At 38.6% G+C, this 55,278-nt stretch carries 50 protein-coding genes, 1 pseudogene and 1 riboswitch; of the genes and pseudogenes, 12 read left to right on the top strand and 39 right to left on the bottom strand.

What is annotated here, in order from left to right:
• Positions 1-314: 314 nt before the first annotated feature.
• The gene (locus tag ACFVT8_RS19425; RefSeq protein ID WP_387083911.1) at positions 315-671 is read right to left on the bottom strand and encodes a response regulator; all 357 of its coding nucleotides are present in this window, start codon (positions 669-671) and stop codon (positions 315-317) included.
• Positions 672-827: 156 nt separating this feature from the next.
• Here ACFVT8_RS19425 and ACFVT8_RS19430 point away from each other — a divergent pair, with 156 nt between their 5' ends.
• Positions 828-1,358 (top strand): DUF2529 family protein, encoded by a 531-nt coding sequence (locus ACFVT8_RS19430; RefSeq protein ID WP_387083913.1) that lies wholly within the window; start codon positions 828-830, stop codon positions 1,356-1,358.
• A gap of 126 nt (positions 1,359-1,484) precedes the next feature.
• Here ACFVT8_RS19430 and ACFVT8_RS19435 read toward each other — a convergent pair whose 3' ends face one another.
• The 20 genes from ACFVT8_RS19435 to ACFVT8_RS19530 form a co-directional block, all read right to left on the bottom strand.
• Entirely contained in the window at positions 1,485-3,077 is a 1,593-nt protein-coding gene (locus tag ACFVT8_RS19435) for a CTP synthase (protein WP_387083915.1), read from the bottom strand.
• 548 nt (positions 3,078-3,625) lie between these two features.
• Positions 3,626-4,171, bottom strand: coding sequence for a DNA-directed RNA polymerase subunit delta (rpoE, locus tag ACFVT8_RS19440; protein WP_387083917.1), 546 nt, complete (start codon positions 4,169-4,171; stop codon positions 3,626-3,628).
• Positions 4,172-4,321: 150 nt separating this feature from the next.
• A complete protein-coding gene (locus tag ACFVT8_RS19445) occupies positions 4,322-4,483 on the bottom strand; it encodes a hypothetical protein (RefSeq protein WP_387083919.1) in 162 nt (53 codons plus the stop codon).
• A gap of 147 nt (positions 4,484-4,630) precedes the next feature.
• Complete coding sequence (icmF, locus tag ACFVT8_RS19450) at positions 4,631-7,879, bottom strand: fused isobutyryl-CoA mutase/GTPase IcmF (RefSeq protein WP_387083921.1); 3,249 nt, start codon at positions 7,877-7,879, stop codon at positions 4,631-4,633.
• Positions 7,880-8,003: 124 nt separating this feature from the next.
• Positions 8,004-8,636 (bottom strand): TetR/AcrR family transcriptional regulator, encoded by a 633-nt coding sequence (locus ACFVT8_RS19455; protein ID WP_387083923.1) that lies wholly within the window; start codon positions 8,634-8,636, stop codon positions 8,004-8,006.
• Positions 8,637-8,639: 3 nt separating this feature from the next.
• Positions 8,640-9,776, bottom strand: a complete 1,137-nt coding sequence (locus tag ACFVT8_RS19460; protein WP_387083925.1) for an acyl-CoA dehydrogenase — start codon at positions 9,774-9,776, stop codon at positions 8,640-8,642.
• 174 nt (positions 9,777-9,950) lie between these two features.
• The gene (locus ACFVT8_RS19465; protein WP_387083927.1) at positions 9,951-11,087 is read right to left on the bottom strand and encodes an acyl-CoA dehydrogenase; all 1,137 of its coding nucleotides are present in this window, start codon (positions 11,085-11,087) and stop codon (positions 9,951-9,953) included.
• A 69-nt stretch (positions 11,088-11,156) separates the two neighbouring features.
• The gene (locus ACFVT8_RS19470) at positions 11,157-12,008 is read right to left on the bottom strand and encodes a 3-hydroxybutyryl-CoA dehydrogenase (protein WP_387084179.1); all 852 of its coding nucleotides are present in this window, start codon (positions 12,006-12,008) and stop codon (positions 11,157-11,159) included.
• Positions 12,008-13,213, bottom strand: a complete 1,206-nt coding sequence (locus ACFVT8_RS19475) for an acetyl-CoA C-acetyltransferase (protein WP_387083929.1) — start codon at positions 13,211-13,213, stop codon at positions 12,008-12,010. Before ACFVT8_RS19475 ends, ACFVT8_RS19470 begins: the two co-directional genes overlap by 1 nt.
• Before the next feature lie 396 nt (positions 13,214-13,609).
• Positions 13,610-15,832, bottom strand: coding sequence for a heterodisulfide reductase-related iron-sulfur binding cluster (locus ACFVT8_RS19480; protein ID WP_387083931.1), 2,223 nt, complete (start codon positions 15,830-15,832; stop codon positions 13,610-13,612).
• A gap of 435 nt (positions 15,833-16,267) precedes the next feature.
• The gene (locus tag ACFVT8_RS19485; RefSeq protein WP_387083933.1) at positions 16,268-16,831 is read right to left on the bottom strand and encodes a cob(I)yrinic acid a,c-diamide adenosyltransferase; all 564 of its coding nucleotides are present in this window, start codon (positions 16,829-16,831) and stop codon (positions 16,268-16,270) included.
• Positions 16,832-16,849: 18 nt separating this feature from the next.
• Positions 16,850-18,304, bottom strand: coding sequence for an adenosylcobinamide amidohydrolase (locus tag ACFVT8_RS19490; RefSeq protein WP_387083935.1), 1,455 nt, complete (start codon positions 18,302-18,304; stop codon positions 16,850-16,852).
• Complete coding sequence (locus ACFVT8_RS19495; RefSeq protein ID WP_387083937.1) at positions 18,301-19,302, bottom strand: FecCD family ABC transporter permease; 1,002 nt, start codon at positions 19,300-19,302, stop codon at positions 18,301-18,303. The genes ACFVT8_RS19490 and ACFVT8_RS19495 overlap by 4 nt, the downstream gene beginning before the upstream one ends.
• Positions 19,299-20,264 (bottom strand): ABC transporter substrate-binding protein, encoded by a 966-nt coding sequence (locus ACFVT8_RS19500; protein ID WP_387083939.1) that lies wholly within the window; start codon positions 20,262-20,264, stop codon positions 19,299-19,301. Before ACFVT8_RS19500 ends, ACFVT8_RS19495 begins: the two co-directional genes overlap by 4 nt.
• Positions 20,265-20,382: 118 nt before the next feature.
• Positions 20,383-20,577: a hypothetical protein gene (locus tag ACFVT8_RS19505; RefSeq protein WP_387083941.1), complete on the bottom strand. Its 195-nt coding sequence runs from the start codon at positions 20,575-20,577 to the stop codon at positions 20,383-20,385.
• A gap of 18 nt (positions 20,578-20,595) precedes the next feature.
• A riboswitch (cobalamin riboswitch) is annotated at positions 20,596-20,778 on the bottom strand.
• Positions 20,779-21,003: 225 nt separating this feature from the next.
• Complete coding sequence (locus ACFVT8_RS19510) at positions 21,004-22,671, bottom strand: acyl-CoA dehydrogenase family protein (protein ID WP_387083943.1); 1,668 nt, start codon at positions 22,669-22,671, stop codon at positions 21,004-21,006.
• A gap of 1 nt (position 22,672) precedes the next feature.
• Positions 22,673-24,175, bottom strand: coding sequence for a class I adenylate-forming enzyme family protein (locus ACFVT8_RS19515; protein WP_387083945.1), 1,503 nt, complete (start codon positions 24,173-24,175; stop codon positions 22,673-22,675).
• Positions 24,168-24,557: a MerR family transcriptional regulator gene (locus tag ACFVT8_RS19520; RefSeq protein ID WP_387083947.1), complete on the bottom strand. Its 390-nt coding sequence runs from the start codon at positions 24,555-24,557 to the stop codon at positions 24,168-24,170. Before ACFVT8_RS19520 ends, ACFVT8_RS19515 begins: the two co-directional genes overlap by 8 nt.
• A 415-nt stretch (positions 24,558-24,972) precedes the next feature.
• Positions 24,973-26,640, bottom strand: coding sequence for an arginine--tRNA ligase (gene argS / locus ACFVT8_RS19525; protein ID WP_387084181.1), 1,668 nt, complete (start codon positions 26,638-26,640; stop codon positions 24,973-24,975).
• The gene (locus ACFVT8_RS19530; RefSeq protein WP_387083949.1) at positions 26,640-27,071 is read right to left on the bottom strand and encodes a YwiB family protein; all 432 of its coding nucleotides are present in this window, start codon (positions 27,069-27,071) and stop codon (positions 26,640-26,642) included. The genes argS and ACFVT8_RS19530 overlap by 1 nt, the downstream gene beginning before the upstream one ends.
• 205 nt (positions 27,072-27,276) lie before the next feature.
• On the opposite strand from ACFVT8_RS19530, the gene ACFVT8_RS19535 reads away from it, so the two are divergent.
• The gene (locus ACFVT8_RS19535; RefSeq protein WP_387083951.1) at positions 27,277-28,206 is read left to right on the top strand and encodes a threonine ammonia-lyase; all 930 of its coding nucleotides are present in this window, start codon (positions 27,277-27,279) and stop codon (positions 28,204-28,206) included.
• Between the two features lie 71 nt (positions 28,207-28,277).
• Here the strand turns inward: ACFVT8_RS19535 and ACFVT8_RS19540 are convergent, their stop codons facing one another.
• From ACFVT8_RS19540 to ACFVT8_RS19555, 4 genes and pseudogenes are all read right to left on the bottom strand, one after another.
• Positions 28,278-29,039 carry a CPBP family intramembrane glutamic endopeptidase gene (locus ACFVT8_RS19540; protein ID WP_387083953.1) on the bottom strand — a complete coding sequence of 254 codons (762 nt, stop codon included), beginning with the start codon at positions 29,037-29,039 and terminating at the stop codon, positions 28,278-28,280.
• Positions 29,036-29,605, bottom strand: a complete 570-nt coding sequence (locus ACFVT8_RS19545) for a TetR/AcrR family transcriptional regulator (protein ID WP_387083955.1) — start codon at positions 29,603-29,605, stop codon at positions 29,036-29,038. The genes ACFVT8_RS19540 and ACFVT8_RS19545 overlap by 4 nt, the downstream gene beginning before the upstream one ends.
• Positions 29,606-29,890: 285 nt before the next feature.
• The gene (locus ACFVT8_RS19550; protein ID WP_387083957.1) at positions 29,891-30,085 is read right to left on the bottom strand and encodes a hypothetical protein; all 195 of its coding nucleotides are present in this window, start codon (positions 30,083-30,085) and stop codon (positions 29,891-29,893) included.
• A gap of 98 nt (positions 30,086-30,183) precedes the next feature.
• Positions 30,184-30,568 (bottom strand): annotated as a pseudogene (locus ACFVT8_RS19555) (winged helix-turn-helix transcriptional regulator).
• Between the two features lie 164 nt (positions 30,569-30,732).
• Between ACFVT8_RS19555 and ACFVT8_RS19560 the strand changes: the two are divergent.
• Complete coding sequence (locus ACFVT8_RS19560; RefSeq protein ID WP_387083959.1) at positions 30,733-31,449, top strand: 3-ketoacyl-ACP reductase; 717 nt, start codon at positions 30,733-30,735, stop codon at positions 31,447-31,449.
• 236 nt (positions 31,450-31,685) lie between these two features.
• On the opposite strand, the gene speB is transcribed toward ACFVT8_RS19560, so the two are convergent.
• Positions 31,686-32,558, bottom strand: a complete 873-nt coding sequence (gene speB / locus ACFVT8_RS19565) for an agmatinase (RefSeq protein ID WP_387083961.1) — start codon at positions 32,556-32,558, stop codon at positions 31,686-31,688.
• A gap of 440 nt (positions 32,559-32,998) precedes the next feature.
• Between speB and ACFVT8_RS19570 the strand changes: the two genes are divergently transcribed.
• Positions 32,999-35,053, top strand: a complete 2,055-nt coding sequence (locus ACFVT8_RS19570) for a transglycosylase domain-containing protein (RefSeq protein ID WP_387083963.1) — start codon at positions 32,999-33,001, stop codon at positions 35,051-35,053.
• A 349-nt stretch (positions 35,054-35,402) separates the two neighbouring features.
• On the opposite strand, the gene ACFVT8_RS19575 is transcribed toward ACFVT8_RS19570, so the two are convergent.
• Positions 35,403-35,918, bottom strand: coding sequence for a YwhD family protein (locus ACFVT8_RS19575; protein ID WP_387083965.1), 516 nt, complete (start codon positions 35,916-35,918; stop codon positions 35,403-35,405).
• 459 nt (positions 35,919-36,377) lie between these two features.
• On the opposite strand from ACFVT8_RS19575, the gene ACFVT8_RS19580 reads away from it, so the two are divergent.
• Both ACFVT8_RS19580 and ACFVT8_RS19585 read left to right on the top strand, forming a co-directional pair.
• Positions 36,378-36,563 (top strand): 2-hydroxymuconate tautomerase, encoded by a 186-nt coding sequence (locus ACFVT8_RS19580; RefSeq protein ID WP_053484500.1) that lies wholly within the window; start codon positions 36,378-36,380, stop codon positions 36,561-36,563.
• A gap of 178 nt (positions 36,564-36,741) precedes the next feature.
• Positions 36,742-37,458 (top strand): class A sortase, encoded by a 717-nt coding sequence (locus tag ACFVT8_RS19585; RefSeq protein WP_387083968.1) that lies wholly within the window; start codon positions 36,742-36,744, stop codon positions 37,456-37,458.
• A 3-nt stretch (positions 37,459-37,461) separates the two neighbouring features.
• On the opposite strand, the gene ACFVT8_RS19590 is transcribed toward ACFVT8_RS19585, so the two are convergent.
• The 3 genes from ACFVT8_RS19590 to ACFVT8_RS19600 form a co-directional block, all read right to left on the bottom strand.
• On the bottom strand, positions 37,462-41,739 hold the full coding sequence (locus ACFVT8_RS19590; protein ID WP_387224313.1) for a collagen binding domain-containing protein: 4,278 nt from the start codon (positions 41,737-41,739) through the stop codon (positions 37,462-37,464).
• 500 nt (positions 41,740-42,239) lie between these two features.
• On the bottom strand, positions 42,240-43,613 hold the full coding sequence (locus ACFVT8_RS19595) for an HD domain-containing protein (RefSeq protein WP_387083974.1): 1,374 nt from the start codon (positions 43,611-43,613) through the stop codon (positions 42,240-42,242).
• A 268-nt stretch (positions 43,614-43,881) separates the two neighbouring features.
• Entirely contained in the window at positions 43,882-44,106 is a 225-nt protein-coding gene (locus ACFVT8_RS19600; RefSeq protein WP_049667962.1) for a YuzB family protein, read from the bottom strand.
• A 431-nt stretch (positions 44,107-44,537) separates the two neighbouring features.
• Here ACFVT8_RS19600 and ACFVT8_RS19605 point away from each other — a divergent pair, with 431 nt between their 5' ends.
• Positions 44,538-45,182 (top strand): RsfA family transcriptional regulator, encoded by a 645-nt coding sequence (locus ACFVT8_RS19605; RefSeq protein WP_387083976.1) that lies wholly within the window; start codon positions 44,538-44,540, stop codon positions 45,180-45,182.
• Positions 45,183-45,247: 65 nt separating this feature from the next.
• Here ACFVT8_RS19605 and lipL read toward each other — a convergent pair whose 3' ends face one another.
• Positions 45,248-46,081 (bottom strand): octanoyl-[GcvH]:protein N-octanoyltransferase, encoded by an 834-nt coding sequence (gene lipL / locus ACFVT8_RS19610; RefSeq protein WP_387083978.1) that lies wholly within the window; start codon positions 46,079-46,081, stop codon positions 45,248-45,250.
• A 157-nt stretch (positions 46,082-46,238) separates the two neighbouring features.
• Between lipL and hemQ the strand changes: the two genes are divergently transcribed.
• Positions 46,239-46,988 carry a hydrogen peroxide-dependent heme synthase gene (gene hemQ, locus ACFVT8_RS19615; protein WP_197139591.1) on the top strand — a complete coding sequence of 250 codons (750 nt, stop codon included), beginning with the start codon at positions 46,239-46,241 and terminating at the stop codon, positions 46,986-46,988.
• A 50-nt stretch (positions 46,989-47,038) separates the two neighbouring features.
• Here hemQ and ACFVT8_RS19620 read toward each other — a convergent pair whose 3' ends face one another.
• Positions 47,039-47,221, bottom strand: a complete 183-nt coding sequence (locus ACFVT8_RS19620) for a hypothetical protein (protein WP_387083980.1) — start codon at positions 47,219-47,221, stop codon at positions 47,039-47,041.
• 857 nt (positions 47,222-48,078) lie between these two features.
• Here ACFVT8_RS19620 and ACFVT8_RS19625 point away from each other — a divergent pair.
• Positions 48,079-48,462 carry a cell wall hydrolase gene (locus ACFVT8_RS19625; protein ID WP_387084183.1) on the top strand — a complete coding sequence of 128 codons (384 nt, stop codon included), beginning with the start codon at positions 48,079-48,081 and terminating at the stop codon, positions 48,460-48,462.
• A 21-nt stretch (positions 48,463-48,483) separates the two neighbouring features.
• Complete coding sequence (gerQ, locus tag ACFVT8_RS19630) at positions 48,484-48,825, top strand: spore coat protein GerQ (protein ID WP_387083982.1); 342 nt, start codon at positions 48,484-48,486, stop codon at positions 48,823-48,825.
• A gap of 222 nt (positions 48,826-49,047) precedes the next feature.
• Here the strand turns inward: gerQ and ACFVT8_RS19635 are convergent, their stop codons facing one another.
• The 5 genes from ACFVT8_RS19635 to ACFVT8_RS19655 all read right to left on the bottom strand — a co-directional run bounded on the left by ACFVT8_RS19635 (position 49,048) and on the right by ACFVT8_RS19655 (position 52,167).
• Positions 49,048-50,226, bottom strand: a complete 1,179-nt coding sequence (locus tag ACFVT8_RS19635) for a M20 family metallopeptidase (RefSeq protein ID WP_387083984.1) — start codon at positions 50,224-50,226, stop codon at positions 49,048-49,050.
• Positions 50,227-50,450: 224 nt separating this feature from the next.
• Positions 50,451-50,831 carry a DUF423 domain-containing protein gene (locus ACFVT8_RS19640; protein ID WP_387083986.1) on the bottom strand — a complete coding sequence of 127 codons (381 nt, stop codon included), beginning with the start codon at positions 50,829-50,831 and terminating at the stop codon, positions 50,451-50,453.
• 25 nt (positions 50,832-50,856) lie between these two features.
• The gene (locus ACFVT8_RS19645) at positions 50,857-51,123 is read right to left on the bottom strand and encodes a YwdI family protein (protein ID WP_387083988.1); all 267 of its coding nucleotides are present in this window, start codon (positions 51,121-51,123) and stop codon (positions 50,857-50,859) included.
• Positions 51,120-51,299, bottom strand: coding sequence for a uracil-DNA glycosylase (locus tag ACFVT8_RS19650; RefSeq protein WP_387083990.1), 180 nt, complete (start codon positions 51,297-51,299; stop codon positions 51,120-51,122). The genes ACFVT8_RS19645 and ACFVT8_RS19650 overlap by 4 nt, the downstream gene beginning before the upstream one ends.
• Before the next feature lie 190 nt (positions 51,300-51,489).
• Positions 51,490-52,167, bottom strand: a complete 678-nt coding sequence (locus tag ACFVT8_RS19655; protein WP_387083992.1) for a uracil-DNA glycosylase — start codon at positions 52,165-52,167, stop codon at positions 51,490-51,492.
• Between the two features lie 186 nt (positions 52,168-52,353).
• Here ACFVT8_RS19655 and thiD point away from each other — a divergent pair, with 186 nt between their 5' ends.
• Complete coding sequence (thiD, locus tag ACFVT8_RS19660; protein WP_387083994.1) at positions 52,354-53,184, top strand: bifunctional hydroxymethylpyrimidine kinase/phosphomethylpyrimidine kinase; 831 nt, start codon at positions 52,354-52,356, stop codon at positions 53,182-53,184.
• Positions 53,185-53,330: 146 nt separating this feature from the next.
• Here thiD and ACFVT8_RS19665 read toward each other — a convergent pair whose 3' ends face one another.
• The gene (locus tag ACFVT8_RS19665; protein WP_387083996.1) at positions 53,331-53,858 is read right to left on the bottom strand and encodes an acyl-CoA thioesterase; all 528 of its coding nucleotides are present in this window, start codon (positions 53,856-53,858) and stop codon (positions 53,331-53,333) included.
• A gap of 182 nt (positions 53,859-54,040) precedes the next feature.
• On the opposite strand from ACFVT8_RS19665, the gene ACFVT8_RS19670 reads away from it, so the two are divergent.
• A complete protein-coding gene (locus ACFVT8_RS19670) occupies positions 54,041-54,376 on the top strand; it encodes a hypothetical protein (protein WP_387083998.1) in 336 nt (111 codons plus the stop codon).
• A 432-nt stretch (positions 54,377-54,808) separates the two neighbouring features.
• On the opposite strand, the gene ACFVT8_RS19675 is transcribed toward ACFVT8_RS19670, so the two are convergent.
• On the bottom strand, positions 54,809-55,278 hold a 470-nt coding region (locus ACFVT8_RS19675; protein ID WP_387224315.1), incomplete at its 5' end, for a hypothetical protein.

Here is a 55,278-nt window from a genome sequence, read left to right on the forward strand (position 1 = left end):
GCGGCAGTGTTAACCGAAGTGCAGTGAAACGGAACGAAGGTTACGCGAAAGCGAAGTGCAACGGAGCGACAGTGTTTTCTTTTCTATTTTCTAAATATATTTGGTTCATCACCAAAAATTGTGGTGATATTTGTTAAAACATATGCCATTGATATAAGTTGATTGAAGTGGAGATTGGGCGACTCTTTGGAGATTAGCGATAGCGGAACGGAAATCAACTTCACGTTATAGTGATGAGCCATTTATTTTGAAAGCATGTACAAATTGTCTAACAACCATGTAAAAACAGGCGGTGTTGACCACTGCCTGTTCATCTAAACTTTTAATGTTTTATTAACTTCATCACGTACTTCAAAAATATCAAAAGGTTTAGTAAAATATCGAATTGCTCCTAAATCTAATGCCTCCTGTACAACTTCCAGTTCCCCATATGCAGTCATCATGAATACCGGCAGTTGTGGCCACTTCTCTTTTAAGCGCCTTAAAATTTCTATGCCATCCATCCCTGGAATTTTCATGTCTAATAAGACACAATCCATTTCCTCCTCGGCATATTTCAATGCTTCCATACCATTTGCAGCTAAATATGTAACATACCCTTCCTTTTTCAACACTTCATTTAAAAGCAAACGAATTCCTGGTTGATCATCGACAATTAGTAATCGTTTCACATTTCATTCCGCCCTTTTTGAGTTATTATTCTTGCATAAAAACTTCCTATATTATGTATTATTCTCCTTTAACCTCTTAATACCTTCTAGTATTATAAATTATCTGCTTTTGCTTTATGCTCTTTTCAAACCTATAATATTGATTGAGGTGGGATCATGTCAAAAATTCTAACAACACAATTAAGTGGATTATTACAAAGAATAACACAAAATGAAGAAGAAGCTATTGAAGAAACGGCACGATTACTTGCACAAGCGGGTATTGGTGAAGGCAATGTCTATTTCGCATGCTTTGGTGAAATGCAAGTTGTCGAATTAAATGCATGTCAAGCTGTGGAACGTTTTACTAAGTTAGTCCCTTGGACAAAAGATACAGTTATCACGGAAGCTGATCGTGTATGCATTTTTACACGTAGTGCACATGATGAGGATGCATTATCTTTAGCACAGCAATTAAATAATCAGTTTATTCCATTTGCAGCAGTTGCTAGCGAGGTTACTAATTCCGAAAACCCACTAGCAGATTTAGCGTATACGTATATTTCAACACGCATACGAGGTGGTTTATTACCAAACGATTTAGGAAACCGCATAGTTGTGCCACATGCTCTTGCTGCCCTTTTTGTTTATGAAGCAATAAAAATCGCGTATGATGAAATGCTTGGCCTTGATGACGAAGAGTTATAAAATTTCCATCAATTTCACCTTGGCGTTATTGATGTTGTCGCGCAAATTAACAAAGCGTTCGGAGGCTTTATTTCCGAATGAAGATAAAAAAGAGTTGTCTCAGCACTTGAGACAACTCTTTTTTTATTATTTAAATGTTGCTCCGATAAAATCACGGAACAATGGTTGTGGGCGATTTGGACGTGATACAAGCTCAGGGTGGAATTGGCATGCTACGAAGAAATTCTTTTCTGGTAACTCGATAATTTCCACTAATTTACCGTCAGGGCTTGTACCTGAGAAGACAAGACCTGCAGCTTCCATCGCTTCACGATATTCATTGTTAAATTCATAACGATGGCGGTGACGCTCATAAACAAGCTCTTGGCCATAGGCTTTGCTTGCCTTTGAGCCATCTTTTAACTTACATGGATATAAACCTAGACGTAATGTACCACCGATGTCTACACTGTCGTTTTGATCTGGTAGGAAATCAATAATAGGATATTCCGTATTTGGATCAAGCTCTGTAGAATGCGCTCCTTGTAAGCCAAGTACATTACGAGCAAATTCTACTGTTGCAAGTTGCATACCTAGGCAAATACCTAAGAATGGTACATTATTTTCACGAGCATATTGTGTCGCTAAAATTTTACCTTCAACTCCACGATCACCGAAGCCACCTGGAACTAAAATTGCGTCAGCACCTTTTAATAAAGAAACAACATTGTCAGCATCCACATGTTCTGCATTGATCCAGTCAATCTCAATATCAGAATTAAATGCATAGCCTGCGTGCTTTAATGCCTCTACTACAGAGATGTAAGCATCTTGTAGTTCTACATATTTACCTACTAATGCTACTTTTCGTTTATTTGGTAAGCTCTTCACTTTCGCAACAAGTTCACGCCATTCTTCCATATCCGCCTCTGGCGCTTCAATGCCAAAATGGTTAAGCACGATATCATCAATATCTTGTGCATGAAGGTTTAGAGGCACTTCATATAAATGTTCTGCATCGCGAGATTCAATAATTTCGTGTGGTTGAACATCACAGAATAAAGCTAATTTTTCTTTCATTTCCTGAGGCACTTCTTGCTCTGTACGTACAACGATAATATTTGGTTGAATACCTAAAGAACGTAATTCTTTTACAGAATGTTGAGTTGGTTTTGTTTTTAGCTCACCTGCAGCTTTAATATAAGGAATAAGCGTACAATGCACATACATCACATTGTTATGTCCTAAATTCGTTTTCATTTGGCGAATTGCTTCAAGGAATGGTAATGATTCAATATCCCCAACTGTTCCGCCTACTTCTGTAATAACTACATCTGCATTTGTTTCGCGACCAGCTCGTTGAATACGATCTTTGATCTCATTTGTAATGTGAGGAATTACTTGTACTGTTCCACCATTGTAATCACCACGGCGTTCTTTTTGTAATACAGACTGATAAACACGACCTGATGTTACTGTTGAATGTTTCCCTAGGTTAATATCAATGAAACGTTCGTAGTGACCTAAGTCTAAGTCAGCTTCTGCGCCATCATCTGTTACGAAAACCTCACCATGTTGATAAGGACTCATTGTACCTGGGTCAATATTGATATATGGGTCAAATTTTTGAATCGTTACTTCTAATCCACGATTTTTTAATAAACGACCTAGAGATGCTGCTACAATCCCTTTTCCAAGTGATGACACAACCCCACCTGTTACAAAAATATACTTCGTCATGAAAAAATTCCTCCTTATGTTGTTCTAGAAATTGCTAGTAAAAAAGTGCATTCACGCCACATGCTGGTTCTAAGCATTGGTATAAATCTCTCTACAGGCTAAGAAAAGTAATATTTCTTAGCCCTAAAATAAGAAAAGCCGAGAATGCCTACAAAATTGTAGTCGATTCGAAGCTGTAATCGTTTCTATCTCTCTTCTACTTTCCTTTTAAAAAATCCATCCTAACGTATACTCAGTCACCGGTTATTATACATCTTGAATAATTTAGAGCATTTATATTCATTCAGTAGCTATAAACATGGGAGAACTTGACTGAATATAGTTAAAAAATAAAAAAACGCCCCTCCTGCATAGGTTTGCAGGGGGAGCGTATTACATACACGGTCTTTCTCCTTTAATTAAGGAGCCCAAGTAAAAGATTAAACGTAACCGCGATAGAAGTCAAGATTTTTTACTACAAGGATAAAAGAAAGAAAATTTCAAAGAGTAATTATCATCAATTGTGCCTTGCGCTCTAACTAATTTCAGCGGATGTGTGCTGAAATTAGTTAGATTTCATCTTCTTCTTCGTCAAGTTCTTCATCATCATCGATAAAGTCTTCGTCGATTTCCTCATCGATGTCTTCTATATCTTCATCTTCAAAGTCGATATCTTCTTTATCTTCTTCTTCTTCTTCTTCTTCGTCTAGATCATCGTCTTCAACAAACTCTTCATAATCTTCATCAAAGTCAATGTCTTCTTCATCTAAATCTTCATCTAAATCATCTTCATCCTCAACGGCAGCTTTAGATTTTTTCTTATGAGTTTTAACAGAAGGAGCTGTTTCTTCTTCAATCTGTTCAACTTTATACCATTCACGTAAGCCCCAGCCAGTTTCCTGATTAAATAAGAAGCGGCCATCTACATTAATATCTGTGTAAAATTGTAGTAGGCGAGCTTTCATTTCTTCATCACTATAGCCTACAAGCTCTTGAATAATTGTTAATAAGTCATTAAAAGACACTGAGGCACGTTTATCATTTAAAATTGCATAAGCTAAGTTAATTAACGATTCTTCCGCTAATTGTTCTTTTGTCATTTCACGAAAATTCATTCGTGCACTTCCTTTCCTTCATCACAATGGACGTTTTAAATTTATATAGCTTTATTTTCGGAGCGCAGCAAAAAAGGCCGCACAAAAGTAACTTTCCATATCATAAGCATAATACCCATTATATACAAAGTTTTATCCTCTTTGCTAGCTTCAATTACTGTTTTTTATATCACGCATTTTTTTTATCCCTAAGTAAAACAAATAGATAGATAATATTAGTAAAGGAACAGCGCCAAATTGCTTATCATACAGGAAAATAACTCCTACCACCAAAGCTAAAATAATGATGTAGTTAATAACTGATTTCATCATCTACTGCGCCTCCCCTTTTTTTACATTTATATTATAACGGAAATAAAAAGAAGTGCCTAATCGTATGACTAGACACTTAAAACTACACAAACATTTTGTACAAAATAGAATAAATGTTATACAACGAGAAGATATGCACATTTAGAACTACATATTACGACGATATTGTCCGCCTACCTCATATAAAGCATTTGTGATTTGCCCTAAACTAGCGACTTTTACGGTTTCCATAAGCTCCGCGAAAATATTACCGTTGTTTACAGCTACTTGTTGTAAACGAGCAAGAGCCGCTTCGTTCTCTCCTTCATGTTGCTTCCAGAAGGCATGTAAATTATGAATTTGCGTCTCTTTTTCTTCCGTCGATGCACGCGCAATTTCCATATTATTAATTTCTTCTTCTGAAGGAGGATTCGGATTTAAGTATGTGTTCACACCAATGATTGGTAACTCACCAGAATGCTTTAGCATCTCGTAGTGCATAGATTCCTCTTGAATCTTGCCACGTTGGTATTGTGTTTCCATTGCACCTAGCACGCCGCCACGATCATTAATACGATCAAACTCTTCTAGTACCGCTTCTTCTACAAGGTCCGTTAATTCTTCTACGATAAACGCTCCTTGTAATGGATTTTCGTTTTTCGCTAAGCCATGTTCCTTCGTAATAATCATTTGAATGGCCATTGCACGACGAACAGATTCTTCCGTAGGCGTCGTAATTGCTTCGTCATATGCATTTGTATGCAATGAATTACAGTTATCCTGTAATGCCATTAATGCCTGTAATGTTGTGCGGATATCATTAAAATCAATCTCTTGTGCATGCAAACTACGTCCAGATGTTTGGATATGATATTTTAATTTTTGCGCTCGTTCATTGGCACCGTACTTATCACGCATGACAACTGCCCAAATGCGGCGGGCTACACGACCAATAACTGTGTACTCTGGATCAAGTCCGTTAGAGAAGAAGAATGATAGATTTGGCGCAAAGTCGTCAATATTCATTCCTCGACTTAAATAATATTCTACATACGTAAAGCCATTTGCTAATGTAAAGGCTAATTGTGATATTGGGTTCGCACCTGCTTCGGCAATATGGTAACCAGAAATAGATACTGAGTAATAATTACGAACTTTATGATCGATAAAGTATTGCTGAATATCTCCCATCATACGTAACGCAAATTCTGTTGAGAAAATACATGTATTTTGCCCTTGATCTTCTTTTAGAATATCTGCTTGCACAGTTCCACGTACAACCTGTAATGTTTTCTCGCGTGTTTCCGTAAATTCTTCAACTGTCAAAGATCGACCAAGTTCTTTCTCACGTAGTTTCACTTGCTGATCAATAGCCGTATTCATGAACATTGCCAAAATAACCGGTGCTGGACCGTTAATTGTCATCGACACTGAAGTTGATGGTGCACATAAATCAAAGCCTGCATAAAGCTTTTTCATATCCTCCAGTGTACAAATGGATACACCTGACTCTCCAACCTTCCCATAAATATCTGGTCGGTAATCTGGATCCTCACCGTATAGTGTTACAGAGTCAAATGCTGTTGATAAACGTTTTGCATCATCATCCTTCGATAAATAATGGAATCGTTTATTTGTACGCTCTGGCGTTCCCTCTCCAGCAAATTGTCGCTTCGGATCTTCACCTTCACGCTTAAATTGGAATACCCCTGCTGTATACGGGAATTCTCCAGGGACATTTTCTTTATAAACCCAACGTAAAATTTCACCATAATCTACGAATTTCGGCAAAGCAACTTTAGGAATTTTTGTACCAGAAAGGCTTGTTGTCTTTAAAATTGTTCGAATTTCCTTATCACGAACTTTCGTTACAAATTCGTCCCCAGCATACGCTTCTTTTAAAGCTCGCCAATTATCTAATATACGTTTAGACTCAGCCGTTAATTCATCTCTAACACCTTCCGCTAAAGAAGTGAGAGATGCGATAAGTGCATCATTTGGAGCTTTTTCTTTAACTGCTTCGATAGCTCCCTCTAATTGGAATAGACGGCGAGCAAATTCCACCTGTTGCTCTGATTTTTTATGGTAGCCGCGCACCGTATCTGTAAGTTCTCGTAAATAATAACGACGGTCGTTCGGAATGATTACATCTTGTTTTTGAGTTTTCGCAAATTGCTCATAACCAGTTTCCCAATTACTTCCTACCTTCATATTAATGATATTTACTAATGCAGCAAATAAAGCATTTGTTCCTTTATCATTGAATTGACTGGCAATCGTACCATACACAGGCATATTATCAAGTGATTCATCCCAAAGTTCTCGTGAACGCTGATATTGCTTTTGTACTTGACGTAGCGCATCCTCAGAGCCTTTACGTTCAAATTTATTAATAGCAATAACATCCGCAAAATCAATCATATCTATTTTTTCAAGCTGAGTTGGAGCACCAAACTCACTTGTCATAACGTACATGGATAGATCAGTGTATTTTGTAATTTCCGCATCACCCTGACCAATACCACTTGTTTCTACGATAATTAAATCATAGCCCGCTACACGCACTACATCTAGCACATCCCCAATTGAAGCAGTAAGCTCTGTACGAGATCCACGAGTTGCTAAACTACGCATATATACTCGATTATTAAAAATCGCATTCATACGAATTCGGTCACCAAGTAAAGCCCCACCTGTTTTTTGCTTTGTCGGATCGACAGAAAGAATAGCTACGCGTTTATCCGGAAACTCCTTTAGGAAACGGCGAATTAATTCATCCGTTAAGGAAGATTTACCCGCGCCACCTGTCCCTGTAATACCTAAGACAGGTGTCTCGTTTGAGCGCTTACGAGCTTCCTCTAGCATCTTTTTCGTTTCTTCATCATCATTCGACTCAGCAGCAGTTATTAAATTCGCTAATATTTCTGGTGTTTCTGTCGTTAGAGCATCAAGTTTTTCTTGATAGTTACCTGTAGCAGTTGGGAAATCAGTTCCTTTAATTTTTTCATTAATCATGCCTTGTAATCCTAAGACACGACCATCCTCTGGAGAGAAAATCCCTGCAATCCCGTAACTATGTAGCTCTTTAATTTCGCGGGGTAAAATAACACCACCGCCGCCACCATAAATTTTAATATGTGGCGCCCCTTTTTCACGTAGCAAATCATACATATATTTAAAGTATTCCATATGCCCACCTTGATAAGAAGATACCGCAATGCCTTGAGCATCCTCTTGAATCGCAGCATTTACGACTTCTTCCACGGAGCGGTTATGTCCTAAATGGATTACCTCTACACCGCTTGATTGTAAAATACGTCGCATAATGTTAACCGAAGCATCATGTCCATCAAAAAGACTCGATGCTGTTACAAAACGTACGTGATTTTTTGGACGATATACTTCTACCTTTGTCATATGAAATCCCCACTTTCTCCCCTTAATCAATTAAACCTTTGTGTTATGAACATAATTCATAAAAAAATCGGTAATTGCAATGTCGCATTATGCAATTACCGACAACCCCTTTTTACGGAACTTATTAGAACCCCTTTATGCCTGAAATAAACAATGTTATTTGCATTTCAATAAATTCGTCAATAGAATGCTGACGGTGGAGCGCCCATTTACGGAATGCCCAGCTTTGTCCAGATACGACTAAGTTATTTGCTGCCAAATGAATTTGTTTATCGGTCATCGTTATTTCACCTGACTGTACACAGCGTTGTAGTAATCGCTCAAAAGTACCAACCATTTCAAACTCTTTACTAAATACATAACGCTGTGCTTCTTTTGACAATGATTTCGTTTCCTGATACATGATTGTCAGCTCATCAACCATACTATCAATTTGCAAGAAATACTCTCGAATCATTTCCTTCAACTCTTCTATAGTTCCTGCCTTAATCTCATAACTTGAAAGTCGCTCCATCGCATGGTGATAAATACTATCACATACAAGGTAAAGGACATCTTCCTTCGTACGAATATATTCATATAATGTTCCGATACTAAAGCCTGCAGCTTTTGCGATTTCTCTCGTCGTAGCACGATGAAAACCTTTTTCCCTAAATAATTTAATGGCTCCCTCTATCATTTGTTCTCGACGAATGGCGATGAGATTTTCATCTTTAACCGTTGACTGTACTTGGGGTCTTTTATCTCTTTCTGTCATACGTTATTTTGTCAACATACGAGAGATAACAAGTCGTTGAATCTCTTGTGTACCTTCGTAAATTTGCGTGATTTTTGCATCACGCATGAAACGCTCAACTGGATAATCCTTCGTATAGCCATATCCACCAAAGACTTGAACCGCCTCAGTCGTTACATTCATCGCAGTATCGCCAGCCATTAATTTTGCCATCGCCGATGCCTTACCATAAGGTAGACCATTTGATTCCAACCAAGCCGCTTGGTATGTAAGCAGTCGAGATGCTTCAATTTGAGTTGCCATATCCGCTAGTTTAAAGGATACACCTTGGTTAGCAGTAATCGGCTTACCAAATTGCACACGCTCTTTACCATATTCAACAGCTGCATCTAACGCGCCTTGTGCAATTCCTACAGCTTGTGCCGCAATACCATTACGTCCTCCATCAAGTGTTGTCATCGCAATTTTGAAGCCTTCTCCCTCAGCTCCAAGCAGGTTTTCTTTTGGAACGCGACAGTTATCAAAAATAATTTCAGTTGTAGGAGATGAACGAATTCCTAGTTTTTTCTCCTTCTTCCCTACCGAGAAACCTTCAAAGCCAGCTTCAACGATAAAAGCAGATGTGCCATGTTTAGCTTCTGGATCTGTTACTGCAAATACAACATATGTATCTGCTACTCCACCATTAGTAATGAAAATCTTCGAGCCGTTTAAAATATAATCATCACCATCACGTTTTGCATACGTTTTCATGCCTCCAGCATCAGAACCTGATCCTGGCTCTGTTAAGCCATAAGCACCGATATGTTTACCTTCTGCCATCGGACGAAGATATTTTTGTTTTTGTTCTTCATTACCGAATTTATAGATCGGCCAACCTGCAAGCGAAGTATGTGCTGATAAAGTTACCCCTGTTGACGCACATACACGTGATAATTCTTCTACAGCAATGACATATGCAAGATAATCAAAGCCTGCTCCACCGTATTCTTCTGGCCATGGAATACCTGTTAAACCTAGCTCCGCCATTTTATCGAAAATTGCACGGTCAAATTCCTCGTTCTCGTCACGTTCAGCTGCTGTTGGCGCTACTTCATTAATAGCAAAATCACGAATCATTTCTCGTAATTGTTCATGCTCTTCTGATAATTGAAAGTTCATTGTCCATTTCCCCTTTTTCGTTAGACTTGTTAGTGCTATAAATGTTGATTTCAATTTCTTCGAAAACTAAGCAAATCTCTAGGTTACCTGAGCAATTCTTCGAGTTACCTAACTTTTTCTTTTAGCAATCGACATCATCCTTGAAAAATCAACTTTGCAGCATAACATCAGACTTTATTTAAGTAAATGTTTACTAATGACTAGCTTTTGAATTTCACTTGTACCCTCATATATTTCTGTCACCTTTGCATCTCGGAAATAACGCTCTACAGGATAGTCTTTTGTATAGCCATAGCCACCAAAAATTTGTATAGCGTCTATCGCTGTTTGTACTGCCGTACGAGAAGCAAAAAGTTTCGCCATCGAGGCCTCGGCTCCACATGGTAACCCTTTTGTGCGTAAATCCGCTGCACGATAGACTAATAATTTTGCTGCTTCTACAGCAGTCGCCATATCAGCGAGTTTGAAACCAACCCCTTGTTGTGCTGCAATAGGCTTTCCAAATTGAACTCGTTCTTTGGCATATGCAGTAGCTGCTTCTAGCGCTGCCTCAGCAATACCTAAAGCTTGTGCTGCGATTCCAATACGGCCAACATCTAAGTTAGCCATTGCAATTTTAAAGCCTTCCCCTTCCTCCCCAAGAAGGTTCGTGGCTGGAATGCGACAGTTGTCGAATGTTAGTTGAACTGTACGTGAGCCATGTAGACCCATTTTATGTTCATCTTTCCCTATGATTAATCCAGGTGTTCCTTTTTCAACAATAAATGCTGAAATACCACGTGTTTTTTCAGTAGGATTCGTTGAGGCAAAGACAATATAAACATCTGCTTCTCCACCGTTTGTAATAAACACTTTGGAGCCGTTGATGACATAGTCATCCCCATCTCGCACCGCTTTGGATTGTAAAGAGCCAGCATCAGAACCAGCGCTAGGCTCCGTTAAACAAAATGCCCCTAAATATTCACCTGCAGCAAGCTTTGGAACATAAAGTTTCTTCTGTTCATCGTTGCCGAAATAAATAATGGGATTTGTTCCAACTGAAGTATGCACCGATAAAATAACACCCATTACTGCGCTAACCTTCGATAATTCATTGATAGCAATTATGTACGATGTAAAATCCATCGCTGAGCCGCCTAATTCCTCAGGCGTTGTGATCCCCATTAAACCTAATTCTCCCATTTGCGCAAGGAGTTCGCGTGGAAACTCTCCTGCCTCCATAAGTTCTACCCACGGTTCAATTTTATCCTGAGCAAAATTACGAACCATATCACGCATCATTATTTGTTCATCTGTAAATTGTAAATGCATCTATAATGTCACCCCTGTACGTTGTCCCGTAGCATTACATTTCGTTTGAATCGTCCCATCCCCATAGGATTATTCATAAACATAAAAGCCTCTTCCAGATTTTTTACCTAGCCAGCCTGCTGCCACATATTTACGAAGCAATGGACAAGGTCTATATTTACTATCTCCTAAGCCCTCATGTAAGATCTCCATGATGGATAGACATGTATCAAGACCAATAAAGTCTGCCAATGTCAACGGACCCATTGGATGATTCATTCCTAGCTTCATCACATCATCAATAGCTTCTTTCGATGCTACACCCTCATACAATGCGTAGATTGCTTCATTAATCATTGGTAATAAAATACGATTTGAAATAAAGCCTGGGAAGTCATTTACTTCCACTGGCGTTTTCGATAATTTTACTGTCATGTCTTCAACTGATTTGTAGACTTCTTCACTTGTTGCTAACCCTCTAATAATTTCTACAAGCTTCATAACAGGTACAGGATTCATAAAGTGCATACCAATCACTTGCTCTGGACGATTTGTTACAGCTGCAATTTCTGTAATTGGTAACGATGATGTATTCGTAGCTAAAATGGCATGTGCCGGTGCAATCTGATCAATTTGCTTAAAGATAGATTGCTTCACTTCCATATTTTCAACAGCTGCCTCGATGATAATATCTACGTCACTAGCATCCTGTAAATCTAGTGACATACTAATACGACCTAAAATAGCCGCCTTCTCATCCTCAGTTTTACGACCCTTTTCGACATCACGTGTCAGGTTTTTCGTAATGACTCCTAAACCACGTTCGAAAAATTCTTGCTTCATGTCGTTCAGTTTGACATCATAACCAGCTTGTGCACAAACCTGTGCAATGCCGGAGCCCATTTGTCCAGCACCAATAACCATCACTTTTTGAATTCCCATCATTCGTGTCCCCCTGTTTTCGGTACTTCAATCATAATCGCATCGCCTTGCCCTCCACCTGAGCAGATAGCAGCAATTCCGATACCGCCGCCACGACGTTTTAATTCATGAGCAAGAGTTAAAATAATGCGTGCTCCAGACGCTCCAATTGGATGACCTAGTGCAACTGCTCCACCGTTAACATTGACCTTTTCAGCATCTAAATCTGCAAGTTGCTTGCTGACAAGAGCTACCGCTGCAAAGGCCTCATTGATTTCGATTAAATCAATGTCAGCTAATGATTTCCCTGTCTTTTTCAGTAATTTGTTAATGACAAGTCCTGGTGTTTGCGGGAAGTTCTCTGGCTCAATAGCAATCTCTTCATGGCCGATAATTACCGCAAGCGGCTCTCTGCCTTCACGGGCTGCACGTTCCTCACTCATTACTACTAGGGCACATGCACCATCGTTAACGCCTGGAGCATTACCTGCTGTAATCGTTCCGTCCTTGTCAAAGGCTGGCTTAAGTTTTGCGAGTACCTCCATTGACGTACCAGTTCTTGGTGCCTCGTCTGTATCGACATGGAGTGGTTCTCCCTTACGTTGTGGAATTTCCACAGGCACGATTTCTTCCGCAAAGTAACCTTTCTCAATTGCTGCAAGTGCACGTTCATGACTGCGAACTGACCAAGCATCCTGTTCCTCACGGCTTAACGAATATTCTTTGGCCGTTGTATTCCCGTAGCTTCCCATATGCGGCCTTGCCTTATCAAAGGCACAAGTTAAGCCATCATATAGCATCCCATCCACCATCGTTGAGTCGCCCATGCGTAAGCCTGTTCGACCATTTTGTAAATAATACGGTGCATTGGACATCGACTCCATACCACCAGCGATCATTACTTCTTCGTCCCCTAATCGAATTAGCTGATCCGCTAGTGTTACAGCACGCATCCCTGACGCACAAACTTTGTTAATCGTTTCTGTTTTCACCGCTATTGGTAAATTTGCTTTGATTGCAGCCTGCCTTGAAGGAATTTGGCCCTGTCCCCCTTGTAAAACGGAGCCTAAAATTACTTCATCCACTTCGTCAGGCGAAAGATTCGCTTTCTCAAGTGCCCCTTTTATGGCGATTGCGCCTAAATCACTTGCGCTTAATGCTGATAGTGAACCTCCAAACTTACCAAATGCAGTTCTTGCCCCTGCTAAAATTACAGCTCTATTCAAGTAAAACACCCCTTTTGTTTTACGTTCCAGAAGAAGTATTAGAGCATCTGTGTTGACTGAACGCTCGCTCGACCTCTTGCTATGAAAAATGGGAGTTAGTATCAATTATGCCTCGGTATAATTACGTCTGGAATCGACTTTGTGCATAGGCCTGCACGATGCAGGTCAGTTAGCCGTTATCGCATGGATGCGATGATTTTAGGCTAACATCCTAAGTGAACTCCTTTTCGATTCCATGACATCCACCGGAGGCTTTAACTTCTTTCAGCGGGTGTTTGGATACCCGCTGAAAGAAGTTAGATCAACTCCCATCTCCATTTAATCTTATTCTACAAAACAATTATTTATTGTGCAATTTATATTTTTCAGATAACTAAAATATTTCTGCAATAACCATCATTTTTCTGCGTTAATTTCCACATTCTCGTCTTGTTCGACACTGTCCACAGCAGCTACTACTTCTTCAACCATTGCATCCGCCGCTTCTTCAACCGATTCCTCGACCACTTTCACTTTTTCACCAAATACAGAACGCTCTAATAGTTCTGCAACATCGAATGTACCGATTGAATCTTCAACCTCTTTTGCCTTTGTACCGTCTTCAAGCATTGTTAAACAGTAAGGACATCCAGAAGAAATAACAGATGCATCAGTTGCTAAAGCTTGCTCTGTTCGTGCTACGTTAATACGGTTGCCGACATGCTCTTCCATCCACATTAAACCGCCACCTGCACCACAGCACATTGCCGTCTCACGATTACGCTCCATTTCCACAAGCTTAACACCTGGGATACCACGTAAAATCTCGCGAGGTGCATCATAAACATCGTTATAACGACCTAAATAACAAGAATCGTGGAAAACAATCGTTTCATGAACTTCGTAGTTTAACGCTAGACGATTTTCCTCAATCAATTGATTCAATAGTTCAGTATGGTGGTAGACCTCGCCCTTCCAGCCAAAGTCTTGGTACTCATTTTTGAAGATATTGTAAGCGTGCGGGTCGATCGTAACGATTTTCTTCACGTCGTTTTTCTCAAATTCATCGATATTTGCTGTTGCCAGCTCTTGGAATAAGAATTCATTTCCTAAACGACGAGGAGTGTCCCCTGAGTTTTTCTCTTTATTTCCTAAAATCGCAAACTTCACGCCTGCCTCGTTTAATAAACGACAGAAAGCTAAAGCAATTTTTTGCGAGCGGTTATCAAATGCACCCATTGAACCTACCCAGAATAAATATTCCATTTCCTCGCCTGATTTTTTCAGTTCTTTCACTGTTGGAATATGAATTGTTGGATCTATGTCACGCCAATTTTCTTTTTCTTTACGGTTTAAGCCCCAAGGATTGCCTTGACGCTCGATATTTGTCATCGCGCGTTGTGCATCAGGGTTTACTTTTCCTTCAGTCATTGTTAAGTAACGACGTAAATCAATAATTTTATCGACATGCTCGTTCATAACAGGACATTGATCCTCACAGTTACGACAAGTTGTACATGCCCAAATCTCTTCTTCTGTAATGACATCACCGATTAAAGAAGGGTTGTAGATATCTTCAATAACTGCCCCTTCGGCTCCAGCTGCCATCGCTAACTGATTCCCCTTAGTATTAGCAAAGAATTGATAAGGAACCCAAGGCTTTTGCTTTGTTACAACGGCACCTGTGAATGTTAAATGATCTCGTAGCTTCACGATTAAATCCATCGGTGATAGCATTTTCCCTGTTCCTGCTGCTGGACACATATTTGTACAACGTCCGCACTCTACACAAGAATATAAATCTAGCATTTGTTTTTGTGTGAAGTCTTGAATTCGTCCAACACCAATTGCTGGAATATCCTCTTCATCTTCAGCATTTTCTAATGCTTCAAAGTCGATCGGTGTTAGCGTACCTGTACGATCTAAACGGTTCATGTACACGTTAATCGGGCTTACAATCAAGTGGAAGTGCTTCGATTGTGGTACATACACTAAGAATGTCAAAAGAGTTAATAAGTGCACCCACCACATTACATAGAAAACAACAGCCGCTGCTGATGCTGGCAAGAAGCCAAAAATAGCAGCAATGCCAGAAGCAACTGGCTCTGTATAAGTTAATCCTTCACCATGCCAAATTAATCCCATACCATTTGCAAGCAATGTGGATACCATTAACCCGCCAATGAAAATTAAGACAAGACCATTTTTCCAGCCTCGTTTAAGACGTACTAGCTTTTCTACATAACGACGGTAAAATGCCCACACAACCGCCACTAAAATCATTAATACTACAAGCTCTTGGAAGAATGTAAATAATCCGTAGAAAATGCCAAGTGGCAAATGTGATTCTGGTGCTAACCCCTTCCAAATTAAATCAATGGCTCCTAGCTGAACCATTAAAAATCCATAGAAGAACATAACGTGAATTAAACCACTCTTTGGATCTTTTAATAGCTTATTTTGGCCAAGTACATTGACCATAAGATATCGAACTCGTTCTTTAACACTTTCATCAAACTCAACCTTTTTCCCCAATTGCACAAATTTATAGCGTGTTTTTAACAGATAGAAGAACAATCCTACTGCATAAAGCACAACCACGACTGTTAGAACAATGTTTGCAATTACTAATGGACTCATGGTTGGTCCCCCCCTTAGTTTGTCGTAAGTTTCTCTCTTTGTGATAAATTTGCTAGCTCATACGTAAATGTACGTCATTCCATCATTATATTCCTATTCTAATAAATGAGTGAGCATTCAGTCAACATAAAACGGAAATATTTCTGATAATTTTATATTCTTACATTTTACAAGAAAAAAAGCCACCCTGAATTTTTCAAAGTGGCTATTTTTTACATTCTTTATAATACTAATTCGCACCATAACGTGTGGTTGATTTCCGTTCCGACTGAGCGCTTTTCTGGGGGCGTCCGATGAGCCGCTTCACTCGCGCTGCTCGCTCCAGGGTCTCATCTGTGACGCTGATCCCCAAGGAGTCGCCCAGTCTCCACTCCAATCAACCTATATACATGGCATATATTTCAAGTAATATCATCCACAACTTTAGTAATCAAATTATTTTTTAAAGACATTGCCGCTTCGAATATATTCAACATCCGCGACATTCAATCTAAAATTAACAACACGTGCTGCTGCAAATAAATAATCAGATAGACGGTTTAAATATTTTTGTACAATTGTCGGTACGTCTTCGATTTCCTTCATAAGCGTTACCATTTGACGCTCCGCTCGACGTGCTACTGTGCGAGCAATGTGTAAAGTTGCAGCTGCTGGTGCACCACCTGGTAAAATAAAGCGCTGTAATGGTGGCGCTTCATCTGACAATGCATCAATACGAGATTCCAACACTTCAATTGGCTGCTCTGTCAGCTTATAATGACGCTCCTTCATGACGTTAGCGAGGTCACCGCCTGCATCGAAAAGCTCATGCTGAATCGTTTCTAAATCAATTAGAATATCCTTGAATAGCTCACGATCTAATTCACTGACAGCCTTACCAATAAAAGAATTTAATTCATCAATGGCCCCATATGTCTCTACGCGTAAGCTATCTTTATCAACGCGTCCCCCGATAAGACTTGTTTTCCCCGTATCGCCTGTTTTCGTGTAAAGCTTCATTTCTCTCATCTCCTAGAATTAATTTTTGTAATTTTTAATCGCCTGCACAGTTGTTTCAAAAACACCTTTACCAATAATCTTACCTACATCAGTAATGGGGCCACCGTACAGCATTTCTTCCCCTTTTTGTGTCGCTGCAATCAATAAACTATCTGTAGCCGTACTAGTCGCAATCGTACCACTAAGTTCATCACGAATATTTTCTGATTGTAATGCCTTTGTTTTCGCCTCGGTAGCCGTCATCATTGCTTGGAAAAACGCTTCTTCTGATAAACAGCCATTAATGATGACCCACGTATTTATAGTACCAATATGTGGTTCATCTTGTCTTTCATGTACACGAGACACATCAACCGCATTGCCAACTCCAGCCGTAACGGCAACTAGGACGCTGCCAAAGGAAGCTTTATATTCATTAATAGCTACAAGATTTGTTGGAACAGCCGTTAACATGACGACGGTGCTTGTAGATGAAAAATGCTCCTTTAGTAAAAATTCAGCGACCTCTCTTTTTACATCATTAATGACATAATCTATTGGTACAGAGCGATTTAATAGACAATCATACCAGCCGATACCCGGGTTATGGACAGCTGAGGATACTGTTTTTAAAGGATACTCTGATTGAAACTGAATGTAATGCTCTGTAATAGTGAAATTTTCTTTTGTAATGACAGCACGTTGCTGATGTTCAACTGAGGCTGGCATCATTGTAATTTGAGGCTTTGGAATTTCTGGATGTGCATAAGTTGCAACTCGAGCATGGTAGACGTCTTCGATTTGCGAAGCGATTAATACTTCATGTGGCGCCCCTAATGCTCGCATCCATCCTTCCTCCATTAGTAATAATTCATCACAATAGAGAGAAGCTAAATTCATATCATGCAGTACCATAATAACGGTTAAACCACGTTCAATTGCTTCCTTCCGCACCATGTCTAAAATTTGACGTTGGTGAGCGATATCTAGATGGTTCGTTGGTTCATCTAACAGTAATATTTCCGCTGTTTGTGCAAGAGCTTGAGCTACAAAAACTCTTTGCTGTTCACCGCCCGACAAAAATTCCATCGGTGTCTGTTCATAGCGTTTCACACCAGTCTGTATCATTGCATGTTGAACTGCTTGTTCATCACGATCAGTCCAACTAGAAAAGAAGCCTGTTTGATGTGGATAACGTCCAAGTGATACTGCCTCCCGAACACTGTTTGAAAAGGCATTAGCATGTAATTGCGGAAGCACCGCCATTTTTTTTGCTAATGCACGAGCATTGTAAGAACTAATATTTTTACCATCTACTAATATAGTGCCTGCAGTAGCTGGTAGTATGCCACTCATTACTTTTAACAGCGTGGATTTCCCGCTACCATTTGGCCCTAAAATCCCTAGTATTTTTCCTTTTTCAACGGAAAAACTAATATCATGAACGATTGGTACGTCTTCATAGCCGCCAGAAAGATGTTCAACAACAATCATGCGCGTACCCCCTTGCCTCTACGTTGCTTATAAAAAATATAGGAAAAAACGGGTGCCCCAATAAATGCAGTAATGACACCAATCGGTAGCTCTCTTGGCACAATAATTGTTCGTGCTATTAAATCACAAATAATCAGCAAAGTTGCCCCATTTAAAAATGATAACGGCAATAAATGACGATGATCAGAACCCCAAACCATTCTCGTCATATGAGGAACAACTAAACCGACAAAGCCAATCGTTCCAGAAACCGCTACCGCGGCTCCAGTCAACATTGATCCACCTACTAAAATAATATATTTACTACGCTTAACATTGACACCTAAATGCTTCGCGCGTTCTTCTCCATATAACAGAACATTTAACTCACGTCTTTGTGTCCAAAGCATAATTGAGCCAATTATTACAAACGGGATAATCATCTGAACGTATGGCCAACCACGCATCGATACTGAACCGAGCAGCCATCCGATAACTTGGCGTAGCTCCTCACCAGACAATGCAATCATTAATGAAATCACGGAACCTAAAAACGAACTAAATATAACCCCTGTTAAAATAAGAGTTTCCATTTTTAGCGAGCGGTCTACTATTCTAGCGAAGCCCATCACAGCTACCATTGTTAATATGGCACCAATCATACTAAAGGTTGGCAATGTAAAATGACCGACTACAGGTATTGATATACTAAAGAAAATCGTCATAACTGCACCAACTGATGCACCAGAGGAAACACCTAATGTATAAGGGTCAGCCAAAGGATTTTTTAATAAGCCTTGAAAAGCTGCCCCTGCAATAGCAAGTGATGCCCCTACAAGCCCCGCCAGTAGGACTCGAGGTAAACGAATCTTCCATAAAATATTGGCAGCTGTTTCATTAGCCGCCTTATTCCACAATACTTCTAATGGAATATGAACTGAGCCTATCGCTACTCCACACCAGATGCTAATGATTAAAAGCGTAATAGCTGTTACATAGGCTACAATTGTTTTACTCATTTAAACGCCTCTGGGTAGACGGCCTTTGCTAATTCCTCCAAACCATCTGCTAAACGAGGGCCTTGACGACTTGTCGTATTTTCATCCACTTGTACAATGGCTTTATTTTTCACGGCAGTAATTGTTTCAAAGCCTGGACGTTGTGGAATTTTCGTTAGAATATCAGGTACATAATTATATGCTACAACAATGACATCTGGATTTTTCGCGATAATTTGTTCAGCATCAATTTGATACCAGTCATTTACATCTGCTGCTACATTTTCAGCATGAATCATTTCTAACATTTCATTCATAAATGTACCTTTACCAGCTGTATAAATCTGTGGCTCATCAGACGATTCTACAAAGACTTTCTTTGGCTCAACACCTTTAAGTTTTGTTTCAACTTCTTCAACTTTCGCCTTCATATTTGCGACTATTTTTTTAGCCTCTTCTAGTTTTCCTGTTGCACGACCAAGCTGTTCAATCGTTGTGTAAGTTTCACTAAAGTTTTTTGAATCCGCTACAACAAATACTTTCACACCTGCAGCCTCAAGCTGTTCAATTGCTCCTTTTGAATAACTCATACCCGATGCATGCGCAAAAACGATATCTGGCGATAAAGCAATAATTTGTTCAATATTATAATCCATGCCGCCAACCTTGTCTTTTTTACTAGCCTCTGGTGGATAATCGTCATTATCTGTTACACCAACTATTTCATCATTTAAGCCAAGGCTAAATAAGATTTCTGTATTACTTGGTATGAGAGAAACAATTTTTTTAGGAGCTTCTTCTAACGTAATATCCTTGCCAGTAGCATCCTTTATCGTCATTGGGAATGTTGCTTGATCTACTTTTGCAGTCTCTTGTTGCTCAGAAGAAGAAGGCTTTTCGTTTGTTGCCTCTTTTGTATTACATGCAGCAAGCAAGCCAATAGCTAAAAATGCTGATAATCCTAGTTTCCAAATTTTCTTCATGTGAATCCCCCTTAGTCTATTAGTTCATATAGTTTTTAACGCTTTGTTTTTCTGATTTATCGATACATTGTAGTTTTTATCGCCTAACATTTTGGGGTTATCACCAACATTGCGAACTTCAACTCAACATTTTGGCTTTGTCACCCAACATTATGAATTTATCGCCTAACATCGTGAGTTTATCGCCCAACTTCATGGATTTATCGCCCACTTTTTCTAACTTATCGACATTCATCTTCCAAAACAAATACCCCTCATCATAAAACAATGAGGGGGTCAAATTTGCACAAAAAACATATACAAAATCCACCATCCTATCCTCGTAGGCTACAACGTGTTTTCTCTAAAGGCAGGTCTCCTGGCTCGTGCTCCATACGCTTTTTCAAGCCTTCCCGAAAATTTCAGTGGCGTAGATTGAAAAAACTCACACATACAGTGGCGGGACCGCATCGGAATTACACCGATTTCCCTTTTCACTTTACTTAAGTAAAGAACCTTTATAATATTCAGTTGATTTTATTATACATGAAAACGAAAGAAGTCGCCTCGATTCGAGACGACTTCTAAACAAATCAATTATTCCCGGCATACTCCGTGACTTCCGTCGGAGGCTTTTGCCAACAAGATGTTTTTGTGCGAAAGCGTAGTGACAGCAACACTCAGTCATTGCCACAGGACGTGGCGTTCTTAGATTTAGTTCTTCTATTTCATATGGTGTTTGGACACCCACTGAAACAAGTTACACTATATCTGAAAAATACTGTACCGTTTTCATCGGTGCTCCCATTTCACGCAACGCCCATGTGTGCTCTAAATAAATATCTGCTAGCTTCTCATATTTGCCGCCGAATCTTTGTGCCCATTCGACTGCTACCACACTTTCATATAAATGCGCCATTTTCTCTGCGACCTTTTTTGCTTCAAACGTTTTTGTTGCATCATCTAAACGGCCAAATGTTTGCAAAGTTGAATCTAGTTTTGCTAATTGATCCACGACAATTTCAACTAATGGACTGGCAGCTAGTTTTTCTAGACGTTCTTCCATAACACGAACAAACATTTCGTGCGCATGAAACTTATCAACTAAGCGAATAAGCTCTAAAGCTAAAATATTCGCAGTCCCTTCCCACACAGTAAGTACCTGTGCATCTCTTAATAATCGAGGTGTAACAAAATCTTCAATATAGCCGTTTCCGCCATGTAATTCAATGGCTTCACTAGCATAATGTACAGCTTGCTCTGCCGTTTCTTTTTTCATGATAGCAATATACAAACGGTTTAAAATAATGTCCTCTTTATTCCCTTGCCCACTAGTTACTTTATCGTACAGCTGAATAAGATCAAAAACCGTGGCTACTTCTACATGAAGCTTGGCAGCAAATTTCCCTAGTGTATCCTGAATCATAGGATATTGCGTTAAAGGTTTACCAAAGGCATGACGATTTGTTACATAATGCTTCGCCTCTAAATATCCGCGGCGCATAATTCCGATAGAAGCAACTGCATTGCAGATTCTTGATAAATTAAGCGCCTCGAGCATATAATAAATCCCTTTATTTGGGTCACCGACAACATATGCTAGCGCACCATCAAATTCCACCTCACCAGAAGGTACTGCTCTAACGCCAAGTTTATCCTTTAAACGACGAATGCGGAGATTATTAACTGTGCCATCCTCATTTCGCCATGGAACTGCAAATAATGTTAAGCCCTTTGAGCCTACCTGAGCCCCTTCCATGCGCGCCAATACCATGGTTACTCCACACATTCCTGCGTTAGATGCAAAATATTTTTCCCCATATAAACGATACTGATTGCCGTCCTGTCTCGCCTCCACAACATTCGCCCCAACATCAGAGCCACCTTGACGCTCCGTTAAAAATGTAGCCCCCTCATATAGCTCCGTATCTCCTGTTGCACAAACATGTGGTAAAAAGCGCTCTTTTACCTCATCACTCGCATAATGATCAAGTAAATAAGCCGTTGCCATTGTTAAAGTAACAGGACAGTAAAAGCCTGGCTCAGCATGTGATAGTATATAGCCTTGAGCAAAGCTATAGACATAGTTGCCCTTTCTACCTAATTGTGGAATATCCTTATGCACATAGCCAACAATGCCGGTATTGTACGTTTCTTCTATTGTTTTTTTATAGCCATCATTAACCCAAACCTCTGACACTTCTTCACCATAGGCATTATACCTTTGTAATCGAGGTTCACCCTCTCGATCAGTATGTTTGGCTCTCAAATCAATATCTCCAGCACAAAGCTCACCAAAATCTGTTAGCTCACGTTTTGCATAGTCAACAAACTCTTTATCTAGCATCATTTCTAAAACTTTATGAAGTGTATCATTTTCGTTAAAAAAGTTTGTTGTTTTCATTTCTTCCCGCTGTAAAACTTTCATGCTATCTCACCTCTTGTCCCCGCAAGGATTGTTTTAGTATTTTGCCCGATGCATTTCGTGGTAACGCTTCCACACATTCGAAGATGCGTGGAATTTTATATTTAGCAAGATGCTCCCCCAAATAAGCTTTAAGTTCGTCCTCGTCAATTCCCGATTTAGTGGCATAAACGGCCTTTACCGTTTCTCCCCACTCCGGATGTGGCACACCGATTACAGCCACTTCAAATATCCCCTTATAGCTCAACATACTATCTTCAATTTCTTTCGGATAAATATTCACACCACCTGAAAATATAACATCCTTTTTACGATCCACAATCCAAATATAGCCGTCCTCATCTAATCGAGCTAAGTCACCTGTTTTCAGCCAGCCATCTATAAATGCAGCCTTTGTTGCAATATCATCCTTGTAATAGCCCAGCATATTACCCTCACCGAATATCACAATTTCCCCCACTTCACCAACACTGACATCTTCTCCATTGTCGTTGATAATACGCAGCTCCGCCCCAAGTGGTGCACGCCTACCAACGCTCCCTGCCTTCGTTGCATGTTCTTCACCAAATAATATTGAACCGTTTGGACCAGCCTCTGTTAGACCATAAACACAAGTTAAGTTTTCTGTTCTGAAAGCTATTTGTAAATGGCGGACTTCGTTTTGTGATAGTGGCGCTCCGCCATAAGACCACCATTTCATCGGTGATAAATCAGCTGTTTGCAACCTTGGCATTTGAGCGGTTAACAAATACGCGACAGGTGCGCCGAAGAAATGCGTTGTCCGCTCCTGCTCGATTGAATCTATCAATAAATCAGGTGTAAATATTGGCGTTAGCACATTTGTTGAGCCTACAAGTACTCCTGCCATTAAAAATAAATGTAATGGGGCTGAATGCGTCAACGGCATCATAAGAAGAATCCGACTTTCTGGCTTTACTTCCATTTCTACTGCAATCATTTGCGCTACAGTTAAAATATTGCGATAGCTAAACAATACTCCCTTTGGTTTTCCCGTTGTACCCGACGTATATAAAATCGTTGAAACATCATCTTCATTCAACTGGCAATCAATTGTTTGAATGCTCGCATGTTGAATAAGTGTTTCATAGTTTAGCCAACCAACTTTCTCTTGACCTGTTTTGATTTTTAAAGGAACAACCGTAATGTTTTCAACAGCTTCAAAAATTGCCTCATGCACTAGAATAGCCTTAGCATCAGCATGCTGTGCTACATATTCGACCTCTTGCAGCGTAAATTTCACATTTACTGGAACGACAATAGCTCCAATACGCTGAATAGCAAAATAGCTAACAACAAACTCTACAACATTTGGCATAAAAATAATTACTTTATCGCCTAGCCGCACACCCTGCTCTACTAAAGCATGACTAAGACGTGTCACTTGCTCATCTAAATCACGATAAGTCACTCGTCTATCCTCACAAACAACAGCTTCACTCATAGGGTACTTTCGCGCATTACGTGCTAACAAATTCGAACTATTCATCGTCCATCTCTCCCTTTAAAATCGCTAATTTTTCTGTAAATATGCCTTGTAATTGCAGTAATTCACGCTTCATTTGTGCAAGCTCTGCTATTTTGCTATCAATCTCTTGAATTTTTTGCTCCCCATATTCGACCGTACGCTCCAACTGCTGAATGCCCGTGCGATCAAAATCAAACAGCAACACCATCTCCTTAATCTCCTCAAGTGAAAACCCGTAACGCTTCCCTCGGAAAATAAGCTTAAGCTTCGCTAATTCTTTTTTTGAAAAGGTTCGCTGATTAGTTGATGATCGATTAGGATTAAGCAGCCCAAGCTCCTCATAATAACGAATTGTCCGTGTTGAAACATTAAACTGCTTAGCCACTTCTTGAATCGTCTTCAACATCATCTCCCCTTTCCGTTTTCCATCAGTATACCATTGACGCTAACGTAAACTTCAACAAGATTTCTGAATTATTAAGAAAATCATCGATTTAAGGAGATGAATTCGGATATTTCGGGGTACTGTTCATCAATTTGGCTGGTCTATCCGTCACTTCGTCTGTTTTTTCCGTCACTCTGGCGGGGCTTTCCGTCGGTTTGACTGTTCTATCCATCAAGTCCTTTATATTATCCAGCTTATGTTGGAATTCGCCGCTAAAAGTGTGAGTTGCGCCGCTAACCACAGGAGGAACGCCGCCAAAACCCGAATTTCCGCCGCTAACCAAGCAAGGAACGCCGCTAACCACAAGATCAAGTCCATCTCAACACAAAAAACCCCCGGCACGTTGTTGTGCCGGGGGCTAGAAGGACTATTATTACATTTTTTCAGGTGCAGATACGCCGATTAAGCGCAATGCGTTGGCAATTGTTGTACGCACAGCAGTAATAAGCGCTAAGCGAGCCTCTGTTAGCTCTTTATTTGAAGCGTCTAACACTTTTTCAGCGTTATAGAAGCTGTGGAACGCAGCCGCTGTTTCTTGAATATAGTTGGCTATACGGTGTGGTGTACGGTGCTTCGCAGCATCTGCTACCACTTTCGGGAAGTCACCCACTTTTTTCAGTAAATCAATTTCTTTTTCTGCAGTTAACAGAGTTAAATGATCTGTTGTTGCAGCAAAGCCTTGCTCATTTGCTGAGCGTAAAATTGAAGAAATACGTGCATGCGCATATTGTGCATAATACACTGGGTTTTCATTTGATTGAGATACGGCAAGGTCAAGGTCAAAGTCCATATGAGAATCGCCCGCAGTTTTCACGAAGAAGTAACGAACTGCATCTAATCCAACCTCTTCTACAAGCTCACGCATTGTAACAGCGTTCCCTGTACGTTTAGACATTTTGAATTTCTCACCATTTTTATAAAGCTGAACCATTTGGATGATTTCTACTTCAAGCGTATCACGGTCGTAGCCAAGCGCTTGAATAGCCGCCTTCATACGTGGGATATAACCGTGGTGGTCAGCACCCCAAATATTAATTAATTTATCGAAGCCACGTACAATTTTATCCTCATGGTATGCGATATCTGGAGTTAGATATGTGAAAGAGCCATCATTTTTAATTAACACGCGATCTTTATCGTCACCAAATGTTGTTGAACGGAACCAAGTAGCACCCTCTTCTTCAAATACATGACCATTAGCTTTCAGTTTATCTAACGCTACTTCGATTTTACCGTTTTCGTATAGTGAAGTTTCCGAATACCACACATTAAAGTTTACACGGAAGTTTGCAAGGTCTGTTTTTAACTTGTCTAATTCTAACGCTAAACCATGTTGACGGAAGAATGCAAAACGTTCTTCATCAGATTTTGCTAAAATTGCATCGCCATGCTCGCCTGCTAGTTTACCAGCGATTTCAATAATATCTTGACCGTGGTAGCCGTCCTCTGGCATTTCAGCATCCATTCCTAAAGCTTGTTTATAACGCGCTTCAAGAGAATAAGCTAAGTTATTAATTTGGTTACCCGCATCGTTAATGTAGTACTCACGAGATACATCGTAACCTGCCATATCTAATACGTTACATAATGAATCTCCTACAGAAGCTCCACGTGCGTGACCTAAATGAAGATCACCTGTTGGATTTGCAGATACGAATTCCACTTGAACTTTTTCAGCCGCACCAGCATTAGAACGACCATAGTCAACACCTTGCTCAAGCACTGCTTTTACTACACCTGTTAGGAAATCTTTACGCACAGTAATATTCATGAAGCCCGGGCCAGCAATATCGATTTTCTCAATATCTGTACCTGCTGTTTCAAGATTTTCTAAAATGGCTTCTGCAATCGCACGAGGTGGTTTTTTTGCTAATTTCGTTAATTGCATAGCAATATTTGTTGCATAGTCTCCATTTGCTTTATCCTTCGGTGTTTCAAGGTGAATATTTAATTCTGTGCCAGCCTCGACTAAGCCAGCTTTTTCAACAGCCTGCGCAATTGCTGCTTTAATGGCTTGTTGTACTTGTTCTACTGCGTTCATCATTGTACCTCCGTAAATGTAATATCTAATTTATAATTGCCAACGGATTGCCCACCCATTAGTAAATCGTACTGTACATGGAAATCTCCGCTTACTGCCTGTTGTGTATACGTCATTTTTTTCGTGTGGATGACGAGTGGCATTGAACCGAATTCACTTTCATAATGACCTATTTGCTGCTCAATTATGTTAAGTGGTAGTCGCATTTTCACTGCTCCTGTACGCATAATTAATGCCTGTTCATTGCCTAGCTTCATAGTTGTGCGGATGGTTTTATCCTCCTGCACCTCTTCATATTTCAAATACATGCTTCCTGCTTTTTCAAGTAGCTGCCCTGTCAGCCACATTTCATAACTTTCAGAATCACCATCAATCGGGCGAATCGTAGAAATGAGCTTAATGTTCACCTGCGATCTTGCTTCGTTCGCCATTATGGACGCTCCCTTTTATTGTTTTTACTATAACCTTTTTATTATAGGATGAATCCTCATATTTTTTCAAGGTAGAAGTGAGTATTCTATCCGATGTGGCAGTAATTCGCTCATTATTTAATGATTGACATAAATAGTCTATAAAATTACAGTTATATCAATAAGTTTGAATATTCGATCATTTTATCGAAATGAGGGCTGCTATATGTTAACACTTGAACAAATTCATGCTGCTAAACAAAGAATTTCATCTTATATATTTGAAACACCAATTATTCGTTTAAATGGGCTCGATCAACTTTTAGGATGTCACGTCTATATAAAAGCCGAGAATATTCAAAAAACAAACTCCTTTAAGCTTCGAGGGGCTCTCAATAAAATGCTTTCCATGTCGTTAGAACAATTACAAAAAGGCGTAGTCGCTTCATCCTCAGGTAATCATGGCAAAGGTGTTGCCTATGCTGCCAAGTTATTAAATAGTAAAGCGACAATTGTTCTTCCAGATTCAGCTCCTACCATTAAGGTTGATGGAATTCGTGCCTTAGGTGCAGAGGTTGTACAATGTAAGCTGGCAGAAAGACATGTACTAACAGAAAAGCTCAGTCGTGATCATGGCTATTGCAACATACACCCTTATGATGATTACGATATTATGGCCGGACAAGGAACAGTAGGTTTGGAAATATTAGCACAGCTCCCTGATGTCGATATTATTGTTGTTCCTATTGGCGGTGGTGGATTAATTAGTGGCGTTGCAACTGCTGTAAAATCTATGGCCCCTCATATCAAAATAATTGGTGTGGAGCCTGCTGTCATTTCGCGTTATAGCAAAAGCTTAAAAGCTGGCGAAAGATTGCTTTTAGCGGAACAAAAATCTTTGGCTGATGCTCTACTAACTTTACAGCCTGGAGAAAGGAATTTTCCAATTGTTCAACAGCTTGTCGATGAGGTTGTAAGTGTAGATGAAGTATTGATTCAACAGGGGATGAAAACCTTACTCTCGGAGGGTAAAATTATAGCAGAACCTTCCTCTTCTATCGGGCTTGGAGCTGCCCTGCAAGGAGCTTTGCCTATTCGTAAAAACGAAAAAGTGTGCTTCCTTATTTCAGGAGGCAATGTTGCATTACAACAATAAGCTCATTAAGGTACTAGCAAAAAAGCATCCACTCAAATTTAACGAGTAGATGCTTTCTTTGCTTGTCGAGTTTAAACGTAACTCTCAGGATTTTTTAAATTCATAACAGCCTTTTTAGGAAATAAAGCTCTCCAGAAATAAATTGCGAGACCAATTAACACTAGAACATGAAAGATATAAAGAGAAGTAGCAAGAACCGTAGGCTCACTTTGATCAGTCAAGAAAGCAATAAAATCATGCGAAGCGTGCCAGACAATCGGGAAAATAATACTTTTTGTCTTTGCAACAATTTCTGCACAAACTAACCCAAAGAGGAATGCAAAAGCTACTTGTAGTAATGTCAATAAGAAATCTTGACCGGCAAATAAATTTTCAAGATGTCCAATCCCAAACAAAATAGAGGAACCTATAATAGCCGTTTTAAGCCCTTTTGCTGATAAATATTTGAAAATTAGGCCCCGGAAAATAAACTCTTCATAAAAACCAACGGCAATAACAAATAGAAGCAAAATAAATACATATTGCGCAGAAAAACCATCTCGATCTGTAATACCACTAAAGAATGCAATCAACTCAGAAATAACGATAACAGCCATCCATGCCTCTACTTTAAACTTTCTAAATCCGAAATCTTGGAAAGAGAATTTACTTTTTTTCATGATCCAAAGAGTAACTAGTGCACCAACTGCAAAGGCAATAAATCGAATTAAATCTATAGAACTTAAGCTACTTATATTATTGACAGTTATAATTGCACCAGCTATGAAAGGAAAAACAAGTGCAAGTAAAGTAAATAATATCGATAAAAGAATAGGCGAATTTTTTATTCTCATTTATTTTCTCCATTCAATAATTTTAGTTTAACGCCTTCAAAAACGTCTTTTAAAATACCCTCAATTTCCGAGCTATCTAAATCGCAAGTATTCGTCGCACACATTGTCGCAATACCATGTGTTGTTAACCATATCTCTATAAATAGAGATTTTGCAGAGGCTTGTGTTAAACCTGTTAATTTAGAAATTAGAGTTATAATTCCTTGGTTTTCTACATCATTTACTAATTCCGAAAAGCTCGAGATCTTATATTTATTGGATAGGAATAACAGCTCAAATAACTTTTTTTCTTCGCGAGCAAAGTTAATATAAGCTAATCCCATTCCTAAAAAAGAACTTTCTTGCAAGCCCTGAAACATTCTTTCGTTGTAAAGATTTTCAGCCCTTTCATATATTGCATACTTCAAATCGTCCATACTCGAGAATAATCGAAATATAGGCTTTGTCGAACAGCCTAACTCTTTTGCTAGATCTCTTGCATTCACACTATCAATGCCGCTCTTCCTAACCATTTCAAAAGCACAATCCAATAAAATTTCCTCTGTAAACCGTTCTTTTGGTGCCAAAAAATTTTGCCTCCTTTAAATAGGTAACGTTTGTTACCTATAATGTAACAATGTTTTCCTATTAATGTCAATACGGTATTCAAAAAAATTCCAAAGAAATAAAAAAAGCTCACTTTGTAAATGAGCCTTTTTTTCCCCCGATAGCAATTGTGATAAACAAAGTTATCCTTAGAATGATTATGTTAGTTAAACTTTAAAAGCAAGCGGGGCTAAAAGTGGAGCTCATTACGGCTTCCCCACTTTTAGCCCCACATTATAAAATAAATTATATTACTTAAATTTCCCTCATTCCAAATTTAACAAATTCGAAATAATTTCTGCACTTCCTGGTGAAAACATAAATATTGAGAATGAAATACATAATACTCCTACAAATACAATGCCAATCTTCTTTATTAACAAAGATTGCTTTTTCGTAAATAGTCCTTTAAATATCAAAAACAGTCCTACAAATAAGATTAAGAAATACCAAACTCCCATTAGTTCACCCCTTTCACAAAAGGACGTTACAGATTATGGAAAGTTCGACTGTATTAAGGGCATTAAAGTTAAAAATAGTAATGACAATTTAAATCATCCTAAATAACCTCGTTATTGCTTTCTTGCTTAATTTGATCAATTCTTTTTTTGCCCCAATCATACATCATCTCAACAATTGGTAATAACGTCATCCCTAGTTCTGTCATGGAATACTCGACTTTTGGAGGAACTTCTGGAAACACTTCTCGATGAACAATTCCATCTTCCATCAGTTCACGTAATTGATTTGTTAATATCTTATGTGATATTTTTTGGAAAAAGTCTTTGAAGCTCACTGAAACGATGCGTCCCTTCTACACCTAAATGCCACAAAATAACTACTTTCCATTTCCCACTAATGATTGATAAGGTAAGTTCTTTTTCGCAATGATAATCGTTATTTAATATTCTCTCTTTTATCTCTTCTCTTAATTTATCTGGCATAGAGCTAGCTCCCTTTTCATATAAGTAACTTTTAGTAACCTCCGCACCAAAAAGTGCACTCTTCACAATGTAAAAAACCGTAGTAAAATGAGGATAGTCTTAAAGATAAATCTTAATCTATTTTTTCGTCTAAATAAAACATCTTATCTAAAGGAGCGAAAAACATGCAAACAATCGCAGGAAAAGTGGCGTTAATCACAGGAGCAGGGCGTGGAATTGGCCGCGCAACAGCAGTAGCTTTTGCACAAGAAGGTATTCACGTAGGCCTTGTTGGACGTACTCTTGAAAATTTACAACAAGTAGCAGAGGAACTTAAGCAGTATGATGTGAAGGTAGCAATCGCTGTGGCAAATGTGGCAGATTTAGACTCTATTAGCACAGCCGTTGAATCTATTCGTGGCAAGCTTGGCGCCATCGATATTTTAGTAAACAATGCTGGCATTTCAAAATTCGGTAACTTCATGGACTTAACGCCTGAGGAATGGACAAATATTATCGATGTTAACGTAAAAGGTGTGTACTACACAACACGCGCTGTATTACCAGAGATGATAGAGCGCAATACAGGCGATATCATTAATATCTCATCGACAGCTGGTCAAAAAGGTGCACCGATTACAAGTGCATACTCGGCTTCAAAAGCTGCAGTTATCGGATTAAGTGAATCATTAATGCTTGAAGTCCGTAAGAAAAATATTCGCGTTACAACTTTAACGCCAAGTACAGTTGCCACAGATATGGCGGTTGAGCTAAACTTAACAGACGGTAATCCGGAGAAAGTGATGCAAGCAGAAGATTTAGCAGATTTAATGGTTGCACAGTTAAAACTTCATCCACGTGTTGTATTAAAACATGCTGGACTTTGGTCTACGAACCCTTAATAGAATTATTTCGAAATATCAAGGCGCTATCCGATGTATTTAGGATGGCGTCTTCTTTTTTTAAATGATAAGGAAAATGGGGCTAGCTTATCGCTAACCCCATTCCAATCGCTTCATTTCGAAGACTCTACTTATTTGATCCAACCCAAAATCATTTCTCTTAATAGTTTTGAAGCTGTATTTGCGACTGCCGTTTCACTTTCGTCGCAGAGTACAATATCTAGTGTTTTCTTGCTTTATTTTACCCAACCTAAAATCATTTCTCTTAGCAATTTACTCGCGGTATTCGCTGTCATTTCTGATGAGTCGTAGATTGGTGCTACTTCAACTAGGTCAAAGCCCACTACATTGACGTTACTTGCTGCAATCGCATGAATTGACGCTAGTAATTCTTTTGATGTAATGCCTCCGCAATCTACTGTTCCTGTACCTGGTGCATGCGCTGGGTCAAGTACATCTATATCAATCGTAACGTAAACATTACGTCCCGCTAAAGACGGTAATACTTCTTTTAATGGTTCTAGCACTTCAAATTTTGAAATGTGCATGCCATTTTCCTTCGCCCATTCGAATTCTTCCTTCATACCCGAACGAATACCAAATGAATAGACATTTTTCGGTCCGATATGTTCTGCAATTTTGCGAATAGGTGTTGAGTGAGAAAGTGGCTCCCCTTCATACTCTACACGTAAGTCTGTATGTGCATCGAAGTGGATAATTGCTAGGTCATCATATTTTGCTGAAACAGCTTTCATAACAGGCCACGATACTAAATGCTCGCCACCCATACCTACAGGAATCTTGTCATCTGCTAAAAGCTTCACGATAAACTTTTCAATTTCATCTAGCGAGCGCTGAGCGTTGCCGAATGGTAAAGGTATATCACCCGCATCAAAATATTTAACTTCTTCTAGCTCACGGTCTAAATATGGACTATATTCTTCTAGTCCAATAGATACTTCACGTATACGCTGCGGACCAAAACGTGAGCCCGGACGATAACTAACTGTCCAGTCCATTGGCATACCATAAATGACCGCCTGAGCATCCTCATATGTAGGATGACTTTTTATAAAAACATTCCCTGAGTAAGCTTCATCAAATCTCATTACTCGACCTCCACTTGATTAGAAATTACTAAATTTATTTTCACCACTATAGTTGATTTCAGTTCCGACTGGGCGCTTTTCTGGTAGCGTCCAACTTCATCACTCCAATCAACTTATGCACATGACATATGTTATGTTCTAGCAAAATGTCATTCAAATCCTTCAATGATAAATCTTTTACCATTACTCTATTATGGACTTACAGGTTTGTAATGAAACCTCTATCCTTGTATCCTCGTATACATTATTGGAACGTCTAGCAAAATTCGATTAAAATCTACAAGGTGGCATTCTTTTGTCGAACGCTAGCATTTCAAACAGTACAAAAAAAGTATAGATGTTTTTGAATAAAGTGCAATAGTTTTTACCAATAATTTCGATTAAATATGAATGTTCAGACACATACTATACGCAAGTGTGAGAAAACGAGGTGAAGTCAGATGCAGAGAAAAAGCTATCAACGTAAACAAAAGCGTGTAAAGCGTACGCGTAAAGCACTTACCATTTTTATCGCCTTTACATCTGCAATTGTAGTAGCATTTATAGCTTTACGCGTCTATGTTCAAGTGGCTGGTGCCCCACCTTTAACCGTACCTAAAGCCTCTATTTTCTTAGATGAAAATGAGAACCAAATTGGGGATCACTTTACGAATGAACGACGTTATTGGGTTGGGCGTGATGAGATGTCCCCCTATTTAGCAAAAGCAGTAGTCGCTGTTGAGGATAAAGATTTTTATAAGCATAGCGGTTTGGATTTTTCTCGTATCGCTGGTGCATTATTAGTGGACCTTAAGGCTGGTGGTAAGGTTCAAGGAGCAAGTACAATTACGCAACAATATGCTCGAAATCTATATCTTTCACATGAAAAATCGTGGACACGAAAATTAAATGAAGCACTGTATGCTTATAGATTAGAAGTTTTTTATAATAAGGATGAAATATTGGAAGGCTACTTAAATACTGTTTACTACGGACATGGGATGTACGGCGTAGAAGCAGCTAGTCGATTTTATTTCGGAAAATCAGCAAAAGATTTAACATTAGCAGAAGCTGCAATGTTAACAGGAATTCCAAAAGGGCCAAGTATTTACTCTCCTATTGTCAATCTAGATAAAGCAACTAATCGCCAACACGTTATTTTAAAACTGATGGCCGATCAAGGTGCTATTACGCAAGATGAAAAAACACGTGCAGAAAGTGAAAAACTTGTCTTAAAGAATGATAGCTGGGTAGCAGCAAAATCTGTAGCACCATTTTTCCTTGACGTAGCATGGCAAGAGGCTAGTGAAATTTTGAAATCGAAAAATCTCGACATTAGTGAAGGTGGCTGGACTATCCAAACAACTTTAAATCTAGAACACCAAAAAGCAGCAGAAGAATCTGTAGCCAAACATATGCCTAATGATGATCTTCAAACTGCTTTTGTTAGTATGAAATCCAAAACAGGGGCCGTCACAGCATTAGTTGGTGGTCGTGACTATGCTACAAGTTCATTTAACCGAGTTACACAGGCAAAACGTCAACCAGGTTCAACCATTAAACCTATTTTATATGCGGCAGCTTTAGAGAATGGTTATACACCTTTAACATATTTAAATGTAGGTGAGACGACTTTCACTTATGATCATGGACGTGCCACATATGCACCAAAAAATGTTAATGGTAAATTCGCAAACCATGACATGTCAATGGCTCAAGCTATCGCTATTTCAGATAATATTTACGCTGTGAAAACTTTAGAGGAAATTGGATTTAAAGCATTTCATAATATGGCCAATCGCTTCAACGTGAATATCGGTACTAAGGACAATTTATCCATCGCGCTTGGAACGACTGAAACAACATTATATGAAATGACGAATGCTTATAATATTTTAGCATCGCAGGGTAAAAAAACAACGCCTACTACTATTGTTTCTATTAAAAATGCTAATGGCGATATCATCTATGAAAATAAAGAAGTTGATAAAGAAGATGAGACTGTTCTCTCAAAAGAACATACGTATATCTTAACAGAAATGATGACGGGAATTTTCGATCCAGTCTTTAGTGATTATTCTCCAGCTACAGGGATTGGCATTCGCTCTCGTATGACGCATACGTATGCAGCCAAATCTGGCTCTACAAATAGCGATCAGTGGTTAATCGGATTTACACCTAGCTTAACTGCAGGCGTGTGGAACGGCTATGACCAAGGGAAAAATCTAACGGAAAGAGAAGATACTGCATCTACAAAGCAAATTTGGATCGACTTTATGGAGGCTGTTAATAAAGGTACAAAGAATGAAGATTTTGCAAAGCCTAAAGACGTTAAAGGTGTGGTCATCGATATTGAAACAGGTAAGTTAGCAACAGATGCCTGTCCTAAACAACGTCTCGTCTATATGGATGAGAAAGATGTACCAACTGAAAAATGTTCAAACTTCGATATTCTCGATAAAGATACATGGGGTAATTTCTGGAACATGCTTCCGTTCTCTATTTTCAAAAATTAACGAATCATGTGGAACCTTTATTAGCTACAAACGTTCCAATAAACGAAAGCTCTCGACAAAGTAACAGACATATACGAAAAAGAAAAGCTTTCTCTTCCCCGGAACTTGTCCGTGGGAACAGAAAGCTTTTCTTATTTATGGTTCGCGAAGTAGATGAGCATCATGGGGCATTTGGCTTGGGTTTGGGTTGTTCAAATGCCGCATAGCGCTCATCACATTCGCAGAACCAAGTGTCCTAGCTTGCTAAAATGTAAGCCTGCATCAAGTTTACTTTGTTTCAAACCCACTTTCAACCTTATATCGAAAGCGATTGCAAAATGTCACAGATTGTTCAATCATTGTAGGTCTATTAAACAAATAAATCTTGACGTAATTGCTCCTCACTACGGGCCCACAATTCCGGATTAAGCTCTTCTAGGAAAGAAGCTAACACCTTTTTAGATCGCGCATCCATATGTTCTACAATAATATGACGCTTCATAGATTTATCCATTCTATTCACATGATCAGCTAAAATTTTATAGCCTCGACGTTTTTCTCGATTGACTACCATTTCACACGCAGTTACACCAGCATAGTAAGGTCCATCCGCTTTATGGTCTATTGTCACCCACACTAGCCAATACGGTTTCCCACCTTCTGAATCAGCACGATTTGTCGTAAATTTAATACCTCGTTCCACATCACTGCGAGCATGCATAGCACCGATTTCAACTGATGCCGTACCCTCTTCTATATCGATAATGACTGGCGATACGTTTTCTAGCGAAAGCGAACCGATACCAAATCCCTTATGTCCGTCTGTTGGATCATTTTTAATAATAGTAAAGCCCATTTTTTGTTTTGGTTTTTCTTCATTTGCCATACTCTAACTACCTCCATTCTGCTATTATAAAAGTAAAGCATAGTTAAGCACATTGCACCGTAACAACACCGGCATTGCGCAAAAAGAAGTATATACTTTCTTATCAATTTCGCCTTGGCGTAATTGAGTCCGGATTTTGAATTGTGCCCAGGCCTGCACGATGCAGGTCAGTTAGCCGTTTTCCCAGGATGCGAAGGTTTTAGAGCTAACATCCTTTATTCATTCCTTTCAAAATCCGTGACATCCGCCGGAGGCTTTGGACCAACAAGATGTTGGTCACTCAGTCGTTGCCACAGGACGTGGCGTTCTTAGACTGAGCTCCCCTATTTCAGTAGGTTTTTGGATACCAATGAAAAGGAATTACGCCCGCATCCATCTTACCACCTTCAGAGGTTGAAGTCTTCTACTGAAGGGAGATAAACTAACTATACAACATTATTCTATAAAGGAGGCAATATTATGCCATACGTAACAGTGAAAATGCTTGAAGGTCGTACAGAAGAACAAAAACGTGCACTAGTAAAAGAAGTAACAGAAGCCGTTTCTCGTACAGTTAACGCCCCACCAGAAAACGTAACAGTTTTCATAGAAGAAATGTCTAAAAACCATTACGGTGTTGCTGGCGTGCGTTTCAGCGATAAATAAAGATTAGAACGGGTAGAGCTATATAAAGCTCTACCCATTTTTAACATACTGTTTATCGGCGACTTTCGGTTTTAGCGGCTGAACTTGAACCTTTACCAGCGATTCCCCAAGTTCTAACAGCGGAACTTAACCTTATACCGGCAACTCGTAATTTCAATACTAGGAAGTGATCTATAAAATGAATAAGTTTAAACTGTCATTACTCATTTGTATGCTCATCGTCGGCCTCTTACTTATTTTTATTAACCCCATTCAAAATGCAATCATCGCTCACTTGAGTAAACAACTAAATACAACTGATTACAGTGCAGAGGATATTGAAAAAAACAAAAATGCGGATGCCGATTTTGAATTTGAAGCAGTGCAATCTCTATCCATTGCAGAAGTTTTAAAAGCCCAAACAACCGCAAATAAAATGCCAGTCATCGGTAGTATCGCTGTCCCTAGTGTTGGTATGAAACTTCCTATCGTCAAAGGAGTTGGGAATGCCTCTCTTGCCGTTGGAGCAGGCACTATGAAGCCTAATCAAAAACTTGGACAAGGAAACTATGCATTGGCAGGTCATTACTTTGAGGAAAAAGATATTTTATTCGGCCCCTTATACAAAGCCAGCATCGGAGATACGATTTATTTAACGGATTTAACGAATATTTATGAGTACAAAATAACCACCAAGGAAATCATAGCTGCAACGGATGTTTATGTTATTGATGATATTCCTGACAAAACTATCTTAACCCTTGTGACATGTGCTGACAAAGGTACGAAACGACTTGCTGTTCAAGCAGATTTTGTCGAGCAATACCCATTCGACCAAGCACCTACAAAACTATCAGAGATTTTTTATGTATACGAAAAGCCCCAAGATTTTATCATCTTGGGGTTTTCATATTGAAAATTATTTTACTTCTGTATTACGACGACGTAATAAGAATAATGCACATAGAACAAGAGCTACACCAATTAGTGTAAGAGCCGTTTGGTTTGCTCCATTTGTTTGTGGCAGTTTACCTTGCGCCTTTAACTGCGCTTCCATTTCTTTAGCATCTGCTTTGATTTTGTCGATATCAAGAGATTTTGCTACTTCTTCCTGTTCCTCTTTAGATAACTTATCGTATTTATCGAGGAAATCCTTATATGCATCTAAAGTGTCTTTATTTACTGCAGAAGGATTGTATGGCTTTAAGTCTTTCCCTTGGTCAATGACTTCTTGTACAGATGGTTTTCCAGAGTCCGTTGGATTTTTTGAATCTGTTTGGTTACCTGAATCACCTGGATTTGTTGGTTTTTCAGGATTAACTGGTTTTCCTGGGTCAACTGGTTTTTCTGGATCTGGATCAACTGGTTTTCCTGGGTCAACCGGTTTTTCTGGATCTGGATCAACTGGTTTTCCTGGGTCAACCGGTTTTTCTGGATCTGGATCAACTGGTTTTCCTGGGTCAATCGGTTTTTCTGGATCTGGATCAACTGGTTTTCCTGGGTCAATCGGTTTTTCTGGATCTGGATCAACTGGTTTTCCTGGGTCAACCGGTTTTTCTGGATCTGGATCAACTGGTTTTCCTGGGTCAACTGGTTTTTCTGGATCTGGATCAACTGGTTTTCCTGGGTCAACCGGTTTTTCTGGATCTGGATCAACTGGTTTTCCTGGGTCAACCGGTTTTTCTGGATCTGGATCAACTGGCTTTTCTGGATCAACTGGTTTTTCTGGTTCTGGTGTTGGTGTGCGCTTCTTATTTTTCAAAGTTAGTAAAATAGTTGGGCTTTCACCTTTTGTTGTAAAGGTATATTGTGGACCATATGGATTTGAGTCTACTTGGAAATCGGTTGTGTATCCTGCTTGTGCTACTGTTTCTTTTAATGTATACGTTCCCCATTTCAAATTCCCAAAATCAAGTTCACCATCATCATTAGTAATACCCGACTTAATTTTAATCAAGTTAGGCTCTTTCCCTAAATATAAATCAAAACTAACATTAGCTAATTTTTTTGTTTCATCATCTGCATCTTGTTTCACTAGTTTTATATTATAGTTTTTAAGATCACCAGACGCCCCCGACCACTCATATGTTACTGACTGCGAAATTGTTTGTTTTTCAGTTTTTACTTCGTTTCCAATAAAGTTATATTCGTATGAATTAGATATCTCAGAATCTAAAGAAGCTGAAATGTTTGTAACATATGAAATTTCATATTCGTGATCAATGTCTTTTTTTAATGTTACTTTAAAAATTTTTTTATCGTCAGCGATTTTGAAGTCAAATAATTGTACTACTTGGTCTGACGTTAGTTCTTCCATACTTTTAGTGAATTTGTTTCCGTTTCGTTCATATACTACTTGTTTCACCATAAAAGTATCACGTTCAGGAGTAATGCCGTCTAACTTTAATCCTGTGAAGTCAGTTACAAGTACTTGTCCATCATTCAACGTATCTTTAATTGTTGAATCTTTTTTGATATAAGATTGACTCTTATTTAAAGCGAATTTCCACTCTAAATAATCTGTATTTGCAATATCTCGACCATCTTTAGTGAAGTATTGCCCCGCATTGTCAACTTTTGGACCATCTACTTCGTAGTCTGTAATTGAATCTTCTTTGTCTTCAACAAATAGATGTGCAGTGTTTTTAGCAGTGTTGTTTTTAGCATCTGAGAATTCACCAATAAACTGCTCTTTATATTCTGTTGTATAAACAATACGATATGGTTGATCAATAGTTTCTTTAAATTTCAGTTTAAAACCAGTAAAACCCTTGTCATTTTTACCTGTACCTTCGATATCGAAGTTTTTAAACTCTTCATCGGGTTCTGGTTTGTCATTCTTATCACTTAATGTTAATAGATATACTTTTACTTCTTTTAAGTCAGAGATTGATTGCTTATCACCGAACTTATCTACAATAATAGGATTAATTAAAGTGTGCTTATTATAATTAATATCTAGTGTCCATTCCACAGTTTTATCTATCGGATTGTAAATCCCTGATTTTTTACCATTGTTTTTAGTATAAGCATTCAACTCTGTTGTATATTCAGTTGTATTATCATATTTAATGCCATCTTTTTCCCAATGTACTACTGCAGAATTTTTCACATTATTCCCACTATATTTTTGTGTTGGATCAAAATAAGTTGGATAATTAAATGTTACTTCTTTATCCACTGATCCTTTTAATTCTAGCTCAAAGCCTGTTGTAGTATATGTTCTTCCTTCCTCAGTCTTAGGATCCTTTAATGTTAACTTAAAGCAACCTGTTGTTAAAGAATCCGAACAAATAGTGTCTGGATTTGCAGCTATAAACTCGTCTTCATACATTTTTAAGTATTTTCCACTTTCAAACGTATCTTCTATCGTTACATCAGATATCGCATCATACTTACTATTATTAAACGTAAGTGACCAATATATTTTTTTGTTTTTATAATCAATAGTATCTCCATTTTTAGAGAACATATTTTGAGAGACTGTTTTCGTTACTGAATTCGATGAATATTTAGATTCATTATCACCATATGAAATACTTGCCTCATTTTTTACTTCGTACGATTTATCTACAACTTTATCGCTTGTTGTATAGGTAATTTTATGTTCCGTCTTTTCATTTCCTTCACTCGGTATAAATTCTATTGTCAATTTATTATCTTTAACGATAATTTCTTTTGATTTTGGAGAAGGTAAAATGGTTACAGAATTTTCATCAAACTCCATAATACTTCCGTCTTTAGATGCCTCAACTGCTGATGGCAATGTCAATGTATCAACAATTGTCACACCAGATGAAATATCTCGGCCATCTGCGTTTACTTTGACTTCCCATTTAATTGAACCATTCGATTTGTCATAGTCTCCGGCACTTTTTGTAATTGGTTTATCAAAGCTTAATGTTGCTTGATTTCCAGATGATTCATCATTAATGGAGGCTTTATTATCAATCGTAGTTTTTCCATTATAATATGCTTCTCTCTGTTCATCAGTAATAGTTGTATCGTAATAAATACGATACGCCTTTTTATTTTCCGGTCCCGTAAATGTAATTGGGAAGCTATTAGATTCTAGTGTAAATCCTTCCTCTGTAGGAGTAGTGGATTCAACAAAATTAATTTTACCATTACTTAGTTTAGGCGTTAGTTCATAAACCTTGATTGAACCTGGAACGATATCAGCTACTAATGTATCTGTTAATATCTGACCAGTAATATCTTTTGTTTTTGTATTAACATCAACATACCATTTTACAGTATCTGCATTTTTTTCATGAGTGCCTTTGTATTTTTTTATGGCCTCTCCACCTGGGTTAGCGATTGAAATAATAAAATTCTTATCTCCGTTAATATTAAAAGGATATTCTTGAGTTAATTCTCCTGATTTAACTGATTCCGCTAAAGACCATGCTTTAAAGAAATGCCCTTCTGTTACTGGACGACCTTCTCCAGCTTCATTTCTTACTGCTTCTGTAAACTCTATCGTTATTTCTCCAGATTTATCAATCGAGTACTTAGCAAAAGTCTCACCATCTTTAGATGTAATCGGTACATCCGTTTGTGTTTCTAATTTAAACGCAGTTGGTACTTTAAATTTGAAAAAGTCACCTGGATTTACTGTATGATTTTCCGGTAAAGAAAAATCAAATTTAAGAGAATACATTTTATTTAAGTCGCCTAATGTAGTGTTTAAGATAAAATCTTCTCCAACTATAGGTAAATCCTCTTCCTGTGAACTAATAACAACATTAGTCACATTTATATCGGATGCAGTTAATTCTTTTACTGGCTCTGTTGGTGTTGTTTCAATATCAGGTTGTAATGTAGTACCATTATCCTCTTCAGGTAATTCAGATAAATTCCCGTCACCTTCCACAACTTCGTTTTCCTTAGGAGGGTTATCTTCTGATGGCTTAGTTACATGGGTTTCTCCCTCTAAGTCACCTTCCCCTATGCCATTTCCAGTAGTGTTTTGAGCTTCAGTGCCACCACTACCACTTGCACCTGGTTCTTGTTCTTGTTCTTGTTCTTGTTCGGGTTCTGTTACTGGTTCTGTACCTGCATCTAAACCTGTTACTCCACCTAATTCTTCCATAGGACTTACTTCATCCGCAAACACCGATATCGGTGAAAGCACTGTTTGGAATACGAGTAGCATTAAGATTATTGCTATGTTTATTTTTTTGAATTTCCTCATGTTTCTCTCCTTTTCTAAGTTCAGAGAACTACCTGTGCTGTTCGCTGACGACTTTGCACCCTTTTTGTATGTTGTAAAGGTATGCCACAAACATAGGTTGGTCCCTCTTTCCTTCTATTCACTTGTCGTCTAAATGAATACATTCAAATAAGTACTCACGAATAGGTATTCTTGATGACTTATGTATATGTTATGTACAATTCGAATATATTCATAGTTCTTTTGTGATACCTAAAACAATAGGTCACATCCTTATTAGGGTTTTCGACTCATTATAAGAGATAATACTAAACATTTTCTAAACAATCACGGACTTTCTATTCATAAATTTCTGAAAGAATCTATATAATTTCCACTTTTTTCATATTTATACAACGACAAAAAAACAGCGAAAATAACTCAAATTGAGTACTTTCACTGTTTTTCACTATAGGTATGTTGGAATACTATTTATTCCATCTTATTTTATATACACATTTTCATACAAAAAAATTTTTTTATTAATTTTTCCCCTGTCCTTGAATCAAGGCTAATATCTGCTTCTTCACATCTGGATGAGTACTGTTGTCCTCTAAGAAATCGAGTGGGAAATATACTTTATGATCTCGCTTCATGCGACCAGAAATTGAATCTACGATAATAGATTCACGCGATAGCTCTCGTAGTTCTCCATTTTTCATTTCTAGGAAAATAGGAACCCGCACTTCTTCCTCTCCTGGTCGATAAAAGTCATAAGGTAAATCTGCAGTAGTATCGTGGACAAGATAATATTCTGGATTTAAATCAGCTTGCTTAAAGAGTTCTTGTAGTTTTTGATATTTATCTAGCTCTACACCTGGATCTAAATCGATGTACTGAAATAGCTTTCTATTAACAAAACGGCGGCTTAAGTCACTTAAAATAGCGTCTTCCTCTTGCATCCAAAGCTGAAAATATGTAAAAAGAATACTTTCATCTAATGCAAGATAATCTTCAAGCGTAATTGAATTGCGGAAAAATGCTAAAAAGTGTGTAGGCTCGTGCTTAAATTGGTAGCCTGTTAAGCTTAGTTGCTTAGCACGTTTTAAAATATTATTTAAAACAACCTCTGCACTGCGAGATACTGGGTGGAAATAAATTTGTAAGTACATTTGATAGCGGCTCATTATATAATCCTCTACCGCATGCATGCCCGTCGCCTTAATAACGACCTGATTTTTCCGTGGGCGCATCACTCTTAAAATACGTTCCATATCAAAATGACCATAGCTTACGCCAGTGAAATAAGCATCACGCTGTAGGTAGTCCATACGATCAGCGTCTATTTGACTTGATATTAAGCTAACGACCTGCTTATTAGGATATGTCTTTTCAATTACCTGTGATACTTTCTCCGGGAAATCTGCCGATACCTTTTTTAATACTGCATTTACTTCTGTATCGCCGAGCAAAATTTGTCTTGTATAAAATTCATGATCAAGCTCAAAGACATTTTCAAAAGCATGTGAAAATGGCCCATGCCCTAAATCGTGTAATAGGGCTGCACAAAGCACAAGCAGTCGTTCATCTTCATCCCATTCAGGACGACCTGCAAATATATCATCTACTATGCGGCGTACAATTTCGTAAACGCCAAGTGAGTGACTAAAGCGGCTATGCTCCGCTCCGTGGAATACTAAAAACGTTGTACCTAGCTGACGAATTCGACGTAATCGCTGAAATTCTTTCGTACCAACTAGATCCCAAATCACTTGATCCCGTACATGCACATAGCGATGCACTGGGTCCTTGAATACTTTTTCCTCTTGTAATTTAGCTTTTGCATAATGTGTCAATTGTACAGCACCCCCGTTTCCTATTTGTTCTATTATATGCGATTTATATAGGACTAGCATACATATTCCCTTTTAATTATAGAGACTATCAACCTAACTCACTGTATTCTTGTCTTAATTTAGGTTTCTATTGACCTAATTTCCAGGTTCTATCACCATTGCATCTGGTTGATTTCCGTTCAGACAGGGCATTTTCCTGAGGGCGTCCGTCATCTCGAGGTCTTTCCGTCGCTCTGAATCTTTCATCCGTCGCTCCGATGACTCTATAGATGCAGAAAAAACAAAAACTATCTTCAACTAGACTAGTGAAGATAGCGCTTTGTTTTACTTATTTCTTTAACTTTGCTAAAACCTTTTCCATTAGTTCTTCTTCCGTTAATGCAGCAACAGGACGGCTATTTACAAAGGTAAATGTTTTTTTACGTCCTGGGCCACAATAGGAATGACAGCCAATTTCGATGGTTGCATCAGGATCGATTTCCTTTAATTTTGGAATTAACGTTTTTAAGTTAACGGCCTGACATTCATCGCAAACTTTAAATTCGTTTGCCATTTTGTCAACAACCCTTTCTATATAGTATTTTTTTAACTTCTTTCAACTGAAAGTCTCCCACCTCTATAGGTGGTGTAATGAATGCGGTTTTAAATCACTTTCCAGCGAGTCTCCAACCATCCGCTGAAAGAAGTTAAAGCCTCCGGCGGATGTCACGGAATCAGAATGGAGTTCTTTGTGCAGGCACAAAGCCGATTCCGGACGCAATTATGCCGAGGCATAATTGATTCAAAAATTCGTTTCTACTGAACGCATGACTTTCACATAGTTAAGTATGCAGCATACGTACAAACCTACATCGGGTATTGTATCGTATTTTTCCCCTTGTATTCAAGCATAATAATTCCTTTCACATAGATGAATAAAAGGTTAAAAGATTGGTCATGCTAGTTGTAAATAAAAGTTCCAAATAAAGGTGGGAGGATTTTAATATGAGTAAAGTAAGACAAGATGCTTGGTTAGAAGAAAACGATGAATTATTAGCTGAGGCGGTAATTCGCCATGTGACAGAAGGTAGTACACAATTAAATGCCTTTGAGGAAGCCGGTGATGCTTTAAATCGTACTGCTGCTGCATGTGGTTTTCGCTGGAATGCTGTTGTTCGTAAAGAATACGAGGAACAATTATCAGAAGCCAAAAAAGAAAGAAAAGAAAGAATGCGAGTGTTAGGAGCTCCAGCAAGACGTCGTGCTTCTAGTATGTTTACAGTTAATAGTAGTGCCGCGGAGGGTAAATCAATTCCTCTATCTGCATTAAACCTTGATATTGTCATAGCCTATTTACTACGTTTACAGCACTCTGGTGAAATAGGTAATGAGTCTTCAAAATGGAGACAACTAGTACACGTAACATCTGAGAAAAATAAAAAACTAGAGAAGACAATTACACAGCTTGAAGAGGAAAATAGAGCTATTCGAAAAGATTACGAACAATTTGTACAAATTATGAACCGTGCTAGACGACTAGTAACACTAGATGAAGAGGAAGAACGAATTGCACCTGTTTTCAAAATGGAGAAAAACGGAAATCTCGTTGTAAGTAGCCCTTTTCAAGAAAATGGCGATGCGCTTAATTAGCAGCATCGCTTTTTTCTTTGAGACGATCTATCTCGCGTTCTACCCTTACTGATTAAAGTTAAACTTCACTTTGGTTCAAGCATTTTCTTATTGCGTTCTAAAATACGTTGTAAATAAAACGCATATAGCGTTAATTCTTCATCATGAAAAGATTCAACTCGAATTTCTTCTGCCATATTGTAAAGAAGCTGCTGTAAACGGATCACAACGGCTTCCACTGTTAATGATACATCAATTAGTTCAGATAATGACGCCATCACATCAGGGACAATATTAGGATACGTAAATTTTGTTTCTTCTCCCCTAAGACTTTCCTCGTAAAAGTCGCGAATGAGTGCAGCTCGATCTGAACCGCTTCCTTCAATACATAAATAAATTTGCACTGCTACACCTTGACGTAAGCGTCTCTGAGAAATACCAGCAAATTTCTTTCCTGCAATACTTAAATCATAGGAACCTGGGCAATAGGAGCCTACAATTTCATAGGCTTCAATTTGATTCGCTACTTCAGGGAACAATTCCTTTACTAGAGCTACCATGACATCATAGCCATCATTAATGCTTAGGGCTTCCGTTTGTTCCGATAAAACTATAGAAATATTCAGTACACCTTCATCAAGGACAACTGCTAATCCGCCTGAATTGCGTACAATAGGATCATAGCCACGTTCTTTGAGCAAGTCCATGCCCTGCTGCACATATGGTAAACGGTGATCCTGAATACCAAGTACAACAGATGCATCATGTACCCATGTACGAATAGTTGGTGGCGAGTCTAATTGCCCAACTAGCTGACATAAAGTATCGTCTGTTGCAAAGGATTCAAGTGGCGATCTTTGCTTCGCGCTAATGGATTGATCGTAAAGACGCCAAATTGGCTGTTGTAAAATACTTTTCATGATTGGAGCTCCTCTATTTACATCTGTTCTCTTTAGAATACATTATCTATGGAAGGTGTCAAATTCGTGAAATACAATCATGAACTTAGGGAATTTGTACAAACTATGATAAACTAAAATTGGAATGGTATTCACTTATAAAGGAGTGTTTTTAATAATGAATGAAGCAGCAATTACTTTAGATGGTTGGTACGCTTTACATGATTTTCGCTCAATCGACTGGGCTTCATGGAAACTAGTTTCTGCTGAGGAACGCCAAGCAGCAGTAGAAGAATTCATTGCATATTTAGAAAAATTAAACGAAGCTGATATCGCTAAAACTGGTGCCCATGCATTTTACGCAATCGTTGGTCAAAAAGCTGACTTTATGATTATGACATTACGTGAAACAATGGAAGAGCTACAAGAGCTTGAAGCTGAATTCAATAAATTGGCGATTGCTGATTTTACAATTCCTACATATTCATATGTATCTGTTGTAGAGCTTTCTAACTATTTAGCAGGTGATTCAGACGAAGATCCTTACCAAAATCCACATGTGCGTGCTCGTCTATATCCTGAACTTCCACGTGCTAAGCATGTATGCTTCTATCCAATGGATAAGCGTCGTCAAGGCAATGACAACTGGTATATGCTTTCAATGGATGAGCGCAAATCTCTAATGCGTTCTCACGGTATGATTGGTCGAGGCTACGCTGGTAAAGTTAAACAAATTATTACTGGTTCTGTTGGCTTCGACGATCACGAATGGGGCGTAACACTATTCGCAGATGACGTACTACAATTCAAAAAATTAGTATATGAAATGCGTTTTGATGAAGTTTCAGCTCGCTACGGTGAGTTCGGTGCATTCTTCGTTGGTAACCTTCTTGATCAAGAAAAACTTGTGAAATTCTTAACTGTCTAAAATGCTTTTAAATATAAAAATGCGAATCCGATACTACGGACTCGCATTTTTTAATATTCGTTTTCTTCGCTGTTCTCTGATTCCAATATTAAAATTATTGTATGAATAAAAAATCCAGTTAGAATCATAAGGAATACTAAATACCAATTATATGGTTGATGGTAGTATTCTGCTATACCAATGGCCATGAATGCACTTATGATAATTGCTACAAACGTACCAAAAATATGCATTATAACACTCCTTCATAAAAGCAAAAAATAATTTTCACTTTAGTATGTCACATTTCATTTTTAATATACTTGCAAAACATTAGATTTCATCCGCTTAATCAAAAAAAAATAACAAAAAAAAAGTGTCACCAACTACGATGACACTTTCTTATTTTCATCCCTCAAGACCTTTCATCCTTAACCTTCAAAATTAGTATAATTGTATTGATGAAAAATCCAACTACGATTATTAATATAAAAAGATACCAATGGAGTGGCTGTCCGTAAAAACTCCCCACTAAAAATGCCAGCACAGCACTCAGCAAAATACCTACCCAAACACCGATCTCCATACCCTGTCACCTCACATGTATTTATACACATGTAATTTCAATCTCACGTTCCCCATTATATTTTCTATTCTCTATCTACCCATTTTTTCGAAATTTAGGATCATCACCATAACGTGGGGTTGATTTCCGTTCCGGCTAGGCGGTTTCCTGGGGACGTTGGGGCAAAAAATGTTTTTTTGTGCGTAAGCGTAGGATATTTTTTTGAAGACGTTATCAAGGGACGTGATACTTTTAGCCTCCATCCCCCTACTCGTTTGCGTACCAGAGTCTCATCTGTGACGCAGATTCCCAAGGAGCCCAACCTCACTACAATCCACTTATATACATGGCATACGTTTGGTGTTAAGCATTTTTTTAAGTCTAGCCCTCTTTTACAGACTACTCGTTATTATTATATGCGTAGCATTTTCATATCGTGAATTTCTTTCATTAAAATTGAACATGTCTACAATACCATCATGCATATACTGTCTGCGAGGAGGAGTGAAAGTCGCCGTTATAAAGACAAATGATGCACAAACAGCCATGCTAGCAAGGCTTATGCACGCTGAGGCAGAAGGTGAAGGGAATTTAGGTATGCTGATGGTCGGCAATGTGGGCGTCAATCGTGTACGAGCCGATTGTTTAGATTTTACTGATGTTCGTACAATTGAACAAATGGTTTTTCAGCGTCCCGGGGGCTTTGAAGCGACACAAAAAGGCTTCTTTTATCAACGAGCACGTGATCAAGACCTTCGATTAGCAAAGAGAGTTATTCAAGGCGAAAGATTTCATCCCGCGACTCGTTCGCTATGGTTTTTCAGACCAGAGGGAGATTGTCCAGCACAATGGTATGGTCAGTGGGACACGGGAAGATTCAAAGCACATTGTTTCTTCTCGCCAACCAAAGAAGATTGTCCACAAATCTAAAAGAAAGAAGGTTGATAACTTATGATGCCTTATTATTGGACACCAACAACGCAACAACAAATGCCTCCACAGGTAATGCCTCCACAGACAACTGGAGCACGACCAACTGGACGGGAGCAATCGTATATTGAAAATATTTTCCGTTTGAATCGCGGAAAGCCTGGTACTTTCCATTTTTCTTTCGAACATGCGGTTGAGCCAGGAAAAAACACGAAAATTGTACGAGGCGTTGTAGAAGCTGCTGGTCGAGACCATGTTATTTTACGTGAACTCAAATCAAATCATCGTTTCCTATTCCCAATGATTTACTTTGATTTTGCTGAATATGATGAAGAAATGGCTTATTTTAACCAAAATCCATAATTGATATGAGTTGTCATACATTCATATTTTCTAATATGGTAAAATTCCACTCCTCTATATGTGAGTAAGATAAGAGCGAATCGGTGTGCTCCTTCGCTCATTTTACTCATGCTTCGTCGCATCACAAGTTTCGCTAGAAAACTAGGAATCTACGTGGATATTTGCCATTAGATCGAAAAATTGGCATGTTAGGATACCTCCTAGCATGCCAATTTTTATTTACTATTTATTTTCTTGTAAAAACTGCAATGTTGCTTTCCCTAATGTTTTAGCAGCAATCAACATTGCACGTTCATCAAAGTCAAAGCGTGCATGATGATGAGGATATGCCACATCCCACTCTGGCTTTTTAGCACCTGTGAAGAAAAATGTACCTGGTACATTCTCTAAATAATACGCAAAGTCCTCCCCAATCATAAATGGTGGACACGTAATAATATTTTCAACTCCTGGTATATCAGCTGCAAGTTGTGCAATAAATTCTGTTTCTTTCACATGATTATAAACAGGTGGATAACCTCTCGTATATTGATAATCATAACTTGCACCAAAGGCCAAACAAGTGGCATTTAACACTGCCTCAAGCTCTTGTTCCATTTGATTGCGCACTTGCTCCTCAAAAGTACGAACTGTTCCGGCTAATACTACTCGTTCAGCAATCACATTGAAAGGATTAATGGCCTCCAAATGACCAATTGTTAAAACGGCTGATTTTAATGGATCAATGCGTCGAGATATAAGCTGCTGTGCATTGACTACAAACTGTGACGCAAGAGTAACAGCATCAATAGAATGATGGGGCTCCGCACCATGACCACCTTTTCCTTTAATCGTAATTTCCACCTTATCGGCAGCAGCCATAATGGCTCCATCTCTCACCAATATATCTCCCAATGGCGTTGGTGCCCATAAATGTGTACCAAAAATAACATCTACTCCGTCTAGACAGCCATCTTCAATCATAGGCATTGCCCCACCTGGCGCCATTTCTTCTGCATGCTGATGAATAAATACTACATTGCCTGCAATATCATCCTTTATTGCATTAAGTGCTTTAGCAAGTCCTAGTAATGTTGCAGTATGACCATCATGTCCACATGCATGCATTTTACCATCCACTTTTGACTTGTAAGGGACGTCATTTTCCTCTTGAATTGCCAGTGCATCAAAATCAGCGCGCAATGCCACTGTTTTACCCGGCTTCCCTCCGCGTAAAGTAGCAACAACACCACGTCCACCTACATGCTCACGAACCTCATGTCCTAACGCTCGATGAAAAGCAGCTACATACGCTGGAGTTTCCACTTCTTCAAAGGATAATTCCGGATATTCATGTAGATGACGACGAATCGCTACCATTTCATCATAGTTATTATCTAATAAAGTAAAAAGCTTCTCCATATCTCAAAAAACCTCACTTTCTATTTGTCGAACTTATTTGATAATAATAGTGTACTATAAATCCATACAAAAACAATAGGAATTAAAACTACCATTCTATAGAAATTATATTGTTGATTTGGAAGGAAAATTCTCTTGAAAAAGGTTTGTAAAAAACAAAAACTCCCTCACACATAGTGCAAAGGAGTAACTTTGTAGGAATATCTATATTCAGCTAAATTTTTTTATCGCGCATGTTTAAGGGCAGCAACTATAATTAGAATCCAACCAGCTAAAAATAGTACACCACCAATTGGCGTGATGGCGCCTAAAACTTTAACGCCGCTGATTGCCAGTACATATAAGCTTCCTGAAAAGAAGACAATACCTAGGTTAAAAAAGATTCCAGCTAAATTTAACTGCTTTACTTCACCTAGCAGCTTCGAGCTCATCAATATGCCAATCACAAGAATAGCAGTTGCATGGAACATTTGGTACTGAACAGCTGTTTCCCAAATTCCGCGACTATAATCATCTAGAACCTCTTTTAAAGCATGTGCACCGAATGCACCTAATGCCACTGCTAAAAAGCCGTGGAGTGCACCTGTCACGATAAATTTTTTCATGTCATTTCCCTACCTTTAATCATGATTAAAAGTCAAAAATTGAATCACCATTTGCTCCGTCTTCTTCTTCAATTTTTGCTGTATATAAACTTGTTTGCTTCGGCTCTGATACTAGCATTTGTGGCAGATGTTTTGACTCCGCTTTAGAAATGCCATCAGGTGAGTCTAATACTACATCACATAATGCTCGGATTGCTGTTAAGGCTTCACGAATTTGTTGTTCGTTTCCAGCATTTTTGATACCAGATAATTGTTTTTCAAGTTGTTGAATAACGGCTTGATAAGGAATCATTGCATTCTCCCACTTTCTGCTTTTGGCACAAACTTTAGACAGTCCGTGCCAGAGGATTGTTTAACGACAACGGATGGTATTTGCTTTGTTTTAAAGCCGTATGCTGCACAGGCCCGTGGCGTTTGTGGGTCCCATGTTACTTTGAAATATTGACATTTAAAGCAATTTACCTTCATCGTCGTTCCTCACTTTCTTCTATTATAGACTGTAACATGAAATGATGAGTGCATCAATTTCACCTTGGCGTAATTGCGTCCAGAGGCTTATCTTCATTCAGGTAACATCCTCAGAGGTAGCAGTCTATTATTGTTGATGCTTCACTTTTGCTACAAAACATTTGAATGGAGATATACGAATTGTGCCAATCTACTCTAAAGACCAATCAATTGGTTGCTCTCCCCATTCCACTAACTGCGCATTGATCTTCGAATATGGTTTACTGCCGAAAAAACCTCGATAAGCACTAAGTGGACTTGGATGAGGTGCTTCTAAAATTAAATGTGGCGTTGAGTATTTACGTATTAATTGTTTTTTCCGTTGTGCTGGTTTACCCCAAAGCACAAAAATAATTGGTTTATCTCTCGATGATAATTTATCGATTACAGCATCCGTAAATTGCTCCCATCCTTGTTCTTTATGGGAATTTGCCTGTCCTGCTCGAACAGTTAATACAGTATTCAATAACATTACACCCTGTTGTGCCCATTTTGTTAATGTTCCGTCTTGAGGGCTTGGACAGCCAATATCATCCTGTAACTCTTGTAGCATATTTCGTAAGCTTGGTGGATGTTTGATTCCCGGCATAACCGAAAAACTTAACCCATGCGCTTGATTTGGTCCATGATAAGGATCCTGACCTAAAATTACGACCTTTACGTCATGATAAGCCGTTGTATAAAATGCATTCATTACGTCATTCATCGGTGGATAAATTGTATGTGTTGCATATTCATCTGCTACAAATTGACGTAGCTTTGTATAGTATGTTTTTTCTATTTCTTCTTCAAGTATTTCTTGCCAATCATTCGGGAATGCTTGTTTCATCGTAATATAAGCCCCTTTCTTCTCTTACAACGGTACAAAAAAATAATGTTGAATTCAAGCATCAGAAAAAGAAGCCAAACTGACCTTGTAAAAATATATATTTCTGACTATTTTTACGCAATCAGAATAAGACTATACTAGATGGTAATTTTAATACTACTTTTATCTATAAAGGAGATCTTCCACATGACTCTTAAAAAAACTTTAACGATTGCTGGTTCAGATACATCAGGTGGTGCAGGTATGCAAGCCGATCTTAAAACATTCCAGGAGCACGGCACATATGGCATGGTGGCATTAACGGTTGTCGTAACAATGGATCCAAACGGTTGGGCTCATAACGTAACGCCATTACCAACAGAGCTTTTACAAAAACAAATTGATACCGCTATTTCAACAGGCGTTGACGCAATAAAAACTGGTATGCTGTCAACTGAAGAAATTATTCGTATCGCAGGTGATGCTATCACAAAATCTGGTACGACAAATGTTGTCATTGACCCTGTAATGGTATGTAAGGGAGAAGATGAAGTATTGAACCCTGGTAACACAGATGCAATGATTCAATATCTTTTACCATTAGCTGCAGTTACAACACCTAACCTGTTTGAGGCTGGGCAATTAGCTAGAACTGGAACACCAAAAACAATCGAGGAAATGAAAATAACGGCTCGTAAAATTCACGAGCTTGGCGCTAAAGCTGTTGTGATTAAAGGCGGAAAAGCGTTAGCTACTGAAAAAGCAACTGACTTATTCTTCGACGGTGACAAATTCTACTTATTAGAATCTGAAAAAGTTGCTTCTACTTATAACCATGGGGCTGGCTGTACATTTGCTGCTTCAGTAACAGCAAACCTTGCAAATGGTCTTTCAGTAAAAGAAGCTGTAATTGAAGCAAAAGAATTCGTTTCAGCTGCAATCGCTCACGGTTGGGCGTTAAATGACTATGTAGGACCAGTTATGCACGGCGCAAAATCTCGTTTTGGCTCACCACAAGTAACAGTGATAGAAATTTAACTTCTTTCAGCAATTATTTTGAAAGCAAAGCGTCAGCTACAAATGTTTTCTGTAGCGAAAGCAAAGCGTCAGCGGCAATTATGCCGATGCATAATTGATAAACGAAGAGGCATCTGATTACTAATCAGATGCCTCTTATATATATATCATTTCGAGCAATCCCATGGATCGTTCATCGAAATGAATTGAGCCAATGCCTTACTTTCCTTTTTACGCTCTGCACGTACTTTTGCTCGTTCAGCTGCAGTTTCATGTAGCTTAGTTTCTTCTACAGTTTCCGGAGTGATAGATGGAACCGGGGTTGGTTTATTATTTTCATCTAATGCAACAAAGGTTAATAATGCTGTTGCCGCTACCTTGCGTTCTCCCGTTTTCAAATTCTCAGAAACAACCTTTACAAAAACCTCCATTGAAGATGTCCCTGTCCACGTTACATAAGATTCGAAATAGACAGAATCGGTCGGGCGTATTGGATGCAGGAAGTCTACAGAATCCGTTGAAGCTGTCACACAATCTCTACGACTATGTTTAGTAGCAGAAATTGAAGCTACTAGATCGATGTCACTCATTAATCGACCGCCAAATAGTGTATTATGATTATTAATATCATTCGGAAAAACTCGACTGGTACGCATAACTCTAGATTCTTTACAATATTTAAAGTTCTTGTTCACATCCATTCCCCCTAAAACAACTGTTTATTCCTACTATATTGCTTTATTTGCCCATAAAAATCAAATAAATTATCGGAAAATTAAGTTTTTTAATTTTATCTGTGGTTTTTTTATTAATTCTTTGGACAAGATACGCTACTACTTCATATGCCATATATTAGCTGTATATGGGAGGGAGAGAAATGGCAAGACGTAGACAACAACAAGACCCAAATCCAAATACACAAGCAAGTTTCCTAGGTGCTCAAGAAGCAGGTCTCCTAGGTGAAGACACCGGTGTCCAAAGTGGAAATATAACCTCTACGAAAGTAGAATTAATATCTTCAATGGTTTTGACAATAGGGTATTCATTAGCAACCCTCTCCAACATTTTAGCATTGCAGGAAGAAGAGGCAATGGAACAAACAAGATCATCCGACGCGCAAAATCAAAGTGTACTATATAGACAAATGCATAAGCATCTATCACACCTTAACAATCGTCTAGATTCCATTGAACGAAAGCTCAACCGATATTAACAAATACATACCCCTAAAAACCACTAATTATAAAAAGCCGCGATTCTCCGTCATAAAAGAGAACCGCGGCTTTTTTACTATATTATGATAATGAGCTTTCCGTCTTCTTACCTTATTACAGCTATACATATCAATGTTGAAGGAACGTCATCTATTGTACCAAGATAGAATTCGTTATTACCTAGTTTAAATTTCCCTTCAACATTATGCACTGTCTTTCCGTCAGTTAAGGAAGAAATAATGGTCGCAGTATCTTTTCATTGGTGAAACCGCATACAATACAAAACGACACATTTTGTACAAAATTGCTCTCACACTCATTATATTGATATATTTCTATAATTTTTTCAAGAATATTGCTCGAAAAATCTTATCTTCATAGATTTAAAGATGCAATCAATCAAGTATACATCGGCATATTTGCGTCCGAAATCAACTTTGTGCTTTCGCCTGCATATGTTTTTTTGTGCGAAAGCGTAGCGACAGCAACATATGTTTTTTGTGCGAAAGCGTAGCGACAGCAACATATGTTTTTTTGTGCGAAAGCGTAGCGACAGCAACATATGTTTTTTGTGCGAAAGCGTAGCGACAGCAACATATGTTTTTTGTGCGAAAGCGTAGCGACAGCAACATATGTTTTTTGTGCGAAAGCGTAGCGACAGCAACATATGTTTTTTTGTGCGAAAGCGTAGCGACAGCAACATATGTTTTTTGTGCGAAAGCGTAGCGACAGCAACATATGTTTTTTTGTGCGAAAGCGTAGCGACAGCAACATATGTTTTTTGTGCGAAAGCGTAGCGACAGCAACATATGTTTTTTTGTGCGAAAGCGTAGCGACAGCAACATATGTTTTTTGTGCGAAAGCGTAGCGACAGCAACATATGTTTTTTTGTGCGAAAGCG

The sequence above is a fragment of the Lysinibacillus sp. NPDC058147 genome (genome assembly GCF_042884205.1).
GTDB lineage: Bacteria > Bacillota > Bacilli > Bacillales_A > Planococcaceae > Lysinibacillus.

Bases quoted from the DNA above. Each gene is read 5' to 3' on its own strand.
- rpoE (WP_387083917.1), bottom strand. From the start codon at position 4,171: ATGAATTTTCGTGAAATGACAAAAGAACAATTAGCGGAAGAATCGTTA.
- ACFVT8_RS19505 (WP_387083941.1), bottom strand. From the start codon at position 20,577: ATGGTGGATTTTGTATATGTTTTTTGTGCAAATTTGACCCCCTCATTG.
- ACFVT8_RS19540 (WP_387083953.1), bottom strand. From the start codon at position 29,039: ATGAGAATAAAAAATTCGCCTATTCTTTTATCGATATTATTTACTTTA.
- ACFVT8_RS19535 (WP_387083951.1), top strand. From the start codon at position 27,277: ATGTTAACACTTGAACAAATTCATGCTGCTAAACAAAGAATTTCATCT.
- ACFVT8_RS19560 (WP_387083959.1), top strand. From the start codon at position 30,733: ATGCAAACAATCGCAGGAAAAGTGGCGTTAATCACAGGAGCAGGGCGT.
- ACFVT8_RS19580 (WP_053484500.1), top strand. From the start codon at position 36,378: ATGCCATACGTAACAGTGAAAATGCTTGAAGGTCGTACAGAAGAACAA.
- ACFVT8_RS19550 (WP_387083957.1), bottom strand. From the start codon at position 30,085: ATGGGAGTTTGGTATTTCTTAATCTTATTTGTAGGACTGTTTTTGATA.
- ACFVT8_RS19590 (WP_387224313.1), bottom strand. From the start codon at position 41,739: ATGAGGAAATTCAAAAAAATAAACATAGCAATAATCTTAATGCTACTC.
- ACFVT8_RS19435 (WP_387083915.1), bottom strand. From the start codon at position 3,077: ATGACGAAGTATATTTTTGTAACAGGTGGGGTTGTGTCATCACTTGGA.
- ACFVT8_RS19485 (WP_387083933.1), bottom strand. From the start codon at position 16,831: ATGAAGCTTTACACGAAAACAGGCGATACGGGGAAAACAAGTCTTATC.
- ACFVT8_RS19640 (WP_387083986.1), bottom strand. From the start codon at position 50,831: ATGAAAAAATTTATCGTGACAGGTGCACTCCACGGCTTTTTAGCAGTG.
- ACFVT8_RS19620 (WP_387083980.1), bottom strand. From the start codon at position 47,221: ATGCATATTTTTGGTACGTTTGTAGCAATTATCATAAGTGCATTCATG.
- ACFVT8_RS19595 (WP_387083974.1), bottom strand. From the start codon at position 43,613: ATGCTAGTCCTATATAAATCGCATATAATAGAACAAATAGGAAACGGG.
- ACFVT8_RS19500 (WP_387083939.1), bottom strand. From the start codon at position 20,264: ATGAAGAAAATTTGGAAACTAGGATTATCAGCATTTTTAGCTATTGGC.
- ACFVT8_RS19635 (WP_387083984.1), bottom strand. From the start codon at position 50,226: ATGGAGAAGCTTTTTACTTTATTAGATAATAACTATGATGAAATGGTA.
- ACFVT8_RS19575 (WP_387083965.1), bottom strand. From the start codon at position 35,918: ATGGCAAATGAAGAAAAACCAAAACAAAAAATGGGCTTTACTATTATT.
- ACFVT8_RS19495 (WP_387083937.1), bottom strand. From the start codon at position 19,302: ATGAGTAAAACAATTGTAGCCTATGTAACAGCTATTACGCTTTTAATC.
- ACFVT8_RS19570 (WP_387083963.1), top strand. From the start codon at position 32,999: ATGCAGAGAAAAAGCTATCAACGTAAACAAAAGCGTGTAAAGCGTACG.
- ACFVT8_RS19625 (WP_387084183.1), top strand. From the start codon at position 48,079: ATGCTAGCAAGGCTTATGCACGCTGAGGCAGAAGGTGAAGGGAATTTA.
- hemQ (WP_197139591.1), top strand. From the start codon at position 46,239: ATGAATGAAGCAGCAATTACTTTAGATGGTTGGTACGCTTTACATGAT.
- ACFVT8_RS19460 (WP_387083925.1), bottom strand. From the start codon at position 9,776: ATGAACTTTCAATTATCAGAAGAGCATGAACAATTACGAGAAATGATT.
- ACFVT8_RS19455 (WP_387083923.1), bottom strand. From the start codon at position 8,636: ATGACAGAAAGAGATAAAAGACCCCAAGTACAGTCAACGGTTAAAGAT.
- ACFVT8_RS19655 (WP_387083992.1), bottom strand. From the start codon at position 52,167: ATGAAACAAGCATTCCCGAATGATTGGCAAGAAATACTTGAAGAAGAA.
- ACFVT8_RS19670 (WP_387083998.1), top strand. From the start codon at position 54,041: ATGGCAAGACGTAGACAACAACAAGACCCAAATCCAAATACACAAGCA.
- ACFVT8_RS19530 (WP_387083949.1), bottom strand. From the start codon at position 27,071: ATGGCGAACGAAGCAAGATCGCAGGTGAACATTAAGCTCATTTCTACG.
- ACFVT8_RS19445 (WP_387083919.1), bottom strand. From the start codon at position 4,483: ATGATGAAATCAGTTATTAACTACATCATTATTTTAGCTTTGGTGGTA.
- thiD (WP_387083994.1), top strand. From the start codon at position 52,354: ATGACTCTTAAAAAAACTTTAACGATTGCTGGTTCAGATACATCAGGT.
- ACFVT8_RS19515 (WP_387083945.1), bottom strand. From the start codon at position 24,175: ATGAATAGTTCGAATTTGTTAGCACGTAATGCGCGAAAGTACCCTATG.
- speB (WP_387083961.1), bottom strand. From the start codon at position 32,558: ATGAGATTTGATGAAGCTTACTCAGGGAATGTTTTTATAAAAAGTCAT.
- ACFVT8_RS19430 (WP_387083913.1), top strand. From the start codon at position 828: ATGTCAAAAATTCTAACAACACAATTAAGTGGATTATTACAAAGAATA.
- icmF (WP_387083921.1), bottom strand. From the start codon at position 7,879: ATGACAAAGGTAGAAGTATATCGTCCAAAAAATCACGTACGTTTTGTA.
- ACFVT8_RS19605 (WP_387083976.1), top strand. From the start codon at position 44,538: ATGAGTAAAGTAAGACAAGATGCTTGGTTAGAAGAAAACGATGAATTA.
- argS (WP_387084181.1), bottom strand. From the start codon at position 26,640: ATGAACGCAGTAGAACAAGTACAACAAGCCATTAAAGCAGCAATTGCG.
- ACFVT8_RS19470 (WP_387084179.1), bottom strand. From the start codon at position 12,008: ATGGGAATTCAAAAAGTGATGGTTATTGGTGCTGGACAAATGGGCTCC.
- lipL (WP_387083978.1), bottom strand. From the start codon at position 46,081: ATGAAAAGTATTTTACAACAGCCAATTTGGCGTCTTTACGATCAATCC.
- ACFVT8_RS19480 (WP_387083931.1), bottom strand. From the start codon at position 15,832: ATGAGTCCATTAGTAATTGCAAACATTGTTCTAACAGTCGTGGTTGTG.
- ACFVT8_RS19585 (WP_387083968.1), top strand. From the start codon at position 36,742: ATGAATAAGTTTAAACTGTCATTACTCATTTGTATGCTCATCGTCGGC.
- ACFVT8_RS19650 (WP_387083990.1), bottom strand. From the start codon at position 51,299: ATGAAGGTAAATTGCTTTAAATGTCAATATTTCAAAGTAACATGGGAC.
- ACFVT8_RS19465 (WP_387083927.1), bottom strand. From the start codon at position 11,087: ATGCATTTACAATTTACAGATGAACAAATAATGATGCGTGATATGGTT.
- ACFVT8_RS19645 (WP_387083988.1), bottom strand. From the start codon at position 51,123: ATGATTCCTTATCAAGCCGTTATTCAACAACTTGAAAAACAATTATCT.
- gerQ (WP_387083982.1), top strand. From the start codon at position 48,484: ATGATGCCTTATTATTGGACACCAACAACGCAACAACAAATGCCTCCA.
- ACFVT8_RS19600 (WP_049667962.1), bottom strand. From the start codon at position 44,106: ATGGCAAACGAATTTAAAGTTTGCGATGAATGTCAGGCCGTTAACTTA.
- ACFVT8_RS19490 (WP_387083935.1), bottom strand. From the start codon at position 18,304: ATGATTGTTGTTGAACATCTTTCTGGCGGCTATGAAGACGTACCAATC.
- ACFVT8_RS19510 (WP_387083943.1), bottom strand. From the start codon at position 22,671: ATGAAAGTTTTACAGCGGGAAGAAATGAAAACAACAAACTTTTTTAAC.